The 51,875-nt window shown below is 54.3% G+C and carries 55 protein-coding genes and 2 pseudogenes; 36 read left to right on the plus strand and 21 right to left on the minus strand.

Translation table 11 applies throughout. From position 1 onward, the window contains the following. Nucleotides 1-40: 40 nt before the first annotated feature. The gene (locus O9K64_RS19885; RefSeq protein WP_275099853.1) at nt 41-373 is read right to left on the minus strand and encodes a hypothetical protein; all 333 of its coding nucleotides are present in this window, start codon (nt 371-373) and stop codon (nt 41-43) included. A gap of 324 nt (nt 374-697) precedes the next feature. Here O9K64_RS19885 and O9K64_RS19890 point away from each other — a divergent pair, with 324 nt between their 5' ends. The 10 genes from O9K64_RS19890 (at nt 698) to O9K64_RS19935 (ending at nt 7,134) form a co-directional block, all read left to right on the plus strand. Then, a complete protein-coding gene (locus tag O9K64_RS19890) occupies nt 698-1,846 on the plus strand; it encodes a DNA cytosine methyltransferase (RefSeq protein ID WP_275099854.1) in 1,149 nt (382 codons plus the stop codon). Further along, entirely contained in the window at nt 1,846-2,778 is a 933-nt protein-coding gene (locus tag O9K64_RS19895; protein WP_275099855.1) for a DUF4928 family protein, read from the plus strand. Before O9K64_RS19890 ends, O9K64_RS19895 begins: the two co-directional genes overlap by 1 nt. Before the next feature lie 11 nt (nt 2,779-2,789). Further along, a complete protein-coding gene (locus O9K64_RS19900) occupies nt 2,790-3,245 on the plus strand; it encodes a very short patch repair endonuclease (RefSeq protein ID WP_275099856.1) in 456 nt (151 codons plus the stop codon). Between the two features lie 32 nt (nt 3,246-3,277). Beyond that, nucleotides 3,278-4,036, plus strand: a complete 759-nt coding sequence (locus O9K64_RS19905) for a hypothetical protein (protein WP_275099857.1) — start codon at nt 3,278-3,280, stop codon at nt 4,034-4,036. 254 nt (nt 4,037-4,290) lie between these two features. Next, nucleotides 4,291-4,524, plus strand: coding sequence for a hypothetical protein (locus tag O9K64_RS19910; protein WP_260292388.1), 234 nt, complete (start codon nt 4,291-4,293; stop codon nt 4,522-4,524). A 199-nt stretch (nt 4,525-4,723) separates the two neighbouring features. Then, nucleotides 4,724-4,987 carry a hypothetical protein gene (locus O9K64_RS19915; protein ID WP_275099858.1) on the plus strand — a complete coding sequence of 88 codons (264 nt, stop codon included), beginning with the start codon at nt 4,724-4,726 and terminating at the stop codon, nt 4,985-4,987. A gap of 12 nt (nt 4,988-4,999) precedes the next feature. Next, nucleotides 5,000-5,314, plus strand: a complete 315-nt coding sequence (locus O9K64_RS19920) for a helix-turn-helix domain-containing protein (RefSeq protein ID WP_275099859.1) — start codon at nt 5,000-5,002, stop codon at nt 5,312-5,314. A 43-nt stretch (nt 5,315-5,357) separates the two neighbouring features. After that, nucleotides 5,358-5,540: a hypothetical protein gene (locus tag O9K64_RS19925; RefSeq protein ID WP_275099860.1), complete on the plus strand. Its 183-nt coding sequence runs from the start codon at nt 5,358-5,360 to the stop codon at nt 5,538-5,540. Nucleotides 5,541-5,869: 329 nt separating this feature from the next. Continuing rightward, the gene (locus O9K64_RS19930; protein ID WP_275099861.1) at nt 5,870-6,307 is read left to right on the plus strand and encodes a hypothetical protein; all 438 of its coding nucleotides are present in this window, start codon (nt 5,870-5,872) and stop codon (nt 6,305-6,307) included. Nucleotides 6,308-6,504: 197 nt separating this feature from the next. Continuing rightward, nucleotides 6,505-7,134 carry a hypothetical protein gene (locus O9K64_RS19935; RefSeq protein ID WP_275099862.1) on the plus strand — a complete coding sequence of 210 codons (630 nt, stop codon included), beginning with the start codon at nt 6,505-6,507 and terminating at the stop codon, nt 7,132-7,134. 47 nt (nt 7,135-7,181) lie between these two features. Here the strand turns inward: O9K64_RS19935 and O9K64_RS19940 are convergent, their stop codons facing one another. The 17 genes from O9K64_RS19940 to O9K64_RS20015 form a co-directional block, all read right to left on the minus strand. Then, nucleotides 7,182-7,712, minus strand: a complete 531-nt coding sequence (locus tag O9K64_RS19940) for a hypothetical protein (RefSeq protein ID WP_275099863.1) — start codon at nt 7,710-7,712, stop codon at nt 7,182-7,184. A gap of 556 nt (nt 7,713-8,268) precedes the next feature. Further along, complete coding sequence (locus O9K64_RS19945) at nt 8,269-8,730, minus strand: hypothetical protein (RefSeq protein WP_275099864.1); 462 nt, start codon at nt 8,728-8,730, stop codon at nt 8,269-8,271. A gap of 868 nt (nt 8,731-9,598) precedes the next feature. Continuing rightward, entirely contained in the window at nt 9,599-10,024 is a 426-nt protein-coding gene (locus O9K64_RS19950; RefSeq protein WP_275099865.1) for an OmpA family protein, read from the minus strand. 1 nt (nt 10,025) lies between these two features. Next, entirely contained in the window at nt 10,026-10,343 is a 318-nt protein-coding gene (locus tag O9K64_RS19955) for a hypothetical protein (protein WP_275099866.1), read from the minus strand. Then, on the minus strand, nt 10,343-10,876 hold the full coding sequence (locus tag O9K64_RS19960; protein ID WP_275099867.1) for a conjugal transfer protein TrbN: 534 nt from the start codon (nt 10,874-10,876) through the stop codon (nt 10,343-10,345). Before O9K64_RS19960 ends, O9K64_RS19955 begins: the two co-directional genes overlap by 1 nt. 511 nt (nt 10,877-11,387) lie before the next feature. Continuing rightward, nucleotides 11,388-13,226: a P-type conjugative transfer protein TrbL gene (gene trbL, locus O9K64_RS19965; RefSeq protein WP_275099868.1), complete on the minus strand. Its 1,839-nt coding sequence runs from the start codon at nt 13,224-13,226 to the stop codon at nt 11,388-11,390. Between the two features lie 12 nt (nt 13,227-13,238). Then, on the minus strand, nt 13,239-13,469 hold the full coding sequence (gene trbK, locus O9K64_RS23825) for an entry exclusion lipoprotein TrbK (protein ID WP_420493185.1): 231 nt from the start codon (nt 13,467-13,469) through the stop codon (nt 13,239-13,241). 9 nt (nt 13,470-13,478) lie between these two features. Next, nucleotides 13,479-14,273: a P-type conjugative transfer protein TrbJ gene (gene trbJ / locus O9K64_RS19970; RefSeq protein ID WP_275099869.1), complete on the minus strand. Its 795-nt coding sequence runs from the start codon at nt 14,271-14,273 to the stop codon at nt 13,479-13,481. 17 nt (nt 14,274-14,290) lie between these two features. Continuing rightward, nucleotides 14,291-15,664, minus strand: a complete 1,374-nt coding sequence (locus tag O9K64_RS19975) for a TrbI/VirB10 family protein (protein WP_275099870.1) — start codon at nt 15,662-15,664, stop codon at nt 14,291-14,293. Between the two features lie 4 nt (nt 15,665-15,668). After that, nucleotides 15,669-16,121, minus strand: a complete 453-nt coding sequence (locus tag O9K64_RS19980) for a conjugal transfer protein TrbH (protein ID WP_275099871.1) — start codon at nt 16,119-16,121, stop codon at nt 15,669-15,671. Beyond that, nucleotides 16,102-17,037 carry a P-type conjugative transfer protein TrbG gene (gene trbG / locus O9K64_RS19985; RefSeq protein ID WP_275099872.1) on the minus strand — a complete coding sequence of 312 codons (936 nt, stop codon included), beginning with the start codon at nt 17,035-17,037 and terminating at the stop codon, nt 16,102-16,104. The genes O9K64_RS19980 and trbG overlap by 20 nt, the downstream gene beginning before the upstream one ends. A gap of 17 nt (nt 17,038-17,054) precedes the next feature. Next, nucleotides 17,055-17,825: a conjugal transfer protein TrbF gene (locus O9K64_RS19990; protein ID WP_275099873.1), complete on the minus strand. Its 771-nt coding sequence runs from the start codon at nt 17,823-17,825 to the stop codon at nt 17,055-17,057. Further along, nucleotides 17,822-20,365 (minus strand): VirB4 family type IV secretion/conjugal transfer ATPase, encoded by a 2,544-nt coding sequence (locus O9K64_RS19995; protein ID WP_275099874.1) that lies wholly within the window; start codon nt 20,363-20,365, stop codon nt 17,822-17,824. Before O9K64_RS19995 ends, O9K64_RS19990 begins: the two co-directional genes overlap by 4 nt. Continuing rightward, nucleotides 20,362-20,673, minus strand: a complete 312-nt coding sequence (locus O9K64_RS20000; protein WP_275099875.1) for a conjugal transfer protein TrbD — start codon at nt 20,671-20,673, stop codon at nt 20,362-20,364. Before O9K64_RS20000 ends, O9K64_RS19995 begins: the two co-directional genes overlap by 4 nt. Nucleotides 20,674-20,675: 2 nt before the next feature. Beyond that, nucleotides 20,676-21,092: a conjugal transfer system pilin TrbC gene (trbC, locus tag O9K64_RS20005; RefSeq protein WP_275099876.1), complete on the minus strand. Its 417-nt coding sequence runs from the start codon at nt 21,090-21,092 to the stop codon at nt 20,676-20,678. A 13-nt stretch (nt 21,093-21,105) separates the two neighbouring features. Further along, a complete protein-coding gene (trbB, locus tag O9K64_RS20010; RefSeq protein ID WP_275099877.1) occupies nt 21,106-22,068 on the minus strand; it encodes a P-type conjugative transfer ATPase TrbB in 963 nt (320 codons plus the stop codon). 226 nt (nt 22,069-22,294) lie between these two features. Beyond that, complete coding sequence (locus O9K64_RS20015; RefSeq protein WP_275099878.1) at nt 22,295-22,660, minus strand: transcriptional regulator; 366 nt, start codon at nt 22,658-22,660, stop codon at nt 22,295-22,297. A gap of 109 nt (nt 22,661-22,769) precedes the next feature. On the opposite strand from O9K64_RS20015, the gene O9K64_RS20020 reads away from it, so the two are divergent. From O9K64_RS20020 to O9K64_RS20085, 13 genes are all read left to right on the plus strand, one after another. Next, a complete protein-coding gene (locus O9K64_RS20020; protein ID WP_275099879.1) occupies nt 22,770-23,114 on the plus strand; it encodes a single-stranded DNA-binding protein in 345 nt (114 codons plus the stop codon). A 78-nt stretch (nt 23,115-23,192) separates the two neighbouring features. Beyond that, nucleotides 23,193-24,053 carry a plasmid replication initiator TrfA gene (gene trfA, locus O9K64_RS20025; RefSeq protein WP_275099880.1) on the plus strand — a complete coding sequence of 287 codons (861 nt, stop codon included), beginning with the start codon at nt 23,193-23,195 and terminating at the stop codon, nt 24,051-24,053. A gap of 648 nt (nt 24,054-24,701) precedes the next feature. After that, nucleotides 24,702-25,433 (plus strand): N-6 DNA methylase, encoded by a 732-nt coding sequence (locus tag O9K64_RS20030; RefSeq protein ID WP_275099881.1) that lies wholly within the window; start codon nt 24,702-24,704, stop codon nt 25,431-25,433. 876 nt (nt 25,434-26,309) lie between these two features. Then, nucleotides 26,310-26,744, plus strand: a complete 435-nt coding sequence (locus O9K64_RS20035; protein ID WP_275099882.1) for an antirestriction protein — start codon at nt 26,310-26,312, stop codon at nt 26,742-26,744. A 48-nt stretch (nt 26,745-26,792) separates the two neighbouring features. Further along, the gene (locus O9K64_RS20040; RefSeq protein WP_275099883.1) at nt 26,793-27,779 is read left to right on the plus strand and encodes a klcB; all 987 of its coding nucleotides are present in this window, start codon (nt 26,793-26,795) and stop codon (nt 27,777-27,779) included. 654 nt (nt 27,780-28,433) lie between these two features. Then, on the plus strand, nt 28,434-28,673 hold the full coding sequence (locus tag O9K64_RS20050) for a hypothetical protein (RefSeq protein WP_275099885.1): 240 nt from the start codon (nt 28,434-28,436) through the stop codon (nt 28,671-28,673). Between the two features lie 145 nt (nt 28,674-28,818). Further along, entirely contained in the window at nt 28,819-29,184 is a 366-nt protein-coding gene (gene kleE, locus O9K64_RS20055; protein ID WP_275099886.1) for a KleE stable inheritance protein, read from the plus strand. 77 nt (nt 29,185-29,261) lie between these two features. Further along, complete coding sequence (locus O9K64_RS20060; RefSeq protein ID WP_275099887.1) at nt 29,262-29,567, plus strand: transcriptional regulator KorA; 306 nt, start codon at nt 29,262-29,264, stop codon at nt 29,565-29,567. Next, complete coding sequence (locus tag O9K64_RS20065; RefSeq protein WP_275099888.1) at nt 29,564-30,328, plus strand: ParA family protein; 765 nt, start codon at nt 29,564-29,566, stop codon at nt 30,326-30,328. The genes O9K64_RS20060 and O9K64_RS20065 overlap by 4 nt, the downstream gene beginning before the upstream one ends. Beyond that, a complete protein-coding gene (locus O9K64_RS20070; RefSeq protein ID WP_275099889.1) occupies nt 30,328-31,335 on the plus strand; it encodes a transcriptional repressor gene korB in 1,008 nt (335 codons plus the stop codon). Before O9K64_RS20065 ends, O9K64_RS20070 begins: the two co-directional genes overlap by 1 nt. 141 nt (nt 31,336-31,476) lie before the next feature. Then, on the plus strand, nt 31,477-32,418 hold the full coding sequence (locus tag O9K64_RS20075; protein WP_275099890.1) for a DNA-binding protein: 942 nt from the start codon (nt 31,477-31,479) through the stop codon (nt 32,416-32,418). A gap of 86 nt (nt 32,419-32,504) precedes the next feature. Further along, nucleotides 32,505-32,852, plus strand: coding sequence for an IncP plasmid survival protein KfrB (gene kfrB, locus O9K64_RS20080; protein ID WP_275099891.1), 348 nt, complete (start codon nt 32,505-32,507; stop codon nt 32,850-32,852). A 27-nt stretch (nt 32,853-32,879) separates the two neighbouring features. Further along, entirely contained in the window at nt 32,880-34,175 is a 1,296-nt protein-coding gene (locus O9K64_RS20085) for a phosphoribosyltransferase (RefSeq protein ID WP_275099892.1), read from the plus strand. A gap of 5 nt (nt 34,176-34,180) precedes the next feature. On the opposite strand, the gene O9K64_RS20090 is transcribed toward O9K64_RS20085, so the two are convergent. From O9K64_RS20090 to O9K64_RS20100, 3 genes are read right to left on the minus strand one after another with little or no spacing between them, the layout of a single operon-like run. Continuing rightward, the gene (locus O9K64_RS20090) at nt 34,181-34,615 is read right to left on the minus strand and encodes a conjugal transfer protein TraM (RefSeq protein WP_275099893.1); all 435 of its coding nucleotides are present in this window, start codon (nt 34,613-34,615) and stop codon (nt 34,181-34,183) included. Next, nucleotides 34,615-35,340, minus strand: coding sequence for a conjugal transfer protein TraL (locus tag O9K64_RS20095; RefSeq protein WP_275099894.1), 726 nt, complete (start codon nt 35,338-35,340; stop codon nt 34,615-34,617). Before O9K64_RS20095 ends, O9K64_RS20090 begins: the two co-directional genes overlap by 1 nt. Beyond that, complete coding sequence (locus O9K64_RS20100) at nt 35,340-35,708, minus strand: TraK family protein (RefSeq protein WP_275099895.1); 369 nt, start codon at nt 35,706-35,708, stop codon at nt 35,340-35,342. Before O9K64_RS20100 ends, O9K64_RS20095 begins: the two co-directional genes overlap by 1 nt. A gap of 337 nt (nt 35,709-36,045) precedes the next feature. Here O9K64_RS20100 and traJ point away from each other — a divergent pair, with 337 nt between their 5' ends. The 13 genes and pseudogenes from traJ to O9K64_RS20165 form a co-directional block, all read left to right on the plus strand. Then, entirely contained in the window at nt 36,046-36,417 is a 372-nt protein-coding gene (traJ, locus tag O9K64_RS20105; RefSeq protein ID WP_275099896.1) for a conjugal transfer transcriptional regulator TraJ, read from the plus strand. A 43-nt stretch (nt 36,418-36,460) separates the two neighbouring features. After that, nucleotides 36,461-38,665 (plus strand): TraI/MobA(P) family conjugative relaxase, encoded by a 2,205-nt coding sequence (gene traI, locus O9K64_RS20110; RefSeq protein ID WP_275099897.1) that lies wholly within the window; start codon nt 36,461-36,463, stop codon nt 38,663-38,665. Further along, nucleotides 38,662-40,560: a type IV secretory system conjugative DNA transfer family protein gene (locus tag O9K64_RS20115; RefSeq protein WP_275099898.1), complete on the plus strand. Its 1,899-nt coding sequence runs from the start codon at nt 38,662-38,664 to the stop codon at nt 40,558-40,560. The genes traI and O9K64_RS20115 overlap by 4 nt, the downstream gene beginning before the upstream one ends. Continuing rightward, nucleotides 40,557-41,081, plus strand: coding sequence for a conjugative transfer signal peptidase TraF (gene traF, locus O9K64_RS20120; RefSeq protein WP_275099899.1), 525 nt, complete (start codon nt 40,557-40,559; stop codon nt 41,079-41,081). The genes O9K64_RS20115 and traF overlap by 4 nt, the downstream gene beginning before the upstream one ends. 11 nt (nt 41,082-41,092) lie before the next feature. Beyond that, the gene (locus O9K64_RS20125; RefSeq protein WP_275099900.1) at nt 41,093-43,174 is read left to right on the plus strand and encodes a DNA topoisomerase III; all 2,082 of its coding nucleotides are present in this window, start codon (nt 41,093-41,095) and stop codon (nt 43,172-43,174) included. Then, nucleotides 43,171-43,380 (plus strand): annotated as a pseudogene (locus O9K64_RS20130) (conjugal transfer protein TraD); the annotation flags it as partial. The gene O9K64_RS20125 and the pseudogene O9K64_RS20130, both read left to right, overlap by 4 nt. A gap of 5 nt (nt 43,381-43,385) precedes the next feature. Next, nucleotides 43,386-46,571, plus strand: a pseudogene (locus O9K64_RS20135) (zincin-like metallopeptidase domain-containing protein); the annotation flags it as partial. Between the two features lie 1,373 nt (nt 46,572-47,944). Continuing rightward, entirely contained in the window at nt 47,945-48,172 is a 228-nt protein-coding gene (locus O9K64_RS20140) for a hypothetical protein (RefSeq protein ID WP_275099903.1), read from the plus strand. 461 nt (nt 48,173-48,633) lie between these two features. Continuing rightward, a complete protein-coding gene (locus tag O9K64_RS20145; RefSeq protein ID WP_275099904.1) occupies nt 48,634-48,843 on the plus strand; it encodes a hypothetical protein in 210 nt (69 codons plus the stop codon). Nucleotides 48,844-48,942: 99 nt separating this feature from the next. Further along, nucleotides 48,943-49,749 carry a GIY-YIG nuclease family protein gene (locus tag O9K64_RS20150; RefSeq protein ID WP_275099905.1) on the plus strand — a complete coding sequence of 269 codons (807 nt, stop codon included), beginning with the start codon at nt 48,943-48,945 and terminating at the stop codon, nt 49,747-49,749. A 201-nt stretch (nt 49,750-49,950) separates the two neighbouring features. Next, a complete protein-coding gene (locus O9K64_RS20155; RefSeq protein ID WP_275099906.1) occupies nt 49,951-50,706 on the plus strand; it encodes a hypothetical protein in 756 nt (251 codons plus the stop codon). Between the two features lie 95 nt (nt 50,707-50,801). Further along, the gene (locus O9K64_RS20160) at nt 50,802-51,386 is read left to right on the plus strand and encodes a hypothetical protein (RefSeq protein WP_275099907.1); all 585 of its coding nucleotides are present in this window, start codon (nt 50,802-50,804) and stop codon (nt 51,384-51,386) included. A 114-nt stretch (nt 51,387-51,500) separates the two neighbouring features. Continuing rightward, nucleotides 51,501-51,875, plus strand: a 375-nt coding sequence (locus O9K64_RS20165) for a transposase (RefSeq protein ID WP_275099908.1), incomplete at its 3' end; no start/stop codon positions are given.

Genomic DNA, 51,875 nt, shown 5'->3' on the forward strand with positions numbered 1-51,875 from the left:
GTTTTGAACACCCTCGTAATTTGCACCGTTGACCCCCAGTTTAGACAGTGCCCTGCTGTTTTCTTGTGGAGTGAGCGTGTTTCATAGCCCTGGCCGCGTCTGGACGGCTAGGGCGTAAACTACCCTGTTTAGGATTCCATTGCGTGATATCAAATGCTCCAGCCGCGATGCCCACTCCGCGCAATAGCTCCATAGCTTTGCGGGGGTCGGCAAAACCACGCGGTTCCTTGCTGCGGGTCAGCACAAGTACAGCTTCCCCCGCCCGGGTGGTCACGGCGACATAGAACGCTCCGCCTTGGGCTTTAAGCGTTACGCCAGTGACACCACCGGCGGCAGTTGTTGCACGAAGCTGCTCAAGTGTTAAGGTCTGCATTTGGCGCTTCCTCTTGTCGGATGTTGTTTAGCATATGTTTGACGGTTACCTGTTATTCGTCAAGTTTCTGCGGGGATTTCTCGACAAAATGCCAATGTGGCGCCACACTGACACAAATGAAATCCTACTTAAAAGACCTGCACGCCTCTTTGAGGCGTTTTAGCGTGCGACTTCCGTCGGAAATGCTGGAAGCTATCGACACCGAATGCTCCCGCCGTGCTGGCTGCGTATCACGCAATACTTGGATTGCTGAAGCGATTCAGGAGAAGTTAAGTCGGGAAAGTCTAACAAACCGCCTTGAAGGCGAGGGAGAAGGGGAGAAAAATGGGCGACTTTTATGAGTTTTTCGCCGGCGGGGGCATGGCTCGGGCTGGGTTAGGCCCCGAATGGGACTGCCTGTTCGCCAATGACTTTGATTCTAAGAAGGCGGCCAGCTATGCGGCGAACTGGGGCGCAGATCATCTGCACGTCGGTGATGTGGCTGCGTTGACTACGGATGATCTGCCGGGTCACGCGGATTTAGCTTGGGCATCGTTTCCTTGTCAGGACCTTTCCCTTGCTGGTGCTGGCGCCGGACTTAAAGGGGATCGCTCCGGCACGTTCTGGCCGTTCTGGAAGCTGATGAAGGCGCTGGATGACGAAGATCGCGCTCCTCATATAGTTGTCCTTGAAAATGTCTGGGGTGCTATTAGCTCTCACGAAGGAAAAGACTTCGCCGCGATCAGCTCCGCCCTTGCCGGTGCAGGCTACCGCTTTGGCGCAGTTGTTGTGAATGCGGTTAGATTTCTTCCGCAATCCCGGCCGCGGCTGTTCATTATCGCCGTTAAAAAGCCTGTAACGATCCCACGCGAGTTAATCACCGAAAAGCCGGGGGTGGAATGGCACCCGGCGGCACTTATAGAGGCTTACAGAAAGCTATCAAAACGCTCGCAAAACTCATGGGTTTGGTGGCAGATGCCCCTACCTCATGCCCGCACCTCTATTTTTGCTGACCTGGTAGAAGACAAGCCACAGGGCGTCACCTGGCATACAGCAGCAGAGACAAAGAAACTGCTGGCCATGATGAGCCCTCGTAACCTAGCGAAGGTCGATGCTGCAAAAAAAGCAGGCCGCAAGATGGTTGGGACTATCTATAAGCGTACCCGTGCGAATGGCGTCAACGGTGAAAAAGTACAGCGTGCGGAAATTCGCTTCGATGATATTGCGGGGTGCCTGCGTACCCCGTCGGGTGGTTCGAGCCGTCAAACCATCATGGTCATAAATGGCAAGCGGGTTCGGTCGCGCCTTTTGTCACCTCGCGAAGCTGCCCGTTTGATGGGGCTACCTGATACTTACCTGCTACCTAAAAACTATAACGAAGCCTACCACCTTGCTGGTGATGGCGTGGCTGTGCCCGTGGTCCGCTTTCTCGCCGAATATATCCTTGAACCGATGCTTTCTGCTGCCTTAACAGCAGCAAAGAAGGCGGCGTAATGACGGATTTAGTGGAAGCGCTATGTGAATTCAACAAAGAGCGAAAGTTCAGCCGCAAAGGTCCGTTATGCGTTGCTCTTGTTACTACTCAACACGCGCGAAACAAGGGTCTCCCCCTTGACTCTGAAAGCCTGCTTACTGGAGGCGGTGGCCAAGTTCTCGGCTTGGGCAAAGGTGCCGTGCAAGCAGTGTTAAAACGCCACGGCATCACCCGCGTTTTAGCGGCTGAAGGCGGGCGCACCAGTCGCGGCAGTATTGGGAACATGCGCGAGTATGTGGTTTTCCTCAATAACTTGGCTGACGGTGGAGTCGTTGATCTGGATGCAGTAGAGGCGTTTTGGATCGAGCGCGTGCACGAGTTCTTTTCGGCGAAGCCTTTCAAGATCAAGCTTGATGCGTCTCGCAGCCTTCGCACATTGGTTCGCCACGTGATTAGCCAGGCCGAAGAAAGGCAGCGCAAGGCGCCGGGTATGCAGTACGCAGGCGCAGTGCTGCAGCACCTGGTCGGTGCAAAACTTGATTGCGCTCTTGGTAATGGCTCCTTTGAGCACAATAGCTTTTCTACGTCTGATGCACAGACCGGCCGGGCTGGTGATTTCTTCATTGGTGATGTAGCTATCCACGTCACCACAGCCCCTGGTGAGGCTATAGTTCATCGCTGCCAGGACAATATCGATGATAGCCATAGACCCATCATCGTAACCACGGCTCGCGGGCTGGCTGCCGCCGAGGTTCTGGCAGAGAATGCTGGGTTAGGTGAACGGATCGACATTTTCGAAGTCGAGCAGTTCATTGCCCTTAACCTGTATGAACTTGGCAAGTTTGCAGCGGAAGGGCGGCGTGTTGCTGTCGGGGATCTGGTCACGCGTTACAATGAAATTATTGAAGACGTTGAAACCGATCCCAGCCTAAAGATCGAATTCCGCCAATAATCGGGTAGAGAATGAAGGAAACACCGGAGCAGAGAAGCCGCACGATGCGTGCTGTTTGCTCCCGCGACACTACACCAGAGATGGCTGTTCGCCGCTTCCTTCACGCCGCCGGACTTCGTTACCGACTTCATGACCGACGCTTGCCCGGTTCTCCTGATCTGGTCTTTCCAAGTCGCCGTATTGCACTGTTCGTGCATGGCTGCTTCTGGCATCAGCATCCTGGCTGTGCGGCGGCCAAGCGTCCGCGTTCGCGCCTTGAATACTGGACGCGCAAACTTGATGGCAACATGGAGAGGGATCACCGTCAGTGCGCCGAGCTGGCGGCGGCCGGCTGGGAGGTTATTGTGATATGGGAGTGCGAAACGCGCGACTCCTCTGCCTTGGCAAGGCTGGCTGAAGACATTCGGTCGCGCCCGCTATCTCGATCTCGATCTCGATCTCGATTCTCGATGAAGAATTCAGGATAGGTGCGACCTTCAAAAGAAACGGGTTCCAGGCGATGTCAGCGCTGACGTGTCTGAATCCGGGCGATCACTGGAGTGTTCAGGGAAACATGGGGCAAAAGCTTGAAATTGGAAAGTTTCTTAGCCTGAAACAGCAGGAACTTAATGCTGAAGATACTGATTTCGAGAAACTGGAGGTTTGCACCCAGTCGATCCATCGTTGGCTCCAGTACTGCGAGTACCATTACATCTGCCTTGTGGACGCTTCGGAAGAGGGGGGTCTAAGGCTAGATAGGATCTCAAACCCAGGTTATCGCCGCGCCGGCGAAACCGTCCCACTTAGGTATGTCTACGAGGCTCATATTGCAGCATTTCTTAATAGCCTCCATGCCTTACTCGACTCGTTCCCTTATTTGTTAAATCTTTTCATTCCCGTGGATAAGCCTGACTCTATGGGAATTAAATGGAATGAAAACTTCATTAATAAATACAAGAGCATGTGCTTCTATGATGAGCTTATGGATTTCATGTTGGATTGCACCTTCAATAAAGTGAAAGGTTACGTCAACACCATCAAACATAAGCATCTGATCAGAATTTCAAACAAGTGGGATCACTTAGAATTCGAAACGTATCGCTACAAGCAGCCGTATCGTGATAAACAGGGAAAAGTGATATTTCGTCCTGAAGTCGTTGCAGGTGAGGACGTTTTACCTTTTATTGAAGCATGCCATGGTGAACTAATTCCAAAGCTGTTCAACCTTGGTAATAGCATATTGCATTTCAAAGGTAGCCGGCTTGCTAATGATCCATAATCAATCGCAGCAGTTCGCAGCAGTTCGCAGCAGTTCGCAGCAGTTCGCAGCAGTTCGCGGCCTGTGGCCGCCGGACCAATTTGCCCGTGTCCACGGTATTTGTCAGTGCCGATAACGGACGCTATGTTAAATCACCCCGCCAGAAGCGACCGCCCCGGCCCCTCCTAACCGCTTGATCTGGTAACCAAGACTATATATATTGGTTACCTACTTACTATTTTACCAAAACCGGCACTTTTGGCAGACCCTACCCCATGAACGAAGTCGAAATCCGTACCCTGGTCCAGGCCGGCGTGGATCTCCGCCTGGCGGCCGTGCCCCGGCCCCTCGATCTCCCCGGCTTTACCGTGGTGATCAACACCGGCCGCCTGGAGCAGCGCGAAATGAAAACCCGGCGTGGCCAGGTCCGAGTATTCAAGAAGCTGGAAACCCTGTGGAAGCTGTGCAAGGAACTCGGGATCGCGGGGTTCGAGGTGCGGGTTCGGTAAGGTTCGCTCAGTTACGCATAAACGGTCGCGCCCATTGACCGTATTCGGGTTTTCCGAACACGGTGATCAGCATCGGACCAATCGGGATAGCGAGGCGGCCTATCGGGATGGTGAGGCGCCCAGGGCCGAGTATTCAAGAAGCTGGATTCTATTCGTACGACAAGTGGCGCCGGCACGATCAACAGAGGAAATAGGGGCAATGGCGGATGCAGTTTATACACAAGGGCAACGGGCCATAGAGTTGTTGCGCCTGCTCCACCATTCGCACGGGTGGGTAACTATCGAAGAACTCTCGGTGGAGTTCGGAGAGAGCAGGGCGACGACAATACGCATTTTCGCTATGTTGCGCCGTGATTTTGAGGTGGTGATCACCTATCACCGGTCACCGCAGGATAGCCCGCCTGGTTATTACAGCATCGACGATTGGGGTCTTTTTGACCGTCAGCGTGTTTTGACAGTTTAGGAAGAGATGATAGTGGATAAGAAACAGCTTGTTAAACTCATCCAGAATCACGAATCAGCCGAAGCCGGGATCGGCGAACGGGTACGAACATTAAGAATGGCCAATGGACTGACGCAAGGACAGCTTGGAGACCTTGCCGGATCAAATAAGGCCGCGATTCAAAAGATCGAAATCGGCAAATCTATGCGGCCCAGATGCCTAGCAGCACTGGCTGCTGTCCTTGGCGTTAACCCGGCTTGGCTTGCCTGGGGTGCTCCATATGCTTCGCCTGAGATAAGGAGCCAGTCAGAACTCCCTGTTTCAGTGATAAGGCGAACGGTAAAGTAACCGAGAATCCAGAACAAAGCACTTTGGCGAGGAGAAGATATACATGATCAAGAAGGGCGACACAGTTGTAATCAAGCCGGAATGGCGTGATCCAGGCGATGAGGATTTTCATTGGATAGCACTAGAGGACGAGGACGGGGGGCGGGTGCGCATTGCGCCGACCGATACGGGCATGGCGATAGAGCCAAACTACGTCGTCGAAACGAGCATGTTAGAGGGCGAGTGAGCTGGCGGGTCTTCAAGAAGCTGGAAACCCTGTGGAAGCTGTGTAAGGAACTCGGGATCGCGGCGTTCGAGGTGCGGGTCCGTTGACTGGTGAAGTGAGGTCCGGAGCCTTGACCGGTCAACCGGGGTCTGTAGTGGTCAAGCATTGGGAAATGAGGCATTATGAAGAATAATCGTTGTACGAGACGATCGATAGTCTTTCAGGAAGCGGGGCCGGAATGCTCAATACGGATACCTCACCTGCGCTATCACCCCAAATAGCGAACTGCCGGGTAGCCGGTAAAAAAACAAATGCTAGAAAGTTAGCTGTTATATTCAAGGGAGACCAGTATGGGATTATTCGGTAAGATCTTTGGGTCCAAACATCCCGCTCCACCTTGTGCGATCCACAGTAGTGATAGAGCGCTGGTGCGCGACTCCGATGTTGCGTGGTGGAATGGCCTCTCTCTTGATGACTGCAAAGCGTTTGAGAAACAGGATAACATCACCCAAGTTGCAGCGTTTAAAATATTCATGGAAGAAGACGGCTTGTCGAAAGAAGAAGCGGCAAAGAAGGTTCGACGTAACTTCCCCTTTTACTATTGGGCGCTTGAACAACGAGAAGATGAACATTTCCCTTTGTCAGAGTCAGACGCGAAGCTTCCTTATGTTTTGAAAGACCGCATCAATCGAGCCCTGATGAGGCGAAAGATTGACCGTCAGTCGTTAAGCAAAGCGACTTCGTTAAACGCACTAATTCGTGACCTTATCCGGTCTGGTGTAGCTTGAACTCACATTTCACTGGCATAGCGGCTAACTGATAAGGTTAGGTTGGAAAACTAACGGGTAACCCAATTGATAATCTCACACCCTGGCTTTACAGAACCAAGCTGATGGGTTCAAGATATTCACTGTTTTTGTCGTCAACCATCCAGTAAAAAAGCTCTAATAACCCTTTGAATTAATAACCTTGATTGGTGGAAAACATGGAAGATAAATGGATTATGTTGTATGCCACTCGAAGACGTAAGGAAATGTGGAACGAGGGAGAATTAGTTTGGATGCTTAGATGGATCAACTTATCTAAGTTGGATTCGATAAGTTTGAGAAATGAGCAGTTAAAAGAGCATGTTGAACAAATCTATATTGATGGTCACTTCGACGACTCTGGAGTTATAGTTAAAGATTTGATTGATCATTCTTGTTTCCCATTTGATCAGTTATTCACATTGTTGGTAAATGTGTTAGATCTGGATAAATTAATTGAGGCACTTCAGCCTTGGCGACCTTCTGCCAGTATGTCAAATGAACATGCCTTATCCACTAGTGAATTGCTACACAAGACTAGGCTTGAGCTAGGCATTGATGCAGAGATCGAAGTACGATCGGTAGGTTATATTTGGGATATGTTAACTGCAGCTAGGCTAGTTGGCTGTGGTCAGATTTATGTTCCCGGTGTGAGCGGATTCGTTCAATCTACTCAAATACAAGAAGGTCATTTTGAGGATAGTACTCGAGAGGGTCTGGTTTACTTTGTTTCCTCAGAGGGCGAACGAATAGATATTATAAAACGAACTATTCTCGAGGTTATATGTGTCTACCCATGCGATGAGTAGAATCATGTACGGGCTCAAACCGGTAACTGTCAGGTCAGTAACGACTGCTACAATTTAGGCATTTTGGGGAAATATTCTACTGTACATTTCTTCACGGCACTCTCAGTAGCCTCAATGAACTCATACTTAGAATCATATGTCTTATTAGGCAGAAATATTGCGTTCGCTGCACAATCGCAATATTCTGAATAAGTTATTGGCATCAATCGCTTTAACCTAATCGCATAATTATAATCCGCCGAGCCACTATCTTTAATATCGCTTGTTGGGTTCATGCATGCTTCATAGTATTGCTTTCTTGCGTCAGCAATATCTTCATCGCTATATGTTTGTCTGGTTCGCTTCTTCCGAGTTGATTCTCGTTGTTTTTCTAAATACTCATAGCAAGCGTCATCGGCATACCTATTCGCATCCCCATATGACATGCTATTGAACCATGCTTCCATTTTTTCTTTACGGACCTCTCTCACACACTCTTGATAGTTATCATACCCAAACCAACCCGCATTAACTGTTCTAACAACAATCATATATATGATAGCGGGCGCCAATATCATGAAAGTAAATCCCTTCCTCATCGGTTGCTCCAATGTCTGAAGAATTTGCTGGTGAATAGTACATAGTTCGTATCATTGGGACAGACTCGATCGATCATGACCCCGTTGGTCTCATCATCTGATTTCGTGTGTCGCACCTAACCTTATTCGTTGAGCATCGGTCATTCAATCACAGTGTTTGCGATGCAAGCTTTCAAACTCCCGCCGCTTGGCTTTGAGTGTTTGACCTTGGCTAGAACTATAGCCCTGACGTAACCGACGATTGATACTGGTGATTTCAGCTTCTAATTCGATACACGTAGATGGCGAGTGTTGGGGTGCGGGTGCGGTAGTATCCCCAACTCCACCAGAACAGCCATATACATGCCCAGCACGATTAGTCCAACATTCCATTCCGTTTGGAAGCTGAATTCTTTCGTCTGAGTACGATGCTGAAGATATGCTAATGAGAACAAGTATTGCCAATAACCGCATGTTTTTCCTCCTATGGTGTGCATTCATCCAGTTCGTATTTCTATGACTGCTTTATGAGCAAGGGGGCCTAGCTTATAAGGCAGCAATCGCCTGGAGCCGATGGTTAGAGGGCAGCACCGTTACCACCCGCCGAGAATACCTGGATTACCGTGGCAAGGCCGATTGCAGCGCCTCCTACCGCAAAGCTCCAAATCTGGGCGCGGTAGATTCGCCAAGTCCATTCACCGAGACGCCTCGATTCTTCTCTCAATTCTTCCAGTTCTTGACTGTCATATTTTATGGGGTGCGCGATCTGTGCGGTAAGTCGGAAATCAGAAAGGCGGTTTAGTGAGCACCAAAGTGCCAATGCCACAGATAGCGCGAGCAATCCCGAAGAAAGCACCCCGAGGCCGAAGGCACATGGAGCCGTTAGTTTACCTTCCAGGAGGAGCAAGGTCGCGAAACCAAGAAGGCCGGTACCAAGACCGAGGACGAGATTGGAAGTGGCACCGAGCTGTTCGCGCGTGATACCTTGCCATTTTACGAATCGCTCGTAGATATCCTTTTCTTCCTTTCCCTTTTCCATTCTCAGTGCCCTCTAACCTTTTAGCATTTATACCGCATGCCTCGCATGCGACATAAATGCCTATTGAACTGAGCCGTCCTCGATAGGGTTACCAACTCTATTAATAAGCATTTGTCTTTTACCGGCTGCCCGGTGGTTCGTTATTTGGGGTGATAGCGCAGGTGAGGTATCCGTATTGAGCATTCCGGCCCCGCTTCCTGAAAGACTATCGATCGTCTCGTACAACGATTTTTCTTCATAATGCCTCATTTCCCAATGCTTGACCACTACTGGCCCCTAGACCCCTGGGGCACCACACGGGGAACCAGTGCGCTACTCCAGCGCGCCTTTGCGGATCTACCCACATCTGCTCCTTGCGCTGGTGGCGGACCCGTTCAAGAAGGATCGCACCACGGAGTAGTAAGAAGCGGAACGTAGCGGATAAAATCAAACGAAGCCAAGAGCCAACCAGGCGGTCGAGAGCGACCGACCGGGATAGCAGAGCGTGTGGCTGTCGCAGAACTTCTTATGAAAAATCCCGGCCAGAAGGCCGGGCAAAAGGCGGGGTTTGGGCCTTTTATTTATTCTCTTTCTCCGCGAATACTGGATGTATTTTGCCACCAAACAGTGTCAGCGTTATCAGACAGGTCAGCCATAAAATAGCGGCTGGTAGTGGCATGGCAGATGAAAAAGGGGTGAGTAGAGCGCAGAATTCCATAGTCGTCCAGTTGGCCATATTTCGTCCTTTTATCTAAGCTTGTTGTTAATAACTGGGCATTCTCCGGATACCCTAATAATCGAGGCCGGTCTCTCCCGGCGAGTCACACCACTAGGCAGGTGTCGCTGCCGCTAGGCCCAGGGCGAGCGGCATTCCCTTGCCGATCCAGCATCAATACATCGGTACATAGACCAGCTCGATATCGACCCGTTGATTCTCCAGCTTTCCCGCTGGGGTTGTGTTGTCGGCTACAAAGTCGGTGGCTGATGCGTAATTGACCATGATCTTCAGGGGCGATACCCCTCGATCTACCAGGTACTTCCGTGCTGCAGCGGCCCGAGCGAAGGCCAGAGCTTCATCCTTTGCGCTAGGCCTGGTTGTGCTGGTGCGGCCGCTGACATAGACCACAGACGCATCCTTGGCATCGGCCAGGATCTCGGCTACGTCCGGAGCTGGTTGAAACCTCGCGCTGGAATCCGGGTAAGACACCCGGACCAAGGTTGATACGGGTGCGCCTGCATACGTCTCTTGGGCGCCGGCGGATTGTGTCATGGCACCCATCAATAACATGCTCAGTAAAATAACCATTCGGCCCATTTTAAGCTGCTCCTTTATGTTCCAGTCCCCGGCGCTGTGAGCCTCGGCGATCCTGGATGTTCTCCGCCAGTGTGGCGGCTTGGAATTCGATCAGTGCCCTCTTGGTTGCGGTGGGTATGCTCGCATCGGCCAGGGCGGCCTTACAGAGCTGTGCCTGAACAAACACCATCTGACGCTTCAGATTTTTGTTATTGGCGTTCCGGTCGTTGTTCAGTTTTGACACGATCAATAGCGCGTCATGACGTAGGCGATAAATAGCCGCCTTCGCCATGGGGTCCGCGTATTTTCTGATCTTGATCCTTGGTTTTTTCTCGGACATCACAATTCCCTTTTCAAAACCTGCCGAGGGATATAAACGGGGGCCTGCTTCGATTTCATGGTTATGGGCGGTGCCACTGTCTTTTGTATAACCACCTCATTCGCATTCAGTCGGTTATCCAGCCAGTCCGCCCATTTAGTCGCCTTCTTTATCAGATCAGCTCGATAGACCACGTTGTATTTTGGCGTCCGGGAGTGATAGTTAGCAGCCCGAGTCCACAGATCGCCTTGGTCGTTCCTGATGTGCTGCCTCAATCGCCAGGCAGCCAGGTCGAACGGGTAGCAGCCAGTGGCCGCCACATCGTTCGCCTGAATCCCATACTGTTCCAGGTCCTGCAGATATGCCGTGTTGAACTGCATCGAGCCTACATCGTGGGTGCCGTTTTTATTACGAACCCACTGACCAGGCTTCCCGCCTTCTTTCTCAGCAACGGCCAGCACGATGTTGGCAGGTATCTCATATTTCACTGCTGCCGAGACCGCGCAGGTGACGCGCTCTTGTTCTATGGGAGGCAGATCCGCAACGAATGGCATATTGATTACCAGTAGAATGTAGGCCCGGCCGGCGTGCCTTCGATAAAAACATCCCCATACATCTTGGTTGCAATGCAGCCTTGTGGGTCCGATCCGTTATCGTTCTGCTGGCATATTCTGCCTTTTATGTAGTGACCGGGAACGTCTCTCCAACCGTTACAATCACCGGCGTCTGTATTATCCCAACTAGTGCATATCCGATGCGGGGCGATTTCGGCCGCAGGGCCATAATCAAAGGTCATATGGCTGCCACTTCCGGGAGGCGGATTTACTGCACAAGAGCTGAAAGCGGGGAGGGGGGGCTGGCGATGTCTCACGCGACTGATCATTGCGGAATAGGCTGCACCGCAGCCGGCGGGAAATCCTCCCGGCATACAGATCCAAATGGAACATTCCGCTTGCGAGGCCGCATTGGCTGAATAGGGCGGAACCGCTGTCAGAAGCGCAGCGATAACAGCGACCAGTCTGGTTTTCCGGATCTCCGTTGGCATTGTTTGTCTCCTTGATTGATTCACGTGTTTTGTGTGCCGTTATCACGGTTCACAAAGGCTGCGACCTCCGACTGAGGATCTGCTTCCTCACCCGATAGGCTGTTGTCCCCGAAAGAAGGGGTGTTATCACTACCGGCCCCCGAGTGCTCCGCGAGGAAATCGCGGGCCTCGTCGGCTTGCAGTTGTTCTCTGAGCTCACCGGCAGCGGCTATGTCCTGCTTATCTTGGCGTGCCTGGGTGGTTGATCCTGGGTTGCGGATCTCCGATGCGATCTTTCCGCCAGCGGTCTGTTTTATGGCCCCCTTCGCTGAATCCACGATATTGGCGGCTTTGTCCTTAACGATCGATCCGGAGCCTTTAGCCAAGTTCGCGCCGGCGTCGGCGGCTATCTTGGTCGCTGTGCTGGCTGCCATAGCGGCGGCGGCCATGAAGCCCCCCTTTGGTTGTTGTGTGGCGCTGGTGCCGGAATCGGAGGCTGTCTGTTGCGTGCCTGGTACGCTGTCGTCTCCATTGGAACCTCCGCCGCCCGAGCTGGTAGCGCCTCCGCCACTGCCGGAGGATTCACCGCCGGCCGAAGATTGGCCACCACCACTATCGGCAACAGTATTTCCGGAGTCGCTGCCACCGCTCGCAGCAGTTCCACCGTTATCGCCTCCGGAGGGGGTCGCGGAACCCATCGGAGAAGCAAAGCCGGCAGCCTCTGCAAGCGGGGTATTTCCTGTACCCGGTAATCCTTCGCCGCCAGGTCCTCCACCACTGGGATCGCTGCCACCTCCGCCACCAGGTCCGCCACCCCAGAGGCTGGTCAGCACATCGCTGCCTGACGCCACGTTGGCGTTTGCCTGGGAGAAGGCGGCCATTAAGGCAGAAGCCCCCCCAGCGCCTTGCGTGGCTCCGGCGGCTATCATTGCACCGCCTACTGCAGCAGCTGCGGCAGCCATACCGGCAGCCCCCACCGCTGCACCGGCACCGAATTGGCCGATGCCCATCCCCCCCACGCTAGCGCCTGTAATGATTCCAGAGATGAGCTGCGGCACTTTGTTGGTAAGCACGAAAATTACGAGTACAACAATCATGACGACAGCCATTTCTGAAAAGTCGATCCCTGATTTCATGTTGTTGTAGTAGTCAAAGATGAGTGATTTACCTATGCCTACAAGAAGGATCATCGTCATGATTTGGGCAGCTATGCCCAGTACAGTTTTGTAGTAATTAATGGCCATATCAGAGGTCCAGCGGGAGCCCCCGAAACCAAGAAAAAATATTCCACCGTAGGCGAGTATCCATGCCGAAATAAGTAGCAGCAGCATATTCACGGCGATTAGCGCAGTGAGCGCGAGAATGAGCAGGGCTAAGATGATGCCAATGAAGCTATCTATCGGGGACCAACCGCTCGATTCAGCGAAAGCCTTACCAAGCAAGACAAAACCAATGTCTACGATACTTGAAGGTGAGAAAGAACTGGCTAATCCTGTCATCGATGCGGCTGATCCACCCAGGCGCATCAAAGAATCAATAATAGACATGGCGAATGCCGGTCCGTTATCCAGGAGCCACCAGAAAAACCCAGTAAAGACAGTAAAGCGAAAAAACTCGGCAAAGAACTCGCCTATATCGGCCTTGCGCAGCAACATCATTCCGAATGTCCAGACCATCGAGATAAGCACTAAGGTCCAGAAAAGCCGAGTGGCTGCATTCTCAATCGTGTTTGCCCAATTGCTGGCGTTATCTTTGAATTTTAGAACGATCTCATCCATAAGGTTGAGATTAGTGATAGCCGCATTGGCATCTATCGCGAATATCAATAACACGATGAAAAGCGGCAATATACCCTTTACGCGGCGAGAGAGCACATTCACTAGATACCTCCTTTAATAAAGGTCACTTGGTCCCCAAGTTCTCTCTGGACTCTGTTTGAAAGTGCCCTGCCTAGCGCATTCCCCAGCAAACTTTTCTTGGGCGGATTTTGGCTCTATTGCGGCAATGAACTCTGGTTTGCAATTCGCGTTATTAGCTTCCGGCAATGGGGTGTTTTCTGCCGGGTCTTCAGAGAAGCACCCAGATAGAAGTACAGTAAGACCAAAGATAATTATTGTGCGCATGCTATTTCCTCAATAGAGATCGCTTGGACCCCAGTTCTTAGTTGGGCTAGTTCCCAACGTAAATGCACCGGATCGCAGCCCTCTGCTGGCTGCCGCCTGTCTTGCCTCTTCCGCCATCTGTGCCTGCATTCGTGTGGTTACTGCATTCTGCTGGGCAATCAGGAGTCCCCGGATCTGTAGAAGCTGGTTGGCCTGCTGGCTGGCGAGCTGGTTGGCATAACCGATGGCCTCCATACGCCCTTCAGCGTTTCCAGCGGCTGTCTGGAGCTGTTCTAACCGGCTGGCGTCGCTCTGCAGGGCGTCCTGCTGTGCGTCCAACCCGCGAAATAGCGCATTGTTAGCCCGTTTCTGTGACGAGTAGCCGAGGTGGCGGGCTTGGTCCAGAGCTATCCGTTCTGCTGGAGAGCAGAAGCCGCTAGGATTGAAGCACGGAGAGGCTTCGTAATAATTGAGATCACCAAATTCCGATAGATAGGCATCGACATTGCCCATCGTAGTTTTGTAATACGCGAGGGAGTCGATGAGGTTACGGAGGTTGTTCATTGTCGAGACAGCATTGTCCCAGATGTAGGACGAAGGCTCTGTCGTGTTTTGCAGCATGTTTTGATACTGCTGCAGTTGGGTCTGATACTGCTGAATCAGCTTGAGGGTCTGGCTGACCGATTCCGAGGCGCTGACCGTTGTTTGTATGATGTTGGTTACATCGATAACCGGGATGCCGCCGGCGTGAACTGCCGGCAGTATCGGGCCGGAGGTCAGTGCAATGGCCAGTGCGATTTTAGCGGCTAAATTTTTCCATATCATTGGGCTTCTCCTTGGCGTTAATAATCAAAAGACTGGTATGGCTTCGAGAACGTCAGATCCTTCGTGACGATGACGTTAAATCGAAAACCGGGGCGTATTTCCAGGGTTGGGGCAATGCTCAAGTTCTTGGCGACCATCTGCCCGGTTACCTGGCCGAGCTGCTGCCCCAGTGCCTCGCTCAGGGCATCACTAGACCGTTGGCTATCGCTGCTGCTACCCGAATCATCCTGACTCAGGGCAATGCCTGCCGTGACTCCTGACATGAGCAGGGCGGACCCGAAGATCCGGAGATAATGATTGTTCGTCTTGTCGTTGAACCCTGCATATCCAGCGCCATCGGCACCAGGCATTGAACCAATGTCCAGGGCCTTGCCGTCCGGGAATACGACCCGTTGCCAGGCGACCAAAACACGCGACTGGCCATAGGCCACATCACTTGAATAGGTCCCGACCAGGCGGGACCCTTGCGGGATCAGTAAATGGCGGCCGGTAGGCGTGTCATAAACGTGCTGAGAGACCTGGGCCACGATCTGGCCCGGCAGCTGCGAGTTGATTCCAGAAATCAGCGTGGCGGGCAATACGTAGCCTGCCCGCAGCTCATACGGAGAGCGGGGGGCTTCCGTGCGGGAACCCAGCCGCCAGCGGTCTTCGCCGCTGGCGCTATAGCCATCGGACACGGCGGCGGTTTGTAGGAGCGCAGGGGCTCCCGTTGCGCCAGTACCGCCGGCACCGCCCGCCTGGTTGTCTATCGTGCTTTTTACCTGCTCCAGGCGAGCCTGGTAGGCAGCGGTGGGGTCATCCCGAGTTGCTGCGTTTATCTGCTGCCGTACAGCCGCCAGTCGCTCGATCATTTCCTGCCGGTTACGGGGGGTGTTGTCGGGCACGCTGGATACCGATGGCGCACTACGCGGTGAGGTCATCTGTACATTGGTTTTCGACTTCGCGGCCTCCTGGAGCATCTGCAGCTTCGCCATCCGTATACGTTCCGCCTCTTCGTCCCTGACCGGCGCTTGTAACGGTGCCAGTTGATTCAGTGCTGGCGGCGGAACGGGCGGGAGATCCGGATTCTCGGGCCTTGCGATGATCAGCTTAGGGGCATCTTCTTCCGGCACAGGAGGTGCTACAGCCGGTATAAAGCCGTCTGTATGTGACCCCGCTATGTCCTTTGCGAAAACGCTGGTGGAGCCTCCCTGCTTCTGTTTGGTGTCTGCGGGCTTATTTTGCTGGGCGGCACGATCTGCCGCGACAAGCGCCATGATTAACAAAAACGACCCCATCAGTGCGCCGAGGATATAGACCGGCATGTTGTTGACTCGGCGAACACCTCCCCTTTTGCTGACTTTGCCCGGCGAGGCGTCCGGGGCCATCTGGTCTGCGACTGTATCTGTCATACCATCACTCCTTGCGTGCCCAGTACCCGGCGGGGGTTACTGTGCCTTGCTCCTGCCGGTACGGCCGATTAATGGCTTGATTGCCGATCTGGATTGTCAGGCGATACAGGCGGTCCTCTTTCGCCTGGTCGAGGACGTACATCAGCGGTAAGCCTGCATCCACTGTATCCGCCTTGGGTGAATACTCCTGGAGCGCATAGCCTGCCTCCCGCAATCCTTTCACCAGCTCGCTACCGAATACATCCGGGGTGGGTTGTTTTAACGTGAGGTGCGTCTTTGCCGGTGGATACAGCATGGCCAGTTGTTTCAACGCGTCGTTGGCGATCTGCTGGTCCACGCTGATCGGCTGATCTTTCAGGTAGTTGCCATACTGAGTTGGCCCACTGGTTGTGGCACAGCCGGTTGCGGCCAGGACCAGGATCAGGACGGCCATACGACTACTGAACATCATGGTCATATCCCCCTGTTTTTCGGTTGTCGGTTCCCCGGCTGATCGTCACCCGATCCTGATCGCTGCCGACACCGGCTATCAGGATCGCCTTATCAAACACCTGGTCAACGATGTAGCGGTCTCCCTGTACGCGGTAGTTAACCAGCACGGTTTCATCATCGCTGAAAAATCCCCCGGTCTTACGAACCACCAGCAGGCTCGGTGCCTCCGTCTGCGCCATTGTTTCAGGCATCTGAATGATGGTCTTCCGACCATCGTTATAAACCCGTACAGGCTTCCATCGGGCTTCTCCGGACAGCGCATAATCGAAGGACAGGTTGCCCAGGTACTCGCCTGTCTGAGGGATGGTTCTGGCCTCGCGCTCTTGTGTCTCTCTGGTACGGACCGCATCCCATTTCGCCAGCGTGTCCTCCGGATAGGAGAATGCCACTTGCGGCATGTACTGGGTCCGATGTGATCGCAGCCGCAGGTGATAGGTGCGGCGGTTCGTGGTGACGACCAGACTGGTTTCCAGGCCTACATCCATCGGCTTGATGATGAGGTGTTGGATCTCACTGGCTCCGCTACCTGTGATTGCCGGTTCCACCATCCAGCGGGCGGTATCGCCCAGGTGGATCGAGTTGACCAGCTCGCCGGGCTGCAGGGCCACATCACAGATCTGCAGGACCGCACAGACAATGCTGGGCTGTTGGGCACCGAATAGGAACCGGACTGATCCATCGGGACCCGCGACGGGCTTCATGCCGGTGGGTGTGCCGGCGGCCCATCGTTTGGCAATGCCGATAGCTTCCTTTTCCTGTGCGGTCAGCGTGGGATTGTTTTTAGAGAAAAACTTCTCCGCCAGGTCGCCATCGGCACCGGCCAGGGCCACGGTGGGCACCACCAGCGCGGCACCCAGGACTGCAATAAATCGCTTCTTCATGGTGGTTTGCCTCGTGTTCAAAGGAGTTTCGACCAGGAGTAATTACGCACGTAGATCCCGGTGGGATTCATGCGGATCTGTTCCTCAGTGGTTTGTGGAGTCGGTGCGGTGGTGTAAACCGTGATCAGGGCTCGCATGTTCACGGGCTTTCCGACGGCGACCCCCTGCCGGTCTCGGGTCGTTTCCACCCAATCCACCTGCCAGGTGTCCGGGGATTGAGGAATCGCCGAAGTGATCTCGGTACTGACCATGACCTTCGCGGCCCGTTGGAACGGGCTCGAATCTTCCGAGCCGTTCAGCCACTCGTTCATTTTTGCCGTGGCCGGATCATTGGCGGCCAGCTTGGCGTAGATGCGGAAGATGGCCCGGCGTTGCAGGGCTACATCCGGAGAGACCATACGAGCATCGGTAATGAACTCTGCTACCGAGGCATGTATCACGCGCTGATCCACGGGAGAGGCTGCCGTTACAGGACCGGCAGATATGGCCTGGCCCAGCTTATCCACCTCAATCACATAGGGGATGAACTTCGATTGAGCGCCGATATGGATGATCCCACCTACAGCGGCCAGCACGATCATGAGGGTCAGGATCGCTACTACCTGCCACATCCGGCGCGAGGCAACTTGAGCGCCTACGTGATCATTCCAGGTGCGGCGTGCCGACAGATAGGGGTTCTCGCTTTCCCCCTGCCGGCGGCCGCCGGCAATGGCTTGTTCTCCACGCCGTGGGTCGGCGTCGGCGGGCTTCTTGAATACGATGCCCTTCATGGTGTCGCTAAAGCTCATGCTGCCTCCAGATAGTTGTTCAGTTTCAGCCCCCGGGCGGCCAGCCAGTGGCCCACCCACTGATCTCCATACTTGGCTACGAGGTGTTGAATGGTTGCGATGGATTCCTTGTCGGTAGCGCCGACGAACGCCAGGGCCAGGGGGCCTAACGCCAGCTCATAGAGACGGCGACCCGCCTCTGAAACGCAGTAGTATTGGCGCTTGGGTATGGCGGTTGCGAGGATTCCGATCTGTCGATTATTGAGGCCCATGCGCCGATAGAGCGCGGCGGTTTCCTCATCCCGTGCGTAGACGTTTGGCAGGAAAATCTTGGTCGCTGTCGATTCCACGATTACATCCAGAATGCCGGAATTGGCGGCATCGGAGAGGGATTGAGTAGCCAGCAGCACCAGGCAATTTTTCTTTGCGAATGCCTTGAGCCATTCCCTGATCTTGTCCCGGAACACAGGATGGCCGAGCATGATCCAGGCCTCATCCAGCAGAATGGCGGCCGGCTGGCCTTTCAGACTGCACTCGATGCGGCGAAACAGGTAGAGCAGTACAGGCAAAGCGTACTTTTCGCCGAGGTTCATCAGCTCTTCGATCTCGAAGCAGGTAAAGTCGGCCAGCGCCAGGCCGTCCTCTTCGGCATCCAGCAGGTGCCCCATCATGCCGTCGATGGTGTACTGTTTCAGCGCCTCGCGGATTTTCTCATCCTGGATCGTTACCGTGAATTCCGACAACGTGCGGGCGCCACTCTGGTGCATGCTCATGATGGCGTTGCCGATCTCGTTGCGTTGCGCCGGGCTGGTCTCCACGCTGTTCAGGGCCAGGGTGGTATCGATCCATTCCATTGCCCAGGCACGGTCGCCCTTCGTTTCCAAGAACTGCAGCGGGCAGAACGCCAGCCGGCTATCGTCAGAGGCTACAGAGAAGTGCCGGCCACCCACCGCGGCGGTGAGCGGATACATCGACATGCCTTTATCGAATGCGTAGATCGACATGCCATGGTAGCGCCGGAGCTGCGCCGCGATCAGGCCGAGGTGGGTGGATTTACCGGCCCGTGTCGGCCCGAACATCAGCGCGTGGCCCAGGTCCCGTACATGCAAATTGAGCCGGAACGGCGTGCTGCCGCTGGTTACACAGTGCATCAGCGCCGGGGCCATTGGCGGATACATCGGGCATGGCGCGTGCTCGCTGCCAGTCCAGATGGTACTGATCGGCATCAGGTCGGCCAGATTCATGGTGTTTATGTGTGGCCGCCTGACGTTCTCCACGCCGTGGCCTGGCAGGCTACCGAGGAAGGCATCTACCGTATTGATGGTTTCGATCCGGGAGGCAAAGCCGAGAGAGTCAATGGCCTTGGCGATCTGGCGGGCGGATCGCTCCAGTTTCTCCCGGTCCTCGTCCATCAATACGACCACGCTGGTGTAGTAGCCGCCGGCTACCAGCCCGCTGTTGATATCGGCAATGGCGGCCTCTGCGTCCGCGACCATCGATAGCGCGTCCTGGTCAACGGCGCCCGAGTTTGTGTTGAAAACCTGGTCGAAGAATCCGCGTATTTTCTGTTTCCACTTCTTGCGGAATTTATCCAAATGTTTCACGGCTTCATGCTGGTCCATGAAGATGAACCGCGATGACCAGCGATATTCACTAGGCAGCTCAGACAGTGCGCTCAAGATACCCGGAGTCGATTCCAGCGGGAACCCGTCGATGGCCACTACCTGGATATACTTCCGGCCGATCTTGGGCACCACGCCGCCCCAAAACTCCTGCCCACCGATGATGTTATCCAGATACATCGGATTGTTGGGCAGCATGATCGGCTGGTTATTACCCGTGGCGCAGAATTGCAACCAGCTCAGGAAATCATCGTGGGTGTGCCTGCTCCCGTCCTCGTCAACGACCTGGTACCCCTGCAGCCGCGTGAGCTGCACGGCGGCCGATAGGCGGGACTCAATCGTCTGTATCTCATGCTTGAACTGTTCGATGAGGCCCATTGTCCGGGCCTTGTGATTTGGCACTGGCGTATCATCGTCAAACATCAGCTCAACGAATTTTCGTTGCACCAGCATGGGCGGAAACCATGTCAGGGTGAGGATGAAATAGCCCTCGTACATGGTCCCTGCCCGCTCGAAAAGTGCACGGCGCTCTTCATCGATGGCGACAGATACCGAGTCCGGGAAATGTGACAGCTCACGTTGAGAGTACTTCGGGGCCGGCCTGCGCGGTGCATCGATGTGGATCATCCAGCCGCTGCCGAGTCCGGCTAGCGCCTGGTTGATACGAGCGGATACCATGTTGCGCTGTTCGTCGGTGCTGCTGCCGTTGTCGTCGCCCTGGTACAGCCAGGCGGCCATGAATGCGCCGTTTTTACATACGATAACGCCGTTATCTACCTCTGCGGCATAGTTGAGTAGATCGGCAAAGCCCTCGACCTTGGAGCGGTGTTTTTTCAGCCGTGATTCTGCCCCGGCGACCTGTATACGGCCGTACAGGATCAGCACCAATACCACCCCGAGGGTAGCAATCGTGTAGCTCACCATTTCTAGTTCAATCATCTGTAACGCTTCCCTTGTGTTGCCGTGTTTTCCCGGAACGGTGTACTGCGAGGCGGGTAATACCCCTGATATCTCCGGTGGCGGAGGTAGACGAATCGCATTTTCGGATCGGACTTCGCCATGATTCGGCACGCGAAGAGCGCACCGAACCACAGGACGAGGCCAAAGACCGTTGCCCGGAGCTCCTGGGCTGTGAAGATCAATGCGCCGGCCAAGAGACCGGCGAACATCACCAGTTCACGGTCCCCGCCCATAAACAGGTTTTCGCGGTTGCCAGCTCTACGGATGGGGATCGTGCGGAGCGCCATGATTACTTGCCCTCCCCCGCCTTTTGGGCTGACACCGCCACCTGGTGGGCCGCATCATTGGCCGGCGCCGCGATCACTGCGCCGCGACCGAAGAAGGTTGACATCATGTTTTGTGCGCCGACCAGGAGCGCCATGACCAGCACAATGAAAATCAGGGTCCGGAAAAATCCGTTCAGCTCGCCGCCAAAGATCAACACGCCGCCGGCTACGACAATGCCGATGATCGCCAGGGCGAAGGCGACGGGGCCGGTAACGGAGTTGCGGAGATCAGTCAGCCAGCTCTCATAGGGGAGAGATCCGCCCGTTCCCACGGACGCCAGCGCCGCCTGAGGGATCATCATGATGGACACGGCCAAAGCGGCCAGGGCGAGCGCCCACATCATGCGGTTGCTTTGGACAAAGGGGTGAGACAGTTGCATTTGGTTGTTACTCCTAAACGGTTTTGGTGAGGTATTGGCCATTGCTGAATCCGGAAACCTCGATGATTTCCTGGATCTGGCGGCCGGAGCTGGTACGGGCGATATGAACGACCATATGAACCGCCTCGCCTATGAGCGGTTCGATGGGTTTGGGTGAATCAGGGTGCATGCTGATCAGCATGGCGAGACGATCCAGGCCGGACTTGGCGTTGTTCGCGTGCAGTGTGGCCGCCCCTCCCTCATGTCCGGTATTCCAGGCCATGAGTAGATCCAGGGCCTCGGGTCCACGTACCTCGCCCACCAGTATTCTGTCGGGTCGCATACGCAGGGTGGTTTTCAGCAGCGCCGTCATGGTTACGTCCAGGCTGGTGTGGTACTGCACATAGTTTTCGGCGGCGCACTGGATCTCTCCGGTGTCCTCGATAATGAAAACTCGTTCGGTGGGATCGTTGGCAACCATCTGATTGATGATCGCGTTTACCAAGGTGGTCTTGCCGCTGCCGGTGCCGCCGATAATCAGGATGTTGCGGTGCGCCCGTACAGCCTCGATCAGCACGTCCCTTTGCTGTTCGGTCATTATGCCGCTTTCGACGTACTGATCGAGGGTAAAGATGGCCACCGCCTTTTTCCGGATGGCGAACGTGGGAGCTGGTACGACCGGCGGGAGCTGGCCGGCGAACCGGGAGCCGTCCAACGGCAATTCGCCCTCCAGGATCGGCTTTTGGCGGGTGACCTCTTTGCCGTGGTAGCCGGCTATGGTCTCGATGATGGCCTGGGCCTGCGCCGTGCGTAGCGTGCCCATGCAGCGCATTGGCTCGCCCAGTCGCTCCTGCCAGAGCCGACCATCGGCATTCAACATTATTTCTACGGTTTTCGGGTCTCTCAGTGCGGCCAGCAGCTCCGGCCCCATGTCGCGTTCCAGCTTGCGCTTTGCCCGCTCCTTGATGCTATTCGTTTCGTTCTTTCCTGGTGTCATCCCGGTTCCTAGACGTTATTTCCTATCCCTCTGGCGAACATACGATATAGCGAAACTATTCGAGATGCAATACTTCGTGCATATCGAAGGGGTAGCGCCCTTTCGATGTATGTTTTTGTCAGTGGGAATCGCCTAATTTTTAGACAAAATTAGACAAATCGATTTAGGTTTTTTTAGCGGCTAAAACGCGGGGTTTGGGCGTTCGTTCCGTGAAACTGCGTTGCTCCTATTTTTTTTCCTCTAGCTTTTTTTTGGTTTCATCGTTCCATTTCTTGACGATGAATGCTTTGTGCTCGGGTAGTACAGCTGTCACCCTCTCGTATCCTGCCGGCAGGCTTTTTATGGCTGGGTGTCCGGCTAGTTCTTCCAATGTCTTTCTATCCATGTCGGTAGATTCCAGCAGCATGGGCAAGGCAACGCCTAGTGCCGTCGCTAGGGATTCCATCACCTTCAGACTCGGGTTTGCCTTGCCGGTCGTTAGATCAGAGAGGAACGAGATTGACACCCCTGATCGTTTTGACAGCTCTTGCTTGGTCATGCCGCGCTCTTCTAGGATGCGCAGCACATTCGTGAAGAAAATGAAATCGTACACTGGGCCTCTGCCTGAGAGCGGCTAATTTTAGCCGCTAAAATTTTTTCTCTTGCCTGGCGGCATTTGTTTAGCTAAACTTTGCCTACTATTTTCGACAGGGAGTTTTGCGATGAGTCATAACCTTTTTCAATTTATCGGTAATATTACCCGCGATGCGGATTTGAGTCATGCTGAATCTGGTGCTGCGCGCGTACAGCTTGATCTGGCCGTTGATCGTGTCTGGCGGGACCAGTCCGGAGAGAAGCAGCAGCAGACCGATTTTTTCCGCATCAAGGCGTTCGGCATGCTGGCCGAGAATGCCGCTAAGTACCTGGGCAAAGGGTCCAAGGTGTTCGTGGATGGTCGCGTGGAACCCACTCGCTTCGAGCGCGGCGGCAAAACCGTGTATGGTATCGATTTCATAGCAAGCGGTATTCAGTATCTTGATACCAAGGCTCCGGGTGGTCAGGGTTGAAGTAGGTTCAACCTTTTCTTTCCTTGGAGTTCAACGCCGGCCTTTGGTGGCCGGCTTTACTGATGAGAGTGCGTTCTAATGTCTGCTACCCGCAAAAAGAAAACCGCCTCTGATGCCCTCGCCAAGCAAGTGTCCGAGGCGAAGCAAGCGGCTGTCCTGAAGCAGTCGAAGGAAGAGATTAAGGAAATGCAGCTTTCCTTGTTCGACCTTGCTCCCTGGCCTGATCATATGCGGGCGTTGCCTAATGACTATGCCAGGTCGGCGCTGTTTACGGTGCGTAACAAGCGGGCTCCTCGCCAGGCGCTGCAGAACCACCCGCTTTTTCACGTCAATAAGGATGTGGAGATCACCTATACCGGGGTTGAGCTGCGGGCCGAGGATGATGAGCTGGTTTGGCAACAGGTGCTTGAATACTCGAAACGGGTTCCCTTGGGGGACCCTATTACGTTCACCTTCTATGAGCTTTGCAAGGACATTGGTTGGTCGATCAATGGCCGCTACTACAAGAAGGCCGAGGCGTGCCTGTCCCGCCTGCAGGCCTCCGCCATGCAGTTCTCTTCTTCTCGCGTCGGCCGCCTGGAGTCTGTTTCTCTGATCCACCGCTTTCGGGTCCTGGATCGGGGCAAGCGTAGCTCTCGATGCCAGGTTGAGATCGACGATGAAATGGTGATGCTGTTTGCCGGAGATCATTACTCGAAGTTCATTTGGGAGAAGTACCGGAAGCTCTCCCCTACCGCTCGCCGGATGTTCGATTATTTTGCGTCCCATAAGGAGCCGTTTCCGCTCAAGCTGGAGACTTTCCGCCTGATGTGTGGTTCTGAGTCCACCAGGCCCAAGAAGTGGCGTGAGCAGGTGAATGATGCTTGCGAAGAGCTGCGCGATACCAAGCTGATAGAGAGTGCTTGGGTGCTGGATGATCAGGTGCATTGCAAGCGTTGACCTTTCCCCTGGTGCACCTGGTCCGGACCTGGTGCGCCCGTTTCAGCCGTTGATTACCCCCACCAGTTCCATATTTCCCAGATAGTAGCGGTCACGATGATTAGGATGCCTGCCCGTCTCGGGTAACAGAGCGCATAGCCGATCGCTAGGGCGAGTGGGTGCAGGATGATTTGGATGGTTCGGTTCATTGGGCAGTCCTCGGTGATTTGTGGGTCATATCTCTAAAAGACTTTTGTCCGAGAAGATTTTGGGGAATTTATGCCTATCCAGGGCATCCCCGTTGGGCCGGGCTGCTCCAGGTTCCGCTTCGCTCCATCCCCTCTGCTTCGCTCCAGGGACAAGCCTTCCGTATCCCTGATGCCTCCGCGCTCCGCTTGGTAATAAAGAGCCCATAGACCCTATCGGGACTATGGGCCGGTTTTTGTCTGTATGCCCCAAACAGATGCTTCGCAACTGTCCGGAGCTGATAAGGGGCTCTGCCCCTCGCTCACGCAAGGGGTCTCCCCAACCTTCCGCGTTTCGCTGCGCTTCACTTGTGCAGGCCGGGCGATCCCCCTCCCCTTGCGTTCTCTACCCCCGCACTTCGCCAGTGGGTCAGGAGCGCAGGCGCTCAAATCCAAAACATCAAAAGCAGGGGGAATCGAATCAATGGACGTATTGACCAAGGAACTGATTAGTTTGCATGGCAAGGAAGGGCTCAGAGCCGAGCAGTGGTTTGATTTGATGATCGATGACGTACTGGCGGGGTTTGGCCTGAAACTGACCGAGATCCCCGCTGACGCGGTGCAAGAGGTGTTGTTCAATCTCTCCGGGCTCTATGCCCGAGAGGTTATAAGGGCCGCACCGTTCGAGGACATTCTAGGTCCTGTTCACATGGATCTGGTCAGCCAGTATCAACAGAAGGGCACCGGGCAGTTTTTTACCCCACCGTCTCTTTGTCGGATGATTGCTCAAATGTCACTAGGGGATTTCCGCATCGAGGACGAGCCGCGCCTGATCCGTGTTAGTGATCCTGCGGTTGGCGCTGGAGGCATGCTGTTGGCTGCGATGGCCATCATTCTAGAAAACTGCAGCCCGGAGGCCTTGACGTGGATCTCTCTTACCGGGATCGACATTGACCGGCGCTGTGCACGGATGTTTCCGGTCCAGGTGCTTTCCGGCCTGTTTGTCCATCAGTGGCAAATTGGTGAGTTGGTGTCTTATCGCGGGAACACTCTAGGCAATCCTGCTGAGTGGTCTACCGTCTGCCATTACTCCAGGAGAGATCTGCCTGAACGGCCGCAGCCTGCTGATCATCCCATCGTTAAAAAAGCCGTAGCCGAGGCAATCATCAACCATGCCGCTAATGATTCTGCCGCTGGCCAATTGGCCCTATTTTAAAACACCTTCATGGTTATCTGCTGTGAATAAACAATGAGCAATGGCGGCCATCATGACACTTGAGGGGCGTTCTTTGACACTTGAGGGGCGTAGTTGTTAGGCGCGGTGTTGACACTTGAGGGGCAAAGTACTTTTTTCGGTAGCATCAGGGGCCGTGAGGCCCTATACCACGCAGACACAGCAGGAGTTATCCACAGAATTTGTGGATAACCCTGTTAGGAAGCCGTTTTCGTATAGACACTTGAGGGGCGGCTTTATAGACACTTGAGGGGCGGCTTTATAGACACTTGAGGGGCCAACTATAGACACTTGAGGGGCCGGAATATTGACACTTGAGGGGCGCGGGTATTTGATTTTTTTCAGTTAAAACATATTGATACGTGCATTATTTTGCCCCACTAACCTCTAATAACCGTTTTTAACCATATATCTAACCAATATTTATAACCAGAGCATGGCAAAAAAGCACACACAAAAGCATCGCAAAAAAACAGTTCGGCAAAAACCGGCCGCCGAAGGGGGGAGACCCCCCTTCTCAACCCCTCCCGTCGCTTCGCTCCTCCCATCCCCCCCAGGGGCTACGCCCCTCGCCCGCTGCGCGGGCTCACCCCAAAGTTTGCACACTTACAAAGGGGCTTCGCCCCTCTGCACACCCCATGGCGTTCATGCTGTGGTGCCCCAATCAAACTCAGTGCCGCCACCTTATTCCGGAGCATTTAGTAAGTCCCAGGTTTAACTCCAAGAAAAGATTGGTGGCGATTGCGCCCCTCAAGTGTCAGGTAATAAATTCTTGTGCTTGACAATTAGGGCATATTGCCCTATTATGTGTCTTGAAGGCCGGGCTTCTCGCCCTGGTCAATTACCGGAGAATTTCCGATGACTGAAATACAAGAGCAGGTCCCTGTTTCCGCGTCCCTGGTTGCCGAAGATAACCGTCTGGACTTCCTTCCTACTTCCTTCACTCCGCGCCTGATGATGCACGGTGAGGCCTTGGTCTATGCCTGGATGGACCGCCTTTCCGAAGACTACAAGGGCGGGTATTGGCATTTTTACACTCTGTCGAATGGCGGCTTTTACCTGGCGCCGGCTTTGGATAGCCCGATGCGCGTGGCAGTCGCCGGCAACTGGTTCGAGGGCGAATTGTCGGCTGACGCTGCCGGGATCGTCGCCACACTCTTCGCATTGTGTCAGCTTGCGGCTGATGTGCAAGGGACTGACGCGGGTGATCTACTGATCGACCGCTATTACTTCCTGCGCGATTTCGCTGCCGAGCATGCCGAAGGTCCGGCCATTTTCCGCGCTATTGACTGATGAGGGGCGGCCCCGGTTTCGAGCCGGGGCCAAACCAAGGGGCAGGGGATGAGTGAGCGGGACAAGCTAGCCGCCGAATTGGCGGCCTCGATGCCTGATAATCAGGCGGCGCTGTTGGATGTGGCTATGGCATCCGTGGACGATCTGCATGCGGCGGCCATTGGCGGAGACCAAGAGGCGACCAGGGCGGCGGCTGATAGATACGAGGCGACCGTCTGGAAACTGAACGGAGGCACTTTCTTTGGGTGTATGGCCGATGTGAATGCACCGGGCCACCTGGTTGAGCGGCATTGTCGGGCCGTGCCTGGTGAGGTTCCCAAATGGGGGCAGTCAGGAGATTTTTTGATCGAGGTGGAGGGTATTCGTGCCATGGTAGAGTTTGGCGACGGTATGGGTGTGCTGCACACGGAGTTCATTTTCCATGCAGTGGACTTGGATAAGCTTTTTATTTCAGAAACCGGCTACCGTTGCCACTACGATGATATTTACCTGAGGCAATGCGTGGATGAAGCCGCAGCGGCCATATTCGCGGCCTACCTCAAGGATAAGAAACACCCAATTGATGAAGAATATCGGGATCGCCTGGCAAGAGAGTTGCAGCCGGCCTGGCTGGTGCGCCTGGACCCGCCGGCGCGCCGATCCCCGGCGACTATTTCAGTGCCACCAGGTCACGAACTGGTGGATGTGATACTGCCCAAGCACCGGGCGTTTATAGCCAGAAAATGGGCGGCGCAGGCTCAGGAGAGACTAGCGGCCAAGGCCGCAGATTTGTACGCCAAGAAGGGGATGTTTAAGCCCGGATTGCGATGTGAAGTTGTTAAGGTCTATCGGCGGTGTTTTGCTAAGGAATTGGGGAAACCAGTGATAATTACGCGGGTTGCCCCTGATTCCATGCAGGTCTGGGCATATATGGATCGCCCGGTTGAATATAAAATTCGCAAGGGAAGGCGTGAAATATTTTATGATCCGAAGTGCAGAACATACCGTTTCCACTTCGATCAGCTGCGTCCCTTTCCGGATGGCGAAGCAAACTAAGAGCAAAAGAATACCTGATTACCAACAAAACTCAGCTAGGTTTGAATACCGTTAATAAGCCGCGAATAAACGCGAATAGACGCAAATAAATAACAAAATCAGTTGCCTGGGTAATGAGTATCAAAATGGGTCTCTACCTAAAAATGGACGCTACCCTCCCGGCAAGGAGACAAGGCGCCTGGAAATTTACAGAATTCGCGTTCATTTGCGTTCATTCGCGGCTAATATTCTCCTGCCTGTGGCTGAGCCAGGTGGGTAATCAGGAAAGAATATGACCGATACACAAAATATACGCCTGGAGTGTTTACGACCAGCAGAGACCTGGGCGCAGCCGAGCGGGGAAGAGGTGAGGGAGGCGCTTCGTTTGGCGCATTTCACCGGCAGCAGAGCGGCAAAGGCCCTGGGGCTCGGAGCTAGGGGAGACAGAACAGTCCGGCGCTGGATCGGTGAAGACTCCGCAATACCTTACGCGGCTTGGGCGCTTCTTTGCGACTACGCCGGGCTAGGTATCATCTGGAGAAAATAATTTTAGCGGCTAAAATTTCCCTTGCCCTTTTCTGATGGTTTAGCTAAACTATGCAACTAGGGCATTATGCCCTATTGCATATCTGAAGGCCGGGCTTCTCGCCCTGGTCAATTACCGGAGAATTTCCGATGAACTCACAGAAGAAAACCATCCAGGGAGATACCCTGTCCACCGAGCAATGGGATGCGCTTTGTCGTTTTGCTGGTTATGAGGGGCGCCAGTGGAAGTCGGTGCTGGCTCAGTGTTGGCGGAATGGTTGTTATCCCTGGCATGTAAAAAACACCTCTAACGACGAAGCCTATCTTCAGCAGATCCGCAACCGGCGTGGACCTGGTTGGCTCATGAAGTGCAACCTTCGGCTTGATTGAGGTAGCAGGGATCTGTTTGTTTGGGTGGTTGGTGACGCCCCGGCTTAACCGGGGCGTCTGGCCTGGCGCTGGCACACCAAGACCATGCTTCCCAGGGTGGGAGAGCTATCAGCATTGAACACGCAAGTTCATGGAGGGTCAAGTTATGTCGAATATCGTACAGTTTCCTAAATCGCCTCAAGTCACGGAAGAAGTTAGCCCCGGGCCGGTTGTTAACAGCGATGACTCAGCTAAGCGACCTGGTAGGATCTATCGTGCTGGTAGGGGAATATTGCGTTTTCTATGGCTGTTGCTGGTCCTGTTCTGGCCCCTGTTGAGGTTGGTGGTTATTGCTGATGTGACCTTCCAGATGTTCCGGATGATCTACTACTGGAGTTCTCCAGAGATGAATGCCGGATGGGTCTTTCTGGGGCATTTCTCAGTGCTTACTCTACTCACCTATCTGGTCGCCTCGTACCCAGCGGATGACGTTTTAGCGGCTAAAAAAGTTGACAGAAAAGGCATGGTTTAGCTAAACTATTCCTTCTATTGGCGGCTGGCACCGCTATTTTTTAGACAACCAGGGTGGCGTGATTATGGGTGCAGTGTATGAAAAAGCAGCTAACCGAAGCCCAGTTCCAGGCGGCAGTAAAACACCTGGATATCGGCCAACAGACCATCGATATAGCGCGGGGTGTGTTGGTCGAGGGCAGAACGCAGACGGAGTTTGCAAAGGCGCTAGGGCTCACCAAGGGGGCGGTTTCCCAGGCAGTGAAGCGGGTTTGGTTGGCGCACACGGCGGAGAATCTGCCGGAAGGGTACGAACGGGTCACGGTCGTACTGCCGGAACACAGGGCGTTCATCGTCAAGAAATGGGGCGAGGACGCCAAGAAAAAGCAGGGAACAGAATCATGAAAACAATGGTCACCGCGAATCAGAAAGGCGGGGTTGGGAAAACGGCAACGCTGGTGCACCTGGCGTTTGATTTCGTGGAGCGCGGCTTGAGGGTTGCGGTAGTCGATCTGGATACGCAAGGGAACGCCTCCTATACGCTACAGGCCTTCGCCTGTGGTTGTACGGCGAGCAGGATGTTTAATGGGGCTGAGGGCCTGGCTGACCATTTCGGGGATATGGACGATGGCGGTTTGATGCGATTGATCGAATCAGACCCCCAAATGGCGGATATGGAAAAACGGAGTATTTCCGAGGCCGGCGCCGCATTCCGGGCCAATATCGAGGCATTGGAAGCGGCTGGCTTTGATGTGGTGTTGATCGACACTGCGCCATCGTTGGGCGTGGGGCTGGCGGCTGCGCTACTGTCCGCGGACTACGTGCTATCGCCCATCGAGCTGGAGGCGTACAGCATCCAGGGTATTAAAAAGATGGTTACCACGATTGCCAATGTCCGAAAGGCTAACCCCAAGCTGAAATTCCTGGGGATGGTCCCAAGCAAAGTTGATGCACGTAACCCCCGCCATGGCCGGCATCTGGCCGACCTGGAGCAGGCCTATCCGCAGTTGCTCATACCTGCCGGTGTGGGACTGCGTAGCAGTATTGCCGATGCGCTGGCGAGTGGGGTGCCTGTTTGGAAGATAAGAAAGACGGCAGCCCGTAAGGCCGCGAAAGAAGTTCGCGCACTGGCTGACCATGTGATTACAAAAATGGAGATCGTTTGATGAGTGCCAAGACAGCTATTAAAAAGCAATCGCCTGCAATGTCGGGCTTGGGCCTGGATGGCATCGGCGATCTGTCGAGTCTGTTGGGTGATCCTTCGACAGGGGGTTCTTCAGGTGGTCCACTTGAGATACCGCTAGATTTGATCGATGAGGACCCGAATCAGCCGCGCCATGCAGATAATCCGGGTTTCTCAAAGGAGAGCCTGGGCGAGCTGGCCGCGACGATCCGCGACCGGGGCGTTAAGTCGCCGATCTCGGTGCGCGAGCATCCCGAGGCGGAGGGCCGCTACCTCATCAACCACGGTGCCCGCCGCTATCGCGGCTCGAAGGTGGCCGGGAAGGAAACTATCCCGGCTTTCGTTGATAACGACTACAACGAGGCCGACCAGGTTATCGAGAACCTGCAACGCAACGAACTGACGGCCCGCGAGATTGCCGATTTCATCGGCCGCGAGCTGGCGACAGGGAAAAAGAAGCAGGCGATTGCGAAGGAGATCGGCAAGTCCCCGGCGTTCGTCACTCAGCACGTCACATTGCTGGATCTGCCGGAACCCATTGCAGTTGTGTTCAATGCTGGCCGGGCCAATGACGTTACCGTTGTTAATGAGCTGGTCAAGGCCTACAAGAAGAACCCGGAAGAGGTCGGCGCGTGGCTGGATGATGATGACCAGGAGTTGACGCGGGGATCGGTCAAGCTGCTACGTGAGTACCTGGAGGACAAGCGGCAGCATGAAGAGAAAAACGAGGACCCCAATCCAGGTAACGCCGAGGAAGAGGAAGAGGGGGGAGAAGAGCCCGCAGGAGAGAAGAAGCCGAAAAAAGACCCTGATCCGGATCAGCTGAAAAAGGCTATCGTGCTGGTGACGCATGACGGCAGGGCGGCGCGTTTGATTCTCAATCGGCGTCCCCCTACCGATGGTTTCGCCTGGTTGAAAGACGAACTGGATGGCCACGAGTACGAAGCAGACCTGACCCAGGTGCAGTTGGTATCGATCATGGAGGGGTAACAGGCCCTCCACTAGAACACCCCTCCTTGACCCCGCCAATGTGCGGGGTTTTTTTTGCCTGTCGAATAGAATAAAGGTTGCATAATAATAATAATTATATTATTCTTATTATTATCTTATCAGAGTCAGGAGACTACCCGTATGAATCAACCCACTATCCCCGCTGACGTGCGTGAGCGCATCGTCGCTGTTGCCGATCAGCTCTATCAGGAGGTCGAGCGCGAACGGTTCCCTACTGTCGATCAGGTGCGCCGCGCTGCCAAGGTGAATATGAACGACGCCTCCGCCATCATGAAGGAGTGGCGCCGGGCGCAGACCGCCCAGGCCGCCCCTGTAGCCATCCAGGTCCCGGAGGCCATACAGCAGGCGAACGCCGCAGCCGTGGCCACCCTCTGGCAGCAGGCCCAGGAGTTGGCGAACGAGAGTCTGCGTGCCGCTCAGGCCGGTTGGGAGGCGGAGCGTGGTGAGCTGGACGCCATGCGTCAGGAACTCGCCGAGGCCTACGAGACGCAAGCCCGCGAGCTGGACCAGGTGGAGGTGCGCGCCGCAGCCGTCGAGCAGGCTGCCCAGGAGGCCGCGCAACGGGCAGCCGACGAGATCGGCGCTGTCCGGACCGAGCTGGTCCAGGCACTTACCCGTGCCGAGCGTGCCGAGGCCAAGGCCGACGAAATAGAGCGCCGGGCCACCGATCTGCGCACCGAGTTGGACCACGCGCACCGGGAGCAAGAGCGCCTAGCCGCAGCTGCCGAGGCAGATCGGTCCCGTGTCGCGTCTGTGATCCAGGAGCGTGACCGCCTGGCCGCCGAGGTGGCCAACCTATCGGCCAAGCTCGATACTGAACGGGAGACTCACCAGGAGCAGCGTAAGATCTCCGCCCAGGAGGCTCACCGGGCCTCCGAGCGTCTGACCAAGGCCCAGGCGGAGCGCGACGAGGGACGTATGGTTGCGTCTACTGCGCGGGAAGAGGCGGCTGCCCTGCGTGGGGAGATCGATGCCTTGCGCCAGCAGCTCGCCAGCCAGCAGGAGTTGTTGCGTGGCCTCACAGGCCCCAAAGGTGACGGCAAGGCTGATCGGCGCAAGTGACGTGGGCTGTCGAGAGGGTCAGTGGTAATGTAGTCTATTAGACTAGTCCATTAGACTAACAACCCATAACGGGAAAATAGAGAATTATGAAACAGCGTCTTGTGGTGATGAACGGTCAGCGCATCGTTCAAACAGAGCAGGGAGGAGCATGGAAGAATGAGAAGGTTGATAAGGCCGGCGCATTGAAGCCGGGTATGTACAACCTATATATGGCCCAGGAAGCCGATAAAACCAAGTCGTATGACGGTCAGATCGTCCATGCTGATAGCAGTGGAGTTTACCAGCAGTTCGGCAAAAAGTTTGTCATGCACTCACCCATGGATTTCGATATAGTACCTGCTATCGGCAGCGCGAAATCCATTAATTATGATGCGCAAGGGAAGGCCCAAGTGTCCGCAATGGCGGCGCAACGGGGGCGCAGCCGATCACGTTGATTTTAGCGGCTAAAAAAGGGAGGTTTGATGAAAGGTCTGGGAAGAGGGGAGCGTTCACGATGGGGTAAGTTTCCTCGTGTGATCCGGAATGGAGACCTGGGGCAGCTCAAGGAGCAGCCAGAATACACGGCAGCCAAGGGGGGCGATGCCGGCGCGGCGCTGGACATGGTGGATCGCTTGGTCACTGATGAAATGATCGAGCAAATAGAAGCTCTACTAGAAGAGAACAAGGACGTGCGAGTGCTCCCTGTGCTGGCTGCAGAGACAGCAGGGAACAACAAGATCCCCGTGGCGCTGGCGGAGGTGCTGAGTGACCGGCTAGGCATGGAGGTGGAGACAGAGATCGTGCAGCGTGAAAAGATTCAGCGTACTGACTCCAGCACCGATTATCGCTTGGCGTTCAACCCCACATTTGACGGATCAGTTAAGCCTGGTCAAAAGTACCTGGTTGTTGATGATACGCTGACTATGGGCGGGACCGTGGCATCGTTGCGAGGCTATGTTGAAAACCGGGGCGGTAAGGTTGTTGGCGCTGCTGTTATGACTGCACACCCTGGTGCACTGGATCTGGCCGTGAAACCCTCGATGCTGGACGCTATCGAAAAAAAGCACGGCAAGGCAATGGATAAGTATTGGACGGAGGTATTTGGTTATGGCATCGATTCACTCACCCAAGGAGAGGCGGGACACCTCAAAGCGGCCGCGTCTGTTGAAGCAATCAGAGATCGAATCTCTGCGGCACGATATGCAGGCATCGAGCGCCTGGATGAAGGCCGAGCTCAAACGACGGAAGGAGGTGGGGCGGACCTGATTGATTCCGCCCTGGGCCTGGAACGTGAGCAGCAGGCTCTTTTGGAAGCGGCGCCTGTTGAGCAGAGCTATCAAGAGGCCTTATCCCTGTATGTGCAAGCCAAGCATGAGCAGGTAGAACACATTGAGGAGCGCCTAGAGGGCTTGATAGACAGACAGCAAGCCAGTCTGGCGCAGTCACGATCTAACCCGCCTGGCTTGTTATCGAGGCCTAGCACTAAGCGGGCCTGGCAAACACTGCAGGCGCGACAGCGTGCGCGTATACAGACGCTCCACAGCCGGCTAGATGCTGTTAGGGAGGTTAAGGAGGGGATGGGTCTGCACTCGCCCAGGATTGAAGAGCTGGCCACCAGAAAGCTACGCGCCGAGCGGCCCGAGCTGGCGTCTGATTGGGATGCGATGAGGGAGTCACTGCGCCGGCATCAAATGATGGTGCGCAAGCAAGAGCAAGAACAAAAACAGGCAAGGGAGCGCAGTCGCGGCCAGTCCTTGGCCATCAACCGGCCTAAGTAGTTATCCTATCCCGCCGCCCATAGCACCACCCCAGCAGCCAGCAATGTCATTACAGCAGCGACTATGTTCATGGTCGCTGCTGCACGAACACTGCCGATGGGCTGGCGGATCTGAAGGACAGCATCTTTAATCTCTTTTTGGATGACCACTGTCGCGGCGCTTGCTCCTTCCTTCATGGTTGATGCCATCGCCTCCTTGCTGGCCGTGAGTGCTGCGTTTAGCATGCGCTCGGCCTTATTCTTGGCATCGTCGCTCCAGCGGTGCGCAATCGACTCCAGTTCCTCCTTGAATCGATCCAGGATCTCTTGCTGGGCTGCTGCGCTATCCTGCATCAGCCGTTCGTTAATAGTCTGCAATACCAGGATCGGGTCATCACGGCCCACGGCTATGCCGTGTTTGGCCGCGATTTCCTTAATGGTTTCCTCGATCTTATCGGTCATTACAGCACCGCCGCATTATCCATTAGCCCGAATAGTTGCTTGCGAATAATTTTAAGCCGCTGCCGGGTCATAATCGTGAGCGATTCCATCGCCAGCGCCTCGTCGAACGTCAGGCGGGCTTGTAGCATTTCCGAGAAGTCCCGGCCGTGGGTCTCTTTCTTGAGTTCCGGAATCTGGATGATGGCGGAAACCCGGTCTTTATTATTGGTGTATGCCTTCATTTGCTCAAAGCTCTTGCCTTCATGCTCGATGGCTCCCCAATAGGGGTTCAGCCAGACCACAAACAGGCATTCAGACGGGTATTGATCCGCCAGTTGGGCGAACCCGCTCACTGTGTCCAGCAGGGCTTGGCCGCCGGTAATGACCGTATGCACAACCAATTCATGCCCCATTTCCTGCAGGATCGCGGGCACTTCGTTGGTTATCAGGTAGTGGGAGAGGGGTACGAAGCTGCTGGCGCCGTTGTCTATGATCACGTCATCCTTGGATGGAGCGATCAGTTCGACCAGGGCGTCAAAATTGCGGCTGTTGATTTCATCGTCATCCATGATGTTCAGCCGGCGTACATTTAGCGCCTTGTATCCCTCGAAGGTCGCGTTTACCGGATCAGTATCGATGCACAGGGGGGTCTGTCCCTTGGCCGACTTATACTGTGCCAGGGTGGCCGCTAAGACCGATTTGCCGACCCCGCCCTTTCCTTGTAGAACCATGTGAACCTTTGCCATTAAATCAAATCCTCTTTGTTGGGTGTTGCGTTGTATTCAAAACCGCCCTTCTTGGGCTGTTTCTCCTGTTTCGACTTGGCCTTCTGTTCGGTCGGCTCCACCTTTGCCTGGTCGGCGGAGGGGAGGGGCGTCGAACCTGCCTTAATGTATCTCTTCACATGGCGGCGGAATGTCTCATAGCTGCATTTAATCCTGCCGGTCTCGTGCATGTGCTCGTAGATGGTAGTTAGTGCATAGCCGGCTTCCATGGCCTCTCTCACGTTCGCCTTGACCGCCAGGAATGCTACGGCTACCGCGTCTTGCCGGCGCTTTTTCTTGGCTCGTTTTCCGGCCCATTCAGCTAGCTCTTCTGTGTATCGCTTGCTCATCGCTGGTAGTCCATATTGTGCATTTTGCGTGTATTTACTGTGTAAAGCACAAGTATAACGCTTGGAATATAAGCGGTAAGCTCTGTATATCACGCGGTTTCCACGCATTCTAGCCCATGTTTCGATATATACGCTACTTTTCCTTTTTATATCCACATCGTTAGGTGTAAACTTTCCTTTGGAGTTACACCGCCGTAAGGCGGGCAGGATGGGCGAAGTAGGCCCACCCGTAAACGGGCGTTCCTTCTTCGCTGTCCTTATTCGCACCTGCGGTGCTCAACGGGAATCCTGCTCTGCGAGGCCAGCCGGCTACCGCCTGCATAACAGAGGTTGAACGATGGGAAAACAAACGACAGTAACCCGAAAGAACAGTCCACCTATTAAGGTGTACTGTCTGCCGGAAGAGAAGGATCTGATCGAATCCAATGCGAAGGCGGCCGGCATGAGTGCGGCGCGTTATCTCCGCGAGGTCGGCCAGGGTTACCAAATAAAAGGAATAGTTGATTACGAACAGGTGCGGGAGTTGGCCCGGATCAATGGCGATCTGGGGCGCCTGGGTGGTTTGCTAAAACTCTGGCTGACCAATGATGAGCGTACTGCGCATTTTGGCGACTCGACCATACGGGCGTTGCTGGGCCGCATTGAGGCCACCCAGGACGAGATGGGAAAGATCATGATGTCCGTTGTCATGCCGAGGGCGGAGCAGTGATTTTTTTAGCCGCTAAAAACTCGGGGTCACCGGGGGGCATGCTTTGATTGCAAAGCACGTTCCCATGCGTTCGGTCGGTAAATCCGACTTCGCCGGCCTGGTGAAGTACATCGTCGATGAGCAAGGCAAGACCGAACGGCTGGGCAATGTCCAGGTGACGAACTGCCAAGCCGAAACCATGCAGGCCGTTATTGGTGAGGTGTTGGCGACGCAACATATTAATACCCGTGCTGAGAGCGACAAGACCTTTCATTTGCTGGTCAGCTTCCGCCCGTGCGAGACGCCCGAAGCGGACACCTTGAAGGCCATTGAGGATCGCATCTGCGCCGGGCTTGGGTACAGCGACCACCAGCGTGTCAGTGCCGTGCACCACGATACCGACAATCTGCACATCCATATTGCTATCAACAAGATCCACCCGGTCAGGAATACGATGCACGAGCCGTTCCAATCCTACCGGACCTTGGGCGAACTTTGCCAAGTGCTCGAACGTGACTATGGGCTGGAGCGCGACAATCACCAGAGCAAGCGTACGATTGCCGAGGGTCGAGCGGCAGATATGGAACGGCACGCTGGCATTGATAGCCTGGTGGGCTGGGTCAAGCGCGAATGCCTGGATGAGATCCGTGGTGCGCAGTCATGGGCCGAGCTGCACCAGGTCATGCGCGACAACGGGCTGGTGCTTCTCCATCGGGCTAACGGTTTCGTGATCGAGGCCGGCGACGGGACGATGGCGAAGGCGAGTACCGTGGCCCGTGACCTGTCCAAGCCGAAACTGGAGGCGCGTTTGGGGGCGTTCGTGCCGTCCCAAGAACAGATTGATCGTAAACAGGCGCGGCGTGAATATGGCAAGCAGCCTTTGCGTTCACGCATTAATACCGTTGAGCTTTACGCCAAATATAAAACTGAACAGCAAACCCTGGTCGCTACCAAAAAAGCGGACCTGGAGCGGTTGCGGCACTGGAAAGATTCGGAGATCGAGGCTGTGAAACGGTCGAACCGGCTGCGCAGGTCGAGTATCAAGGTATTGGGGCAGAACAGGGCCAACAAGAAATTACTTTACACTCAGGCGAGCAAGTCACTACGGGCGGATATTCAGGCGATTAACCGGGAATTCCGGATCAAGAAAGGCGGGCTATCCGATACCCATAGACGGCGGACATGGGCCGATTGGCTAAAGAAGGAGGCATTGCGCGGTAATGCCGAGGCCTTGACGGCTCTTCGTGCCCGTGAGGCGGCCCAAGGCCTCCAGGGGAGCACTGTGAAGGGGGAGGGTGGTGCAAAACCGGGACACTCCCCGGTGATGGACAACATCACCAAGAAGGGCACGATCATCTATCGCGCCGGCAAGAGCGCGGTGCGTGATGACGGGGACAAGTTGCAGGTTTCTCGTGAGGCCACAGGCGAGGGTCTTGTGGAAGCACTCCGTTTGGCTGGCGAACGTTACGGCAACCGGATAACGGTCAACGGCACTGTTGATTTCAAGGCGCGGATCATCCGTGCTGCCGCTGCTGGACGCTTGCCTATCACCTTTGCCGATCCGGAGCTGGAGCGCTGGCGGCAGTCACTATTAACCAATGAGGGAACACATGACAGACCAAATCAAGATAGAGGACGAGCTGGACGCGGCGCTGGCCGCGCTGGACCAGGAGCCGCTACCGGTGAGCACACAAACCGACACGGTAGCAGTGTCGAGCGAGGTCCTGGACGAGCAACTGCCGGAACCGGCGCACCAGGCGGACAGCGCAAGCCGAACGTTGGACGCATTGGACGAGTCCCGCCGCCCCAAAGCCAGCACCGTCTGCGAGGATTGTCCGAACTCGGTGTGGTTCGCATCGCCAGCGGAGGTGAAGTGCTATTGCCGCGTGATGTTCCTCGTAACCTGGAGCAGCAAGGAGCCAAACCAGATAACCAACTGCGACGGCCTCTTTCTGGGCCAGGAGTAGCGCCAGAGGCATTGGCAGCGGCGGCTAAATACATAACGGAGCGCGAGGCCAAACGCTTAAAAGGCTTCGATATACCGAAGCATTGCCGATATAATGGGGAAGCAGGTGCGTTTTCCTATGCGGGCTCCAGGAACATCGAGGGCCATACGTTGGCCCTCCTGAAGCGTGGTGATGATGTGCTGGTGGTGCCGGTAGATCCGGCCACGGCGCGTCGCATAAAGCGTGTTTCGATAGGGGAGAGCGTCACAATTAACGCGAAGGGTTCGATTACAACATCAAAGGGACGAAAGGGAAGAAGATGAAAAAACAGAACAGCCATGCAGGGCCTCAAGTACGTAAAAAACAGAGCACCAATAAACTATTGCCGGCGCTGGGCGCTTTGTCATTAGGTGCGGGCCTACAGTCTGCCACACAGTTTTTTGCCCACTCCTTCGATTATCAGGCGGTCCTGGGTGGTCATCTGTTCCATATCTATGCCCCCTGGTCAATTCTGGGGTGGGCGTCGAATTACTATACCCAGTACCCCGATGAGGTTATGCGGGCGGCCGGCGTTGGCCTGGTGGTTGCTACCGCTGGCCTGTTGGGCGTAGCTGTTACAAAGATTGTTTACGCTAATTCGTCTCGGGCCGACGAGCATCTGCACGGATCGGCACGGTGGGCCAAGAAAAAGGATATTCAGGCGGCTGGATTGTTACCCCGTCCACGCAAGCTGCTCGATGTGGTCACAGCCAAGGAAGCCCCTACCCAGACCGGCGTGTACGTGGGCGGCTGGGAAGATGAGGACGGTAGTTTTTACTATTTGCGGCACTCTGGCCCAGAGCACGTATTGACCTATGCGCCCACCAGGTCCGGTAAGGGTGTTGGCCTGGTGGTACCTACCCTCCTGTCTTGGCCGTCGAGTTGTGTTATTACCGATCTAAAGGGCGAACTGTGGGCGCTGACCTCGGGCTGGCGGAAGCTGCATGCCGGCAACAAGGTCTTGCGGTTTGAGCCGGCATCATTGAGTGGCTGTATACGATGGAACCCCCTGGATGAAATTCGTGTAGGAACAGAATACGAGGTTGGCGACGTGCAAAACATGGCGACTCTGATTGTTGATCCGGATGGCAAGGGCATGGAGTCGCACTGGCAAAAAACGGCGTTCGCGCTCCTGGTCGGCGTGATTCTGCACGCACTCTATAAGGCTCGCAACGAAGGTGCGGCGGCTACTTTGCCTGCTGTAGACGCCATGCTGGCAGACCCTAACCGTGATATTGCCGAACTGTGGATGGAAATGACCACCTACGGTCATGTTGACGGGAGTAATCATCCGGTGATCGGCTCTGCCGCAAGAGATATGCTGGATCGTCCGGAGGAAGAGGCTGGATCGGTACTGTCTACCGCGAAATCCTATCTCTCGCTCTACAGAGATCCAGTTGTAGCCCGGAATGTCAGTGAGTCCGAGTTTCGCATCAAGGACCTGATGAATTATGGTGACCCTGTAAGTCTGTACATCGTCACTCAGCCGAATGATAAAGCGAGACTGCGGCCCCTGGTGCGAGTCATGGTTAACATGATAGTTCGGCTGCTGGCCGATAAAATGGATTTTGAGAACGGCCGGCCCAAGGCGCATTACAAACACCGCATGTTGATGATGCTGGACGAGTTCCCCAGCTTGGGCAAGCTGGAGATCCTGCAAGAGTCCCTGGCATTTGTCGCCGGTTACGGCATCAAGTGTTACCTGATAGCTCAGGATATTAACCAGCTCAAATCTCGTGAAACAGGCTATGGTCACGACGAAACCGTAACCTCCAACTGTCACGTACAAAACGCCTACCCGCCCAACCGGGTAGAGACGGCCGAACATTTGTCTCGCCTGACTGGGCAGACCACGGTGGTAACGGAGCGGGTGACGACCAGCGGCCGGCGCACGTCTGCCATGCACGGCCATGTCTCCCGCACCTTCCAGGAGGTGCAGAGGCCGCTTCTGACGCCTGATGAGTGTCTACGCATGCCCGGCCCGACCAAGACGGCCACGGGCGAGATTGAGCAACCAGGTGACATGGTTATTTATGTCGCCGGCTATCCCGCCATCTATGGCAAGCAGCCGCTCTATTTTAAAGACCCGATCTTCCAGGCTCGCGCCTCAATCTCCGCTCCACGGTCAAGTGATGTGTTGCGGCGGGTTCCGGTGGAATCTGAGGCCATTGCCCTGTGAAGCGGCTTGCAAAGGTGGTGGCCGGGTCGGGTGTACTTGTCCTGTGCTTTGGCGCGTTGGCTTATGCGACTGGAGCCCGTATCAACACTACCCGCAGTATCCCCGTGGGCCTGTACTGGACGACCACTAAGCCCGTGGAGCGGGGAGCTTATGTGGTTGTCTGCCCACCTCAAAAAGAGGTTTTCGACGAGGCTGTCCGGAGGGACTATCTCGGCGCGGGTATGTGCCCTGGTGACTACGGCTACATGATGAAGCGAATTTTAGCCGCTAAAGGTGACCTGGTATCCGTTGACTCTGATGGGGTTCAGGTAAACGGAAAGGTACTGCCCATGAGTATCCCCCTTGATGCAGATGGCGCCGGCCGTCCTATGCCGCATTTTCGTGTTGATCAGTACAGGTTGAGCGGGGATGAGTTTTTGCTGATGGGGGATGTAACAGCTAATTCATTTGATGGGCGTTATTACGGCTTGATCGGGCGTTCACAGATTGTATCTGTAATTCGTCCGGTTATTACATGGTAGGAGTTCAAGGTATGACAAGGTTGTTTATTGCTGAAAAGCCCTCTGTGGCCAAGGCTATCGCTGGAGAGCTGGGGGCGACGGGTAAGGGGGATGGTTATATAGAGTGTGGTGCTGACAAGGTGACGTGGTGTTTCGGCCATATGCTGGAACAGGCCGGGCCAGATGAGTACACGCCCGAGGACGTACCACGCAATGCCAATGGCCGTAAGGTCTGGCGGATCGATGAGCTGCCAATTATACCGACCACCTGGTTGTTGCAACCCAAGCCCGATGCGAAAAAACAGCTGACGATCATCGGGAAACTTATCAAATCCGCCAGTGAAATCGTCAATGCTGGCGACCCCGACCGGGAAGGTCAATTGCTGGTCGATGAGGTTCTGGCGCATTTCAGGAACACTAAGCCAGTGCGCCGCTTTTGGGTGTCGTCTCAAGATTCGGTGACAGTCAAGCGCGGCCTTGCTGCGCTCAAGGACAACAGCGCCTATGCCGGCTGGGCTGACGCTGCCCGAGGCCGGGGCCGTGCCGACTGGCTCATTGGCATGAATCTGAGTCGTGCATTCACCCTACGGGCACAGCGTGGCGGATCACGGTCATTACTCACCGTGGGGCGGGTGCAAACCCCGACGCTGGCCCTGGTGGTTGCCAGGGACCGCGAAATCGAGGCATTTAAGCCGATGCCGTATCACAAGATCCGGGCTGAAATAACCCATGCCGGCGGGACGTTTATCACCGCGTGGAAAGCGAAGGAGGATCAAGCCGGCCTCGATTCCGAGGGCCGCCTGATCGATACCGCCGTTGCAGACGCCCTGGTGGCCGCTGTCACTGGCCAGGCCGGCAGCGTGGCCGAGTACAAGCAGGAGGCTAAGAAACAAAACCAACCGCTGGCGTTCGCCCTGTCTGACATAACGGCGCTGGCATCCAGCAAGTTCGGCTATAGCGCCGAGGACGTGCTGAATACCTGCCAGGCGCTCTATGAAACCCACAAGCTGACCTCGTACCCGCGTACCGACTGCGCCTATCTGCCAGAGTCGCAGCACGCCGATGCGCCGCAGGTTCTTGAGGCTATCAAGCACGTCAACCCGGAGTTGGGCGGAATCGTGGACGGTGCGGATTCGCGCATCAAGTCCAAGACCTGGAACGACTCGCAGATTACCGCGCACCATGGCATCGTCCCGACCATGCACAAGGGCAGCGTGGGTCGCCTCAGTGACATGGAGCGTAAAATTTACAACCTGATCGTTCGGGCCTACCTCGCGCAGTTCTACCCGCTGCACGAATACCTGAGCACCACGGTTGGCGTCGATGTTGCCGGCGAGAGGTTCGCCGCCACCGGCAAGGTTGTCACACGCAACGGCTGGCGTGATGTGTTCCAGGATACCGACGACGACACCGACAAGGATCAAGACGAAGGCGGCAACCAGACACTACCACCGATGGCCCAGGGCGATGGCGTGGCCTGCCTGCAGGCCACGCGGAAGGATGCCAAGACGAAAGCCCCGGCGCGTTTTACCGAGGGCACGCTGATTCGGGCGATGGAGAACATCCACAAGTACGTCACCGAGCCGGAGTATAAGAAGATGCTGCGCGACGGCGACGGCATCGGCACGTCTGCAACCCGCGCCTCTATCATTTCCGAATTGAAGCGCCGCGAGTTCCTGGAAACCAAGGGCAAGCAGATCATCAGTTCGACCTTGGGCCGCAGCATGATCGACGTGTTGCCCGAAGTGGTGAAGAGCCCGGTATTGACTGCCCTTTACGAGCGCATGTTGAAAGGCATCGAGCAGGGGGCCGCCAGCCTGGAGGCCTTCATTACCAAACAAGAGGAGTTTATCCGTAGCCAGGTCGCTAAGGCGAATGATGGCGCAGTGACGATTGCCGGCGGTAAAGAGGCGGCCCCGGTGTCGTCTCTGCATAAGTGCATGAGTTGTGGCAGTGGTCTATCGCGGAGGCCAAGCAGAAAGAAAGGACAGTTCTGGTGGGGATGCAGTAACTACCCTACCTGCAAGCAAACGTATCCAGACCTGAAAGGCAGGCCGGACTATAGCAAGGGCCGTAACGGCTCTACCAGCGACAACAAGGAGAAGTCGGTATGAATAGCAAAAAAGACACTGACGCGGTTAGCGTATTTGATGATGAGGCGAATGCAGCCGAAGCATTATATGAAAAATTGGCTGATGCCCAGACGCCGGGCTATGAAGCCGAGTTTGATCCGGAGGAAGCCGAGCGTGCCGGTGCGTTCGTGGAGGACGCATTGAGCGAGCAGGACGCTCAAGAGAGCACCGAGGATCTGCCCGAGCTTGGGGAGACGGAATGAAACAGAAAAAACCGTTTCACGAAGTGGTCGCGGAGCGACTGATTGAACAACTAAAGGCGGGCACTGCTCCGTGGCAAAAGCCATGGGAGCCTGGTGCGGCCAGTACATATCTACCGATTAACCCGACAACGGGTAAACGCTACAAGGGTATCAATGCGATGTTCCTGATGAGTCAGGGGCGTACAGATCCGCGCTGGATGACCTATAAGCAGGCGGCTGTTGTAGACGCCCAGGTCCTGAAAGGCGAGAAGGGCACCCCTGTTCAATACTGGAAGTTTACTGAGGAACAGACAAAACGGGATGGCCATGGCAAGCCGGTGCTCGATGACAACGGCAAGCCTGTGAAGATTATCACCGAGCTGGAACGTCCCCGTGTGTTCTTCGCCACAGTGTTCAATGCTGAGCAAATCGAAGGTCTGCCGCCACTGGAAAGGAAGGAGCAACCAGAGCATCAATGGGATGCAGTAGAGCGTGCAGAGCATATTCTGAAGGCCTCTGGAGCAATGATCACTCATGCGCCAAGTGACCGTGCGTTCTATCGACCCGTGAGCGATAGTATAACCTTGCCGGAACGCGGCCAGTTTCCTAGTGCGGATCGGTACTATGCCACAGCGCTACATGAGCTGGGTCACTGGACCGGGCACCACTCCCGCCTGGATCGAGACCTTTCGCATCCGTTTGGTAGCCAAGGGTATGCCAAGGAAGAGCTGAGAGCGGAAATCGCCTCGATGATCCTGGGCGATGAATTGGGCATCGGCCATGATCCAGAGCAGCATGCGGCCTATGTCGGCTCCTGGATCAAGTCCCTGGAAGAGGACCCGCTGGAGATCTTCCGGGCTTCTGCAGATGCCGAGAAGATTCAAGGCTATGTGCTGGCGTTCGAGCACCAGCAGGTTCAGGAAAACACGCAGATACAGGAGAAGGAGATGGAGCTACCGATTTCGAACAAGGAGCAGCAGGAGCGGTTGTTGGCTGCTATGTCGGTCGAAGTATCGGCCAACCTGCAGGCTGTTTCTGATGCCCGTAGGCAGTTGTCGGCCGCCGAGATCGATGGAGTTCAATTTGAAAGCACCGCCAGTGAGCGGCTAGGTGTGGATCTGCCCAGTCGCTGGAATGGCGGCGTTCAGGTGCAGGGCAATGTATACGAAGAGGCCGAAGGCCTCGATGGGCCAGAGCGCCATATCGCCCCGGCTCATGTCATTGGCGTAGAACCTGAGTTTTGGGGAGTGTATGCGGAAACTGATGATGGTGCCCATCTATGGGTTGCCGACTTCGATAGCCAGGCACAGGCTGACGAACTGGCTGATCGCATCGCTTTGATCGATGCACTGGCTGAGAGTAACGAAGATGAGCAGGCCGTTAAGTTGGCTCGTATTGTCGAGGAGCGTGTGAGCCGTGATCCGAACAGCAGCGACGACGAGCTTAAAGCCGCTAAAGAAGCACGCAAAGATGCCGAGGCGACGGCCATGCTCAATAGTGACGCCCAGCAGCGCCGCATTACGGCCGCGCTCCTTGATGCCGATTTGCAGCGCCACATGGCCGAGTTTGAAAGCACCCAGCAGGGGCAGGAACAGGCTCATGTCGGCCAGGAGCAGAGGCCAAAGCGTGAATACATCGACGTGCCGTTCAAGGAGAAGGTCGAGGCCAAGGGTCTCGGAGCACGCTGGGACCGTCAGGAACGCTCCTGGTATGTTCCCCCGGGCGCGGATACTACCCCCTTCGCTAAATGGATGGGGAAAACACCCGAGGCCGGCCAGGCGCCAGAGATACAGCAAGCTGCCACTGCCGAGCGCCAATATCTGGCGGTGCCTTATGGAGAGCGCAAGGCGGCCAAGGCTGCGGGTGCCCAATGGGACAAGGTGGCGAAGTCCTGGTATGCCGGCCCAGGTGCTGACATGGAGCAGCTGCAACGCTGGCTGCCCGATAATGTGGCTGGGCAACAAGGGCCGGCCCTGTCGCCCAGGGAGGAATTCGCGGAGGCCCTGAGCTCCCTTGGCTGTGAAGTTAGCGGGGAACACCCGATCATGGACGGTAAAAAGCACAGAATCAGACTCGAAGACGACAAAAGTGGTGTTAAGCATGACTTCGGGGGTGGGTTCTATGTCGGTCACCTGGATGGCCACCCGGCCGGATACATCAAAAACAATCGGACGGGTCTCGATATGAAATGGAAATCCAAGGGCTATTCACTCGATCCCCAGGAGAAGGCCAAACTACAGGCTGAAGCGGCCGGGAAGCTGGCCGCCCGGGCGGCTGAACAAGAGCGGCTGCATGAGGCCACTGCACAACGGATCAGTAAACAAACGGCTGGCCTAGTCGCGCCGGCCGAGCCTACCCCGTATATGCGGGAGAAGGGCATCCAGGTTCATGCCGGCGCTCTGACCGACAAGAGCAGGAAGACTACCTATATCCCCGCTACCGACGCCGCCGGGAAACAGTGGACAACGCAGTACATCCAGGCGAACGGCACTAAGCGGTTCGCCAAGGACAGCCGCAAGGAAGGATGCTTTCACGCCGTTGGCGGCATCGAGGCGGTTGCGGCAGCTCCAGCACTGGTGATCGGCGAAGGGTACGCCACAGCTACCACGCTGGCCGAGGTCCTGGGGTATGGGACCGTTGCGGCGTTCGACGCCGGTAACCTGAAGGCGGTCGCGGTGGATCTGCACGAGAAATATCCCGATAAGCCCGTTATTGTGGTCGGTGACGATGATCGCCAGCTGGTCTTGACGCAGGGAATCAATAGCGGAAAAGAGAAGGCGCAGGAGGCTGCTAAGGCGGTCGGCGGACAGGCTATCTTTCCGGTGTTCGCGCCAGGCGAAAATGAGTACCCGAAAGAGCTGGAACCCGTTACCCCTCAGAGTTACCGAAAACATGCGTTGGCCGCGAAGGCACTGGCAGACGCGGAGAAGGACCCGGAGCGGTTTAAGCTGATTGAAGGGGATCGGGGCAAGTTACAGAGCGATTTGCTCAGTGGGGCGCAGCTGGAGGCCTTAGCCAAGATGAAGCAGCACACCGATTTCAACGATCTGGCTAATAACAGTACGCTAGGGCGTGATGGGGTTGAACGCCAGGTAAGGGCTGCTGTGGGTCTGGCTATCGAGAAGGCTAAGCAAAAACAAGAGAAGAAACAGGTGCAATGTCAGGAGCAGAAGCCGCGAAGAACGGCGCGAATTTAACCCCGATCTAGGCAGTAGGCTGATAACAAACACCCCGCTAAGGCGGGGTGTTTTGGTTTGGTTCGCGCTATTCAAAAGCAGCGAGATTTATCGGCTTGATGAGGTTAGTTCTTTATACTCCTTAACCACCAACACAATCCGCGACCGTTGTTAGCAGAAAAAAGCACTTGCTATCCCATCTGCTTCTTTCTTCCGGTACGTTCGTGAAATTATTTCACCTAACCCCCTTTGTCTGGTAACCTGCTGAGCTATAAGTAATATCCGCTTGGCAGGATGTTGAATACCCCTCCAATCCAGTGTCACAGCCAAGTCAGATAGACTAAAAAAGCAGGATAATGCATAGAACAAAAGTCGCTTTTTACAAATAATGCGCGAGCAACATTTCTCCAGAAATGCGCGAGACGCATAATCAGCGGTTCTATGCAAATAGGCAAATAAATCAACAACTTACAGCATTTATTCGAGCGCTGCTCCGGAAAATAAAAGCAAGCGCAAAAAAGGAATAATCTGACGGAAGCCGCTGAAAAGGGAGACAGGGAGTGATGAATAAAAATGTTACCGTGAAGCCGCGTGCTCACGCAGTAAACGAGTTTACCGGATGAGCACGCGGCTTCACGGCAAGGAATCCCTCCCTATCAGGTGCCAATGGCCCAACAGCCGAGCCCACATCCTGTCCTCCCCTCGATGGCGTCTCCCCAAATACACGGCGTGCGAAGGGGAAGCGAGTCGGATGTATGAAAGGCCCAGCATAGAACCACCCGTTGAGATGGACCGATTGCTCCACTGCGTTCCGCAACGGCCACTCAACATTAATCGTTATGTTTGAAGAATCGAGAGTCCTCGCCAGCCACATGCTGCGTAACTGGACCGGTCTCTCACGGCGGCCGCTGCAATACCGCCGTACTGCTTGGGAACCCTTCCGACACTGAAAAGTGGCCGTTGGGTAATCCCATCTCCGTGCGGTACCCACGGAGTAGGTGGCAAAGTGCTTGCCACCGTTGGAGGCAAAGAATCCGCCCGCGAAAGCCGACGGCTCTTCGTACCCTCCAAAGAACGGCCACATTGTTTATGCGGTCGCTCAGGCCTGTTGCGGCTGCACATAGTTGGAATTATCCAATGAAAGTGCAAACTGCAATCAGGGTGAATGTTGATGTTGCGAAAGTCATTACTGCTCTAACAGGGTTTGTCTTGGCAATCGCATACATCATCCATTCTACCTAGTGGTGAGGGGCGGCTTCGGCCGCCCCGATCCCTGAACAATGGAACATAACATCGTCTTGAACCGGACGCGCCTAAGCGTCGCGGTTTGTTGTTGGGTTCATCGTGCGCGCCGGTTAAGGCGGCGTTAGCTTTAAAAAAGGAGACTCAGTGCAATGAAGCGAAATCCAATCACGTGGTTACCATCACAAATGCCAAGAATCGAAATCCTACCTCTGATTGCAATGCTTGCCCTTCAAGGTTGTGGTCCTAATGCACAAGAAAAATATGGCTTCACTGATGCTCAATGGCTGTATTACGAGAAATGCAGAGGAAACCTACTCAAACTGGGAATCACACAAGGCATTGATGAAGGCTGCGCAATAGAGGCAAAGGCCGAATAGTATCTGCCTCGTATAAAAACGGCTTCGAGAGAGAAATTATGATTGCGCACGAAAAAGAATATATTTCATATATTACACAGAGAGGCGTTGGTTCAAACGATAAAGTAGCAGATTCTGTGCGGTCGTATGTGTCGTATCTGAACAGCGTTCAGAAGCACCTAGGTGTTGAGATTGGACCGAAATCGTTGAGCTGCGCGTCAGATATCGAGCGATTGTCAAGAATGCTATCTGGAAAAGTGTCAGATAAAACGATTGGAAACTATGTATCTGCAATGAAGCAGTACGTATCTATGGTTAATGAGCGATCGTTGTAGCGTGGGAAAAGCACAGTGTCCCTGCATTCATATTTAATAAATAATGGAGTTTAAGTGTCAAAATTAAAAATCATATTTCTTCTACTGTCTTTCGCTTTACTCACTGCTTGCTCGGAAGGTCCTGGTCCGCTCGAAGGATCATGGAAAATGAGTGGTTTGATACCATTAACTGTAACCTATCGTGATGGTGAAGAAGAAAGTATGGGGTTAATTAGTAAAGTAACTTACACGCATGAAGGCAATGATGTTCTGGTCACATATGTTGATGGCCTTGCAAAAGGCACGACAATGAGAGTTAGCATCACGGGCCCTAATACTGCCGTTACAGGTATGGGCAAATTAACTAGAATAAAATAATGAAATATAACAAGGCAATTTCACTCGGACGTCAAAAAGCATCGCTCGTACCTCGCAATGCTTTTCTCCTCCGGTGAATTGCAGCGTTAGAGATATTTCATGCAGCTAGTTCTAATCATGCCTGATATTTGTGAAGATAAAGAATATCGCTTTCATCTGGCAAAGGCAGCTCCTAGTGGAAATCGACCGCTTGATGCGCTCGCAAAATCGGATGATGAATGGTTAAGGTGGCAGCTCTATCGAGGCACGGCTAAAGAACGATTCACTAAAGACTTAATTGTGTCATTCGCCCACATTTCTGGTGAGAGATTCTTATTTGGCGGGATATTTGAGATAAAAAGCAGAGCATCAAAGAGGTACAAAGTTGAGCTTACCAATAGGTATACTGAGCTTATAGGGAGGTTGGTGCTAAGGGTGCATGGTGAAAATAAAAGAGCTACTGTATTCAAGCCTAGCTATGTATGCAGTAATTCGGAAGTTGTAGGGCTATACGAACAAAAATTCAAAGGCGAGCCATTCTCTTCGTTTGAGGAAATTAACCATAGCTTCAGTGCGATAGAGATTATTATCAAAAATGATCTGAATGACTGGAGAGCAGCCCTTAGCTCAGTAAATGGTGTTTACCTGCTTTCTGATGAAAATACCGGAAAACACTATGTCGGGTCAGCATGTGGCTCTGAAGGGATTTGGGGGCGATGGAGGAGTTATGTGTACAGCTACCACGGCAATAACGACGAATTAGTTACGCTTTTCGCAGATAAAAGCGAGACCTATTTTCAGCAACATTTCAAATTTTCATTACTAGAGATATTGCCATTTACTTCACCCAAGGAGGAAGTTCTAGCAAAAGAGACCTTGTGGAAAAGAAAATTATTTTCTAGAGAGTATGGTTATAACAGAAACTAATTGCATAACAAGTCGTGCCTGTACGTGCCTTCGGCGACGGACAGCCTTTCGCTGCGTCGTTCCTCCTACGCAAAAGTCTGCCGCAGCACTCGGCGTTAGGCCAAGGAAATCAACTTTGAAGCCATGAGCGAACATCACCAAATAGAGTATCAACAATGCTATGTTGCATTTCTCGATATCCTTGGATTCGAGAGGCTTGTTATGAGCAAGAGTGCGAGTTCAAAAAAGAAGATAGAGGAATACTTCAGTCTTATAAATAACGTTGTTGATGGATTTAGGGAGGTTTCGTCAAAGAGATATATTGGAACGCTCATTATCAGCGACTCAGTGATTCTCTCCGTGCGAAAAACCGATGATAGAAAAAGCAATATTGAGATGCTGCGGCAGTTATGTATGGCAATTAGAACAATTCAATATCGCCTTGCACTAAACAATATTTGGTTAAGGGGTGGTGTGTCTAGCGGTGATGCATACTTTAGTGCTTCTGAGAGCCAAATCGTTGGCCCTGCATATATCAATGCTTACAACCTAGAAAAACGAATCGCAATTTACCCGCGCGTAATTATAGATACTAATTTAATCAATGAGTTGAAATGCGAGTCAGCAGATTCACTAATTGATGAAATAAATACTTATAATCCCGAACAAAGTAAGTATGGCGCAGAAGGTCGCGATGTGCTTTTTCAGTGGAATAAGAGCGGGCATGAGACAGTGGGCATGAAAAAGGACGTTGCTTTATTTGTGGATTACTTGGCTCCTTCATTCGCAGAACGCAATAAACTAAAGCGAGTTGTTAATAACGTAGTAAAAAGCATGTATCAGGACAATCAAGTGTACTCAAAATACAGGTGGGTAGTTGAGTATCTTATGGCGAGATGTATTCCGCTTAATAAGTATCATGGTCTGCATCAGAGTAAAGAAATCAATGTTCAGTTTGATAGGCTTAGGGGTTTGTGAGTGGCCTAACCAGGCGCTCCACTCGACGAAAACCGCAACGCGGTTTTCGTCGAGTGAGCTTAGTCGTTATGCGCCGCTAAATTAGGCAAACAAAGATGGCACAAGATTCGTTAATGGTTCAAATTTTTGCCGAGGTTCGGCGTGCCCTGAAAAAAGAAAGCGTGCGGGGAAGCGTGATTATCGCTGCTGCCAAGATCGAAGAACAGCTTGAAGAGTTGTTAAAAAATAGATTTCTGCTTTGTTGCGAAGACAATGACTTACTTTTTAATGGGGGAAATGCGCCAATTGGCACAATGTCATCAAAAATAGAATTGGCATATCGCACGGGATGCATTAGTGCAAAGCTAAGGAAAAGTCTTCATATTTTAAGAAAATTAAGAAACGACTTTGCGCATTTATCGCACGAAATAAGCTTTGATACTCAATCTGTAAAAGACAGGACAAGAAATCTTTTGAAATTGAATAGTGAGTTTGTGGAATTAATCTGGAGGGAGTCACGCGATGAAATCTTTTCAGCAGTTGGGATAACCGAATCACCCAAATGTGAAGATTACTTTACCGATATGCTACAGAATGCTGGTTATCGACATGCCTTCGAAATATGGGCTAGCGCTGTAGCCGGGTCATTAGCAGAAAAATGCTCAGAGATAGTGCGCTTGGAGGTTAATGGCGATGCCTAACAAGGCAAATCAACTCGGACGCAATACTCGCTGGAGCTCGTATTGCGCCGGTAATTTGGGTAGTGTTCATAATTCTGTGTCATTTCTTTACCATAGTGCAAAAAGGAATGACTGATGACAACACAAAAAACTAACTTTAATATGGAGGCCGCCATCAAAGCCCTGCGTGAAGGCAAGGACCTCACCGGTAAGGATGGTGTGCTCACCCCACTGATCAAGCAGCTGACCGAGTCGGCCATCCAGGCCGAGCTGGATAGCCACCTGGCCGAGGGCGGCGACGCCCCTAACCGCAAGAACGGCAGTACGCCCAAGACCGTCAAGAGCTCTGCTGGTTCCTTTGAGCTACAGACGCCTCGCGACCGAGCCGGCACCTTCGAGCCTCAGCTCGTCAAGAAGCATCAGACCCACCTGACTGATGAGTTGGAACGCAAGATCATCGCCCTGTTCGCACTGGGCACCAGCTATCAGGATATTCGGACCCACATCGAG

Source organism: Sedimenticola hydrogenitrophicus (assembly GCF_029017505.1).
Lineage (GTDB): Bacteria > Pseudomonadota > Gammaproteobacteria > Chromatiales > Chromatiaceae > Sedimenticola > Sedimenticola hydrogenitrophicus_A.

Coding starts and splice junctions, on each gene's coding strand:
- O9K64_RS19885 (WP_275099853.1), bottom strand. CDS start 373: ATGCAGACCTTAACACTTGAGCAGCTTCGTGCAACAACTGCCGCCGGT.
- O9K64_RS19890 (WP_275099854.1), top strand. CDS start 698: ATGGGCGACTTTTATGAGTTTTTCGCCGGCGGGGGCATGGCTCGGGCT.
- O9K64_RS19895 (WP_275099855.1), top strand. CDS start 1,846: ATGACGGATTTAGTGGAAGCGCTATGTGAATTCAACAAAGAGCGAAAG.
- O9K64_RS19900 (WP_275099856.1), top strand. CDS start 2,790: ATGAAGGAAACACCGGAGCAGAGAAGCCGCACGATGCGTGCTGTTTGC.
- O9K64_RS19905 (WP_275099857.1), top strand. CDS start 3,278: ATGTCAGCGCTGACGTGTCTGAATCCGGGCGATCACTGGAGTGTTCAG.
- O9K64_RS19910 (WP_260292388.1), top strand. CDS start 4,291: ATGAACGAAGTCGAAATCCGTACCCTGGTCCAGGCCGGCGTGGATCTC.
- O9K64_RS19915 (WP_275099858.1), top strand. CDS start 4,724: ATGGCGGATGCAGTTTATACACAAGGGCAACGGGCCATAGAGTTGTTG.
- O9K64_RS19925 (WP_275099860.1), top strand. CDS start 5,358: ATGATCAAGAAGGGCGACACAGTTGTAATCAAGCCGGAATGGCGTGAT.
- O9K64_RS19930 (WP_275099861.1), top strand. CDS start 5,870: ATGGGATTATTCGGTAAGATCTTTGGGTCCAAACATCCCGCTCCACCT.
- O9K64_RS19935 (WP_275099862.1), top strand. CDS start 6,505: ATGGAAGATAAATGGATTATGTTGTATGCCACTCGAAGACGTAAGGAA.
- O9K64_RS19940 (WP_275099863.1), bottom strand. CDS start 7,712: ATGAGGAAGGGATTTACTTTCATGATATTGGCGCCCGCTATCATATAT.
- O9K64_RS19945 (WP_275099864.1), bottom strand. CDS start 8,730: ATGGAAAAGGGAAAGGAAGAAAAGGATATCTACGAGCGATTCGTAAAA.
- O9K64_RS19950 (WP_275099865.1), bottom strand. CDS start 10,024: ATGGGCCGAATGGTTATTTTACTGAGCATGTTATTGATGGGTGCCATG.
- O9K64_RS19955 (WP_275099866.1), bottom strand. CDS start 10,343: ATGTCCGAGAAAAAACCAAGGATCAAGATCAGAAAATACGCGGACCCC.
- O9K64_RS19960 (WP_275099867.1), bottom strand. CDS start 10,876: ATGCCATTCGTTGCGGATCTGCCTCCCATAGAACAAGAGCGCGTCACC.
- trbK (WP_420493185.1), bottom strand. CDS start 13,469: ATGCGCACAATAATTATCTTTGGTCTTACTGTACTTCTATCTGGGTGC.
- trbJ (WP_275099869.1), bottom strand. CDS start 14,273: ATGATATGGAAAAATTTAGCCGCTAAAATCGCACTGGCCATTGCACTG.
- O9K64_RS19975 (WP_275099870.1), bottom strand. CDS start 15,664: ATGACAGATACAGTCGCAGACCAGATGGCCCCGGACGCCTCGCCGGGC.
- O9K64_RS19980 (WP_275099871.1), bottom strand. CDS start 16,121: ATGACCATGATGTTCAGTAGTCGTATGGCCGTCCTGATCCTGGTCCTG.
- trbG (WP_275099872.1), bottom strand. CDS start 17,037: ATGAAGAAGCGATTTATTGCAGTCCTGGGTGCCGCGCTGGTGGTGCCC.
- O9K64_RS19990 (WP_275099873.1), bottom strand. CDS start 17,825: ATGAGCTTTAGCGACACCATGAAGGGCATCGTATTCAAGAAGCCCGCC.
- O9K64_RS19995 (WP_275099874.1), bottom strand. CDS start 20,365: ATGATTGAACTAGAAATGGTGAGCTACACGATTGCTACCCTCGGGGTG.
- O9K64_RS20000 (WP_275099875.1), bottom strand. CDS start 20,673: ATGGCGCTCCGCACGATCCCCATCCGTAGAGCTGGCAACCGCGAAAAC.
- trbC (WP_275099876.1), bottom strand. CDS start 21,092: ATGCAACTGTCTCACCCCTTTGTCCAAAGCAACCGCATGATGTGGGCG.
- trbB (WP_275099877.1), bottom strand. CDS start 22,068: ATGACACCAGGAAAGAACGAAACGAATAGCATCAAGGAGCGGGCAAAG.
- O9K64_RS20020 (WP_275099879.1), top strand. CDS start 22,770: ATGAGTCATAACCTTTTTCAATTTATCGGTAATATTACCCGCGATGCG.
- trfA (WP_275099880.1), top strand. CDS start 23,193: ATGTCTGCTACCCGCAAAAAGAAAACCGCCTCTGATGCCCTCGCCAAG.
- O9K64_RS20030 (WP_275099881.1), top strand. CDS start 24,702: ATGGACGTATTGACCAAGGAACTGATTAGTTTGCATGGCAAGGAAGGG.
- O9K64_RS20035 (WP_275099882.1), top strand. CDS start 26,310: ATGACTGAAATACAAGAGCAGGTCCCTGTTTCCGCGTCCCTGGTTGCC.
- O9K64_RS20040 (WP_275099883.1), top strand. CDS start 26,793: ATGAGTGAGCGGGACAAGCTAGCCGCCGAATTGGCGGCCTCGATGCCT.
- O9K64_RS20050 (WP_275099885.1), top strand. CDS start 28,434: ATGAACTCACAGAAGAAAACCATCCAGGGAGATACCCTGTCCACCGAG.
- kleE (WP_275099886.1), top strand. CDS start 28,819: ATGTCGAATATCGTACAGTTTCCTAAATCGCCTCAAGTCACGGAAGAA.
- O9K64_RS20060 (WP_275099887.1), top strand. CDS start 29,262: ATGAAAAAGCAGCTAACCGAAGCCCAGTTCCAGGCGGCAGTAAAACAC.
- O9K64_RS20065 (WP_275099888.1), top strand. CDS start 29,564: ATGAAAACAATGGTCACCGCGAATCAGAAAGGCGGGGTTGGGAAAACG.
- O9K64_RS20070 (WP_275099889.1), top strand. CDS start 30,328: ATGAGTGCCAAGACAGCTATTAAAAAGCAATCGCCTGCAATGTCGGGC.
- O9K64_RS20075 (WP_275099890.1), top strand. CDS start 31,477: ATGAATCAACCCACTATCCCCGCTGACGTGCGTGAGCGCATCGTCGCT.
- kfrB (WP_275099891.1), top strand. CDS start 32,505: ATGAAACAGCGTCTTGTGGTGATGAACGGTCAGCGCATCGTTCAAACA.
- O9K64_RS20085 (WP_275099892.1), top strand. CDS start 32,880: ATGAAAGGTCTGGGAAGAGGGGAGCGTTCACGATGGGGTAAGTTTCCT.
- O9K64_RS20090 (WP_275099893.1), bottom strand. CDS start 34,615: ATGACCGATAAGATCGAGGAAACCATTAAGGAAATCGCGGCCAAACAC.
- O9K64_RS20095 (WP_275099894.1), bottom strand. CDS start 35,340: ATGGCAAAGGTTCACATGGTTCTACAAGGAAAGGGCGGGGTCGGCAAA.
- O9K64_RS20100 (WP_275099895.1), bottom strand. CDS start 35,708: ATGAGCAAGCGATACACAGAAGAGCTAGCTGAATGGGCCGGAAAACGA.
- traJ (WP_275099896.1), top strand. CDS start 36,046: ATGGGAAAACAAACGACAGTAACCCGAAAGAACAGTCCACCTATTAAG.
- O9K64_RS20115 (WP_275099898.1), top strand. CDS start 38,662: ATGAAAAAACAGAACAGCCATGCAGGGCCTCAAGTACGTAAAAAACAG.
- O9K64_RS20125 (WP_275099900.1), top strand. CDS start 41,093: ATGACAAGGTTGTTTATTGCTGAAAAGCCCTCTGTGGCCAAGGCTATC.
- O9K64_RS20140 (WP_275099903.1), top strand. CDS start 47,945: ATGAAGCGAAATCCAATCACGTGGTTACCATCACAAATGCCAAGAATC.
- O9K64_RS20145 (WP_275099904.1), top strand. CDS start 48,634: ATGAGTGGTTTGATACCATTAACTGTAACCTATCGTGATGGTGAAGAA.
- O9K64_RS20150 (WP_275099905.1), top strand. CDS start 48,943: ATGCAGCTAGTTCTAATCATGCCTGATATTTGTGAAGATAAAGAATAT.
- O9K64_RS20155 (WP_275099906.1), top strand. CDS start 49,951: ATGAGCAAGAGTGCGAGTTCAAAAAAGAAGATAGAGGAATACTTCAGT.
- O9K64_RS20160 (WP_275099907.1), top strand. CDS start 50,802: ATGGCACAAGATTCGTTAATGGTTCAAATTTTTGCCGAGGTTCGGCGT.